Source organism: Pseudobacter sp. (assembly GCF_051955275.1).
Classification (GTDB): Bacteria; Bacteroidota; Bacteroidia; order Chitinophagales; family Chitinophagaceae; genus Pseudobacter.
Genome location: NZ_JBQCGW010000003.1, coordinates 1 through 57,520 on the forward strand (window position 1 = coordinate 1; position 57,520 = coordinate 57,520).

Below are 57,520 nucleotides of genomic sequence, written 5' to 3' on the forward strand. Positions count from 1 at the left end.
ATTAGCTGCTGACAGACCAGTAAAAAATGAGCCGGCCCCTCCGGGCCGGCTCCGCTCTTACTCAAACAAAAACGAAGATCATCTCCAACCACCTCCCAGGTCTCTGTACACATTCACCACTGCACTCAACTGCTGTTTCTTCGTTTCTATCAGTTCCAGTTTCGCTTCCAGCGCATCACGCTGCGTCATCAGCACTTCCAGGTAATCTGCCCTCGCATTGCGGAAAAGATCATTGGAGATATCGATGGACTTCGTGAGCGCATCCACCTGTTTTGATTTCAGTGAATAGCTTTTTTCCAGGTTGCTGATATTGGAAAGCTGATTGCTCACTTCCAGGTATGCATTCAGCACCGTTCTTTCATAATTGTAAATCGCCTGCAATTGTTTTGCATTGGCGCTGTTGAACTCTGCCTTCAATGCATTCCTGTTGATCAGTGGCGCCGCCAGATCTCCTGCCAGGTTATACAACAGGCTCTCGGGTGTCTTTAAGAGGTAAGCCGGTTTGAAAGCCTGAAACCCGATACCCGCGGATATTTCAAGGCTAGGGTAGAATTCCGCGCGCGCTACTTTAACATCCAGTTTCGCCGCTTCCAGGTCTAGCTCCGCCTGCTTGATATCAGGCCTGTTAGACAATAACTGGCTCGGCATACCGGAGCTCACCACTGCCGGCACCAATGAGGCGAAATTCACCTGATTTCTGATGATTGGCTGGGGATATCTTCCCAGCAGGAAGTTCAGGCGGTTCTCCGTTTCTTTGATCTGCTGCAGGATCCCGAACTCCAGGCTCTGGGATTTCAATACCTCCGCTTCAAATTTCTGCACGGCCAGTTCGGTTGCCCGCGATGCTTCCTTCTGGATCTTCACCACTTCCAACGCATGCTGCTGCAATTCGATATTCTGCTTCACAATGGTCAGTTGATTATCCAGCGACACCAGCTCGTAGTAAGAGTTGGCCACCTCGGCAATCAGGTTGGTGAGCACAAAATTCTTTCCTTCCACTGTAGAAAGATACCTGTCGATCGCCGCCTTCTTGCTATTACGCAACTTATGCCAGATATCCACTTCCCAGTTGGCATAAAGCCCCACACTGAGGTCCGTCAATGGGTCCGGCACTTCCTTGCCCGGCTCAATCTCTGTACTGGCATCGCCCGCCCCCTGGCTGGTATACCTTCCCACTTTCTCCACACCGGCGCCTGCACGCGCTGCCACGGAAGGCAGCAGCAATCCCTGCTTCACACGAACATCATTTCTCGCGATCTCTATTTCCTGCAAGGTGATGGCCAATTCCTGGTTATTCTTCAGTGCCGTATCAATCAGCTTCACCAGGTCAGGATCATTGAAATAATTCTTCCAGGGCAATGCGCCTGCATTGCTGGTATCGCTGCCGGTGCCGTAAGATTCCGGCACCGATCTGTTCTCCGCCCTGGCCGTAACGGCCGGAGCCTTACAGCCGGCGAAGGCAAGGAATAGTCCCAGCAAGGCCCAGCTATATTGTATCCTGATTTTAAACATTATTATCAATTTCTTCTGTTAAGGGATTTTCTTCTTCCTCGCGCACCAGCTTGCGCCTGGCGGCAATCGTTCCAAAAATGTAATAAAGCCCCGGAATGATGAGCACGCCAAACACGGTACCGAACAACATACCACCAGCCGCGGCCGTACCGATCGTTCTGTTGCCGATCTTACCCGGGCCTGATGCAAATACTAACGGTATCAGGCCAGCGATGAATGCAAAGCTGGTCATGAGAATGGGGCGGAACCTGGCTTTGGATCCTTCCATAGCGGCCTGCAATATAGTAGCTCCCGCACGGTGGCGCTGCGCCGCAAACTCAACGATCAGCACCGCATTCTTGCCCAACAGGCCGATCAGCATTACCATCGCCACCTGCGCGTAGATATTATTCTCAAGTCCTGTCAACTTCAGCAACAGGAATGCTCCGAAAATGCCTGCAGGCAATGAAAGGATCACAGATAATGGCAGGATGAAGCTCTCATACTGCGCGGCCAGGATCAGGTATACGAAACCAAGACAGATCAGGAAGATGTAGACGGCCTGGTTGCCCTGCGCCACCTCATCCTTTGAAATGCCTGCCCAGTCTATACCAAAGCCACGTGGCAATGTTTTGGCGGCCACATCATTGATCACTTTAATGGCGGTACCGCTACTATAACCCGGCGCCGCAGACCCGCTGATCTCGGAAGCATTGTACATATTGTGCCGGGTGATCTCAGACAGTCCATACACTTTTTCCATCTTCATGAAAGCAGAGAAAGGAACCATTTCTTCTTTATCATTCTTTACGTATAATTTCAGGATATCCTCCGGCAAAGCCCGGTATTGCGGCGATGCCTGCACTATCACTTTATACTGACGGCCATACTCGATAAAGCTGATCTCGTAGTTACTACCCACCAGTGTTGACAGGGTATTCATCGCATTCTCGATGCTCACACCTTTCTGTTGTGCAATATCATTGTCCACTTTCAGCATATACTGCGGAAAGCTGGCGCTGTAGAAACTGAACACGGAGGAGAGCTCAGGTCTTTTTTCCAGTGCCTTCACAAAATCATTACTTACCGCTTCCATTTTCTTGTAATCACCAGATCCGGCCTTGTCCAGCAGACGAAGCTCAAAGCCGCCCGCCGCGCCATATCCTGGTACAGCCGGTGGCTGGAAGTATTCGATATTCGCACCGGCGATATCCTTTGATTTCTCTTCCAGTTCATGAATGATCTCCTGCACGGAATGCTTGCGCTCCTCCCAGCTCTTCAGGTTGATCAGACAGGTACCGGAGTTGGCGCCAGTACCTTCCGTCAGGATCTCATACCCCGCCAGTGCAGATACGGATTGAACACCATCCACTGTTTCAGCGATCTTCTGCAGACGTTCAGCGATCTCATTCGTTCTTTCAAGAGAAGAGCCCGGAGGCGTTTGAATGATAGCATAGAACATGCCCTGGTCCTCATTCGGTATAAAGCCAGAAGGCACTTTGCCGCTCAGGAACCAGGTACCGGCACAGAATGCTGCCAGTAGCAGGAAGGTAACAAGCCGCCTGTTGACGATGCTACCCAGCATCTTCATGTACTTATTCTGCGTCCGATTGAACTGATTATTGAAACCGCCGATGAATTTATCAACGATGGATTTCTTTTTAGGTTTACCATGGTTGTTCTTCAGGATCATCGCGCACAGGGCAGGCGTCAGCGTCAGCGCCACTACACCCGAGAGGATGATGGCCGTTGCCATGGTAATGGAGAACTGTCGATAGAACAAACCAACGGGGCCTGACATGAATGCAACAGGAATGAACACCGCCGCCATGATGAACGTGATAGCCACAATGGCGCCCGCGATTTCATGCATGGCTTTTTTGGTTGCCTTCAATGGTCCGATATGTTCTTCTTCCATCTTGGCATGGACAGCTTCTATCACAACTATCGCATCATCCACCACTACACCGATGGCCAGCACAAGCGCAAAGAGCGTGATCAGGTTAAGCGTGATGCCAAAGAACTGCATGAAGGCAAAAGTTCCTACCAGAGAAACCGGTACCGCCATGGCCGGGATGATGGTGGAGCGCCAGTCGCCCAGGAAGAGGAATACTACCAAACCCACCAGTATAAAGGCTTCCACGAGCGTGTGGATCACTTTATCGATACTGGCATCCAGGAATTTCGATACATCATAACTGATCTCGTAATCCATTCCTTTGGGGAATGAACTGGCTTTGATCTCCTTCATCTTTTCTTTCACTGCCTTGATCACCTGGCTGGCATTACTGCCGTAGGATTGTTTAAGCACGATGGCTGCTGAAGGTTTGCCATTGAGGTTTGAATAGATATCATACATGGAACTTCCGAACTCAACATCCGCCACATCTTTCAAACGCAGCAGTTCTCCGTTGGGACTTGAGCGCAGCACCACATTTTCATATTGCTCTTTTGTATTGAACCTTCCTGAATATTTCAATACGTATTCAAAGGACTGCGACCGTTTACCGGAGCTCTCCCCTGTTTTACCGGGAGAAGCTTCAAGGCTCTGGTCACTCAATGACTTCATCACTTCATCGGCAGAGATCTTGTAGGCCAGCATGCGGTCAGGCTTGAGCCAGATACGCATGGCGTATTCCCGGTTACCCAGGATATCAGCATAACCCACACCATCCACACGTTTCAACTCTGCCAGCAGGTTGATGTCCGCGAAGTTGAAAAGGAACTTCTGATCGTCATTTTTATCGGTACTGAATACATTGATGTACATGAGCATGTTCGATTCCTCACGGGTGATCTTCACACCTTCGCGTACTACCAGTGGCGGTAACTTATTCACTACTGACGCCACCCTGTTCTGAACGTTGAGAGATGCCTGATTGGGATCGGTACCCAGATTGAAGATCACCTGGATGGTGGCTTCACCGTCATTACCTGCATCGGATGTCATGTATTTCATGCCGGGCACACCATTAATGGCACGCTCCAGCGGGATGATCACTGATTTGATCATCAGTTCCCCATTGGCACCAGGATAGGCCGCCGTAACATTCACCTTGGGAGGAGAGATAGACGGGAACTGCGTTACAGGCAATCCGGTAATGGCCAGAACTCCAAGGAACACGATGATGAGCGATATCACGATAGATAATACCGGCCGCTGTATAAACTTATTAAACATTGAGCTGCTAATTAGATTGAACTATTCCGCTTTTAATTTCAGGTGTGTTATCACTTCGTGTGGGTCTTCAGTTTCGAAAACGATCTTATCATCTTCCTTCACTTTCTGAACGCCTTCGAGCAGGATCTTTTCACCATCGGCCAAACCATCGGTCACCACATAGAGATCGGGCATTTCTGCACCAATAGTGATGAGCCTGGATTTCACCGCATTGTTCTTATCGATCACATACACATACTTCTTGTCCTGGATCTCGTAGGTAGCTTTTTGCGGAATGATGAGTGCATTCTTGAGTGGCATCACCATCATTACTTTACCTGTTTCGCCATTTTTGAGAAGTTTGTCGGGGTTCGGGAACCTGGCCCTGAAAGCGATATTGCCGGTTTCGTTATCAAACTCACCTTCTATTACTTCTACCTTTCCGGGGAAGGGCAATATTTTGCTGTTGGCCAGCAGAAGGTTCACCTGTGTGGTGGCGCGGTTCTTTGCGTTGGTCTGGTATTCCAGGTACTCCGGCTCGGAAACGTTGAAATAAGCAAACATCTGCGCATTGTCTGAAAGGCTTGTCAGCAGTTCTCCTTCGTCAATAAGGCTTCCCAGTTTTTTAGGGAGGCGGTCGATAATGCCATCGAAAGGAGCTTTGATTTCCGTGAAGGAAAGATGCAGTTTGGCAAGCGCCATCTCAGCTTTAGCCTGATCGTATTTGGCTTGCGCTACTGCCTGTTCGTTTTTTGAGACGATGTTCTTTTCTACCAGTGCTTTTGCATTCTGCAATTCTATCTCCGCGGCTTTTGCTTCGGCCTCTGCTTTCAGCAGTTCGGCTTCATAGAGCTTGGGCATGATGCGGAACAGCAGTTGCCCGGCTTTTACAAACTGACCTTCGTCTACATAAATGTCTTGCAGGAAACCCTTTTCCTGGGCCCTGATCTCGATGTTTCTCACGGAACGAATCTGTGATACATACTCTTTGGTAAAGGAGGTATCGATCCTTACCGGCGTGGTAACGATGAACCTGTTGGCTTCTTCTTTTTCTTCTGCTTTGGTTTCACAGCCTGTACTGCCATACAGCAGGCCAAGCAAACCAGCGAATACAATGATCTTGTTCATGAGATAAAATGAAATTGAGCGGTGAATATCCTGGGGTTAAAGGATAAGACAACATCAGCATGCGCCCGCACCGGAGTGAAAGCGTACTTCAGTTATCTGAAATAATTAAAATGTTTAAATGGATCAGATACGCAGGGTCCGTTGCGTGATATACTTACAACTGAGATAACTGCGAACCGGTAATTGATCCAGAAAGCAACCGTAGAGGGAGTTCAGATAGAAGACATCAGAATAGAAAGGGATATCTCTGGTCAGTAATTTATAACGTCTGGCAAATTCTTCGTGGCTATTTTCTTCAGGCTCTTCCACATCTACAAAAACTGTATGTTCCTGATCACTGAATTTATTGACTGAAGGTTGATCGAAAGGTTTAGCCCGTTGTGACTTCTTCATTTCCTGCGCAGCCAGGTAGCAGGTGGTATGCACCAGCTTGCCATCCTGCAATTGGTCGAACCCGCGGATCAGCAGGGCCAAAAGAATTATGAAGAATAATGCGCCTTTCATTGAGATTTCAGAACATAAATGTTCAGCTTCACAAAATTCAGAACTTTCTATGTTAAATTGCAGCCCTTGCATTTATCTTATGGTTAATAAGCCGTTAAGGGCCTTTAACCTCATGATACCTAACATAATGAAACGCCCCCTATCCTTATCCTGAACGCCCGCAAAAGCAGTCTTATTATATGAGAAAACTAGTTGTATACATCGCCAGCAGCGTAGACGGTTATATCGCGCAACCCAATGACGACTTATCATTCCTGAAACGGGTGGAAAAAGAAGGGGAAGATTATGGTTATGCAGCATTCATCCAAACCATCGACACCATCATCCTGGGCAGGACCACCTACGATTGGGTCACGAAAAACGTTCCCGGGCACTACGGGAAAAAAAGAACGTTCGTTATTACACACCAGGAAAAACCTGCGGAAGGAAATGTGACGTTCCATTCAGGCTCACTCAAAGAATTGGTGGAAAGTCTCAAAAATGAAGATTCAGAAAAGAACATCTTCTGCGATGGCGGCGCCAGCATCGTTAACCAGTTATTGCAACACGATCTCGTAGATGAGCTCACCCTCTCCCTTATCCCTGTTCTGCTGGGAGATGGAGTAAGATTGTTCCCCGATAGCAGACCTGAACAGGTACTTCAACTTGAGAGTGCAAAATCATTCGAAACAGGTCTTGTACAGATCCATTATAAACGCAGCAGGTAATCAATCTTCAACTTCTAAAAAAAACCGCAGCCGGAATCACCCCCGGACTGCGGAACCAGAATAGGGGTCTGTTACCTGAAACAGACCCCCGATTTTTCTAAACTCACCAGTCACATTTCCTGAGCTTGACTGTGCCGCTGAAATTGATGAACAGTAAATTGCAACCCAGAAAATTGCAATATTCCAGTTCGGTCAATCCACGGATATCAACCGTAACTTTGATCGGATTATTCTCCAGGTTAAGCAGCTTCAGCTTCGCCGCCCCCCGCACTACCGCCTTCTCGATATTATTGTCTTGTATTTCCAGTTCTTCCAGCTCCTTCAATGCACTCACATCCAGTTTGCCGATTTTATTTTTCATCAACTTCACTTTCTTCAATGCCGTGAGACCGGAGATATCTAGGTTTGCAAGCAGGTAGTTGTTTTCAACGAACAGCTCTTCCAGTTTGGTAAGCCCGGCAATATTTAGATTGGTAATCCTGTTATTACCGGCATAGAGCATGCGCAGTTTCTTGCATTTGGACAGGTCCAGTGATTGTAATTTATTATTGTAACAACCAAACTCTTCCAGGTTGGTAAAACTGTTGATCCCTTCCAGGTTAACGATGCCAAGGTCATTCACATAAAGCTGTGTTACTTTTTGTGCTTCTGAAACCTGGATCTGGTTGTCATCATTGGTATCGATTCCCAGAGCTATCAGTCTTTGCTTGAAATTATGATCCGGGATCCTCACCACCTGTGCAGTGGCGATTATCTGCATCAACAGGACAGAAACGGTCAGTATTATTTTCATGGGTTGACTGTTGATCGTTAGAAGATATGTTTAAGTTTTACATTGAGCGACTCTCCGTCTTTTGTAATCTCCACAATTGCTTCCACGTCTTTGGCAGTGGCCCCTGATGGGAAATGCACCATGGATTCGAGGTAGTACTTGCCGGGGCGCAGCCCTTTGAATACGAAGTCGCCTGTGTTTGAGTACACTTTCGATTCAATCCGGTAACACCAGGCAAGCGAAGAGATGGCTGCCACTTTCTTCCCGGGCTTGTTCTTTTTCTTAAGCTGAGTATATTCTTCCATATACTCAGTAAGCGGCAGCAGGGTAACTACAATACCCAGGCGCGCATAAATGGTTTCGCCTACCTTGATCCCGAGGGGCGTTCTGTCTTCATAATAGGCAACGCCTTTGATCTCAGCGGTACCATCGTTCAGCATTTCCGTTGCCTGCCTGATATTGAATTCCTTTTTCGGAAACATATACTCAAGTGGCTTCTGTGCGATGACTTTTTCAGTACCCCAGGCGATCAGCAGGACTAAGAAAAGGTGCTTCTTTAATAACAACATGTCAGTCAGTTTTTATGTATTTGTTGAGAATAACTCCATGGTCCTGTTCGCTTGCTGCTACTACCAGCAATGCAATGATGAGAACAAAGCTATATTCGCAACCACCGCTGCCATGCTCTCCTGTAAACCATCCTCTCTGCGCATGGATCAGCAGAATACCTGCCAGTAATAATATGATGAAACCCGCTGCCATCAGTCGTTTGCAATAACCAAGGGCGAGAGCGGCTCCTCCTCCCAGCTCAAATACCGTAATGGCCCAAACGATCGCCTTTCCATAAACCAGTCCTTTATTGTTGAGGTAACCGGCAAACTGGTCTATTGAACCGGGAAGCAATATCCTTACCACCGCATGAGCCAGAAAGATGGCAGCCACACTGATCCGCAATATCAGCAGACGCTGTTTCAACGTGAGGAAAGGAAATCGTTTCATAACTGTAGTTTGAATGGTTACAGAATATCTATATATCCGGCACGAGGATCCGGGCAAGCACGGCGCCGGACCTGGGTTCCGGATATTTTGATCCAACTGGTTCCTTTTTTGCTTCCGGTGTTTTGAATATGACAGCCTGCATGCCTGAAGGTTCCAGGTTACCGGAACTGATTGCGGGTTGTACTGCCAGCATCAAGATCAAAAAAAGGAATGGGCTAAATTTCTTCATGGCTTTTGATTTGGGCTTTAGGATGCAACTCAAAACTATAAAGCATTCAACTGGCCAAATGAGCTGTACAAACAGCCTTCCGAAGCTTCTGTTGATACTTTCCGGTTGCTGGTCATTTTTATTCAGCATTCGTTGGCAGTTAGCATACCGCTATGATAGTTTTTATGCCGTTCACGGAGCTATTTGGGCAGAACTGCTGTTTTGCCGATTTTTGAGGCCATGAAGCGAGTCCTCCCACATATTTTGTTCTGGCTTGGATACTGGGCGCTGCTGGATTATGGAGAATTCATGTGGATACTTAATTTCACTAAGGAGTGGTCATTCACCAAGGTATTCGGAAAATCAGTGATCGCATCTTTCCTGTATGGGCTATCCAATATGGCCTTTGCCTATTATATTGCCTATATCGCCTTACCCAGGATTGTTAAGAACAGTGCTGCAGTTTTCATGAATACGCTCATGATCCTGGTTCCTTATATTGCCGCCATTTTCTCCTTCATTATACTTGCCCAGCAATTGATTCTGCCTTACGTTTACGAGGGCATTGTAACTCCAGGAGCCTTCTTCGATGCACAAAAATTCATTAGCCTGATGGTTGAACTGGCATTTCCCGCCGGGATCCTGGTAGCTTTCCGACTGGTAGCCACGCAGGTGGAAGCCAAGGAAAGAGAAAAAGAATTGCTGAAAGAAAAGCTGACCACAGAACTCAGATTACTGAAAAGCCAACTCAACCCGCACTTTCTTTTCAACACCCTGAACAATATCTATGCACTCACCAGGAAGAAAAGCGATCAGGCTCCCGATGTTGTACTGAAACTGTCGGAACTGCTCAGTTTCATGTTGTATGAATCCGGGGCAGATACCATCCCGCTTGAGAAAGAGATCAAATTCCTGGAAGATTATATTTCTTTGCAACAGATCAGGTTCACGGATGAGCTATCTGTGGTATTCAATAAGCAGATCGAAGAGCCAGGACAAAACATTGCACCACTGATCCTGCTGCCACTGGTTGAAAACGCTTTCAAGCATGGGGCCAGTGAAAACCATTTCGATAGTTTCATTCATATCGATCTCATGGTAAAAGACGGTCAGCTCAGTTTCAGGATCTCCAACAGTTTCGAGAAACAGATGAACGGAACAGCTACCCGCAGCATCGGGCTGAACCATACAACCAGACAACTGGAGCTGATGTACAGAGAACAGCAACTGGTGATCAACACTTCAGATAATGTATTCAATGTAGATCTTTCAGTAAACCTAAACAGCTATGGAAAAATTTAACTGCCTGATCATCGAAGACGAGCCACTGGCTGCAGAAGTGCTGCAGGACTACATCTCACAGATCCCCTTCCTGGAATGCCAGCACAGTTGCCGGGACGGCATTTATGCCATGCACATCTTACAGAAAGAAAAGATAGATGTGATCTTCCTCGATATCCATCTTCCGAAAATAAAAGGGCTCGATTTTCTCCGGACGCTGAAGAACCCGCCACAGGTTATTGTTACCACTGCCTACCGGGATTATGCCATTGACGGTTATGAGTTGAATGTAGTGGATTACCTGCTGAAGCCCATTCATTTCAACCGGTTTCTTACAGCAGTGAACAAACTCAGGAACCATGTTCAGCCGCAACCAATTGCAACACCCGCTGCTCTTCCTGCACTTTCAGACCAGGCACATCTCCTGATCAACGTGAACAAGAAAAAGATAAAGGTCTATCTCAAAGACATCCTCTATATCGAAAGCAAGAAAGAATATATCAGCATCGTTACAGCCGATCAGTCTTTCATAACCAAATTTTCCCTGACTGAGATGGAAGCGCAATTGCAGAAAGATAAATTCCTGCGTATCCATCGATCCTTTATTGTTGGAATGGAAAAGATCAAGGCATTCACATCTGTTTCAGTAGAGATCAATGGCAAAACCTTACCCATTGGCAGAAGTTACCGGGAGCTGGTACAGCAGCTCTTGTCGGAGGGATGATTTTTTGTAGCTTCGTTCATCATGAGACATGTCCTCCGCCAGCATATAGAAAAGATCGTTCCCCTTACGGATGAAGAGTTCGGGACGTTTATCTCCCATTTCAAAACCCGCAAACTGAAGAAACACCAGTTCCTGGTGCAGGAAGGAGATGCTGCCCATGCTCATTTCGATAATTTTGTGATCTCCGGTCTGCTCAAAGTATACCACACCAGTGACGACGGGCAGGAACATATTCTGCAGTTTGCCCCGGAGGACTGGTGGGTAGCGGATTACCAGGCTTGCAGCGTTTCCGGTCCTGCTGTTGTGAACATCAGTTGCCTGGAAGCCAGTGAAGTGCTCAGCATCAGTTTCGAAAACCGTGAACGTCTCTGCAGCCAGTTCCACAAGCTGGAGCATTTCTTCCGCAAAAAACTCAACGGTGGTTTTCTTGCGCAGCAACGCCGCATCCTGAGTATGTTAAATAAGAATGCAAAAGAGCGTTATGAACAGTTCCTTCAAGTCTATCCCGGCCTCAGCCAGCGCCTCTCCAAAACCCTGATCGCTTCTTACCTCGGCGTTTCCCGCGAAACCCTCAGCCGCCTCTCCGACTGATACCTGTGATATACATCACAGAAAATTAGTGACCTTACTCATTGGCCACCCATGTCCCTCGTCCGAAATTTGCAGTGTAATTCATCAACATGAAAAAGACATCTACAATACTGGCTGGTGTGGCGGCAATATTATTGCTGACGCTGCTGAGCCTGGGCTTAACTGCGCAAACTCAAAATTCAAATACCATGAGTAAGAAAATTCTGTTCGTTGTTACGAGCCACGACAAGAAAGGAAGTACCGGCGAACCAACAGGATTCTACCTGGGAGAAGTAACACATCCCTGGGAGGTTTTACATGAAGCAGGTTATGACATTGATTTCGTCAGCCCTAAAGGAGGCAAAGCACCGGTTGACGGCTTTGATCTCAATGACCCCGTGAACAAAAAATTCTGGGAAGATCCAACCTGGCGCAACAAGGTGGAGAATACCATGAAGCCTTCCGAAGTGGATCCATCAAAATATATGGCCATTTATTACGCAGGCGGTCATGGCGCTATGTGGGATCTGGCAGATAACCAGGAACTGGCTGCAATCGCTTCAAAGATCTACAGCAATAATGGTATTGTAGGGGCTGTGTGCCACGGTCCGGCAGGATTGGTGAATATCAAAGTCGCGAATGGCAAATACCTGGTAGACGGCAAAAAGATCAATGCCTTTACCAATGAAGAAGAAACAGCCGTTAAGCTGGAGAAAGTAGTTCCCTTCATGCTGGAAAGCAAGCTCATTGAGCGCGGTGCGAAGTTTGAAAAATCAGGGCTCTGGCAACCACATGTTACCGTTGACCAGCGAGTAGTGACCGGCCAGAACCCGCAATCAGCAAAGGGTGTAGGCGAAGCGATCTTGAAAGAATTAAAATAGTAAGTGGTTCAATACAGATGTATACCGGCAGGTTTGGTCACCTGCCGTTTTTTTTATTGAGCTTTATTAGTCTTTTGTAAGATAACGCATCATTGTACTACCCTGTTGGTCCACGCCTACGGCGGCATTCACCAATATGATCACAGCCACTTTCTTTTCAGGGTCAACGCCCAGATAAGAGCGGAATCCTCCTGTAGCACCATTATGGAACATCATCTGGCGGTCTCCATTCTTCACATAGATCCAGGCCATTCCCAGACTGAATTTGTTATCCCTGAAAGTAGTATCATGTGTAAGCCGAATGGCTTTGTTCAGTTTTTTATCTGAGGTTCCCCATTGTGCAGCTGCATACTTCAACATATCCGAGGCAGTGGAACGAAGCCCGCCTGCGCCCTGATAAAATGGTGGAAGGTTCCGGTAAAAATGAAGAGAGCCGTCTTCCCTGTACCCCTTTGCATAATGTGCAGAATCCTGTGGACGGATCCACACCCTGGTATCCCTCATGCCCAGCGGCTGTGCAATGAATTTGTTCACCAGCTCTTCGTAACTCATGTTATACATTCTCTGCATGATAGTACTGGCAAGTGAAAAGCCAGCATTTGAATACTCATGCTTTAAACCCGGCTCCCTGGTGAGTTTCAGGTTTTTGAGGAAAGAGAAGAATTTATCAACCGGATAAATGGTAATTCCATTTTCATCCATCTTTTCATCCTGATAATCCGATGGCATCCTTGGGAAAGCAGCCGTATGATTGAGCAGGTCTTTAAAAGTGACCATCCTGTTATTGAACTGTAATGGAGGAATGGAATCAGGAAGATATTTATTCACCGGGTCATCCAGTTTTATTTTCTTCTCACCAATAGCACACGCTACGATGGTTGCCGTAAAAGTCTTGGTAATGGAGCCCAGCTCAAAAATTGTATTGGCATCCGGAATTTCATGTAAGGTTTTGCTGGCTTCGCCGTAGTCGTAGAAATATTCTTTTCCGTCTTTCAGCACACCAATGCTCATACCAACAGTGCCGGCAGTGGAAATATAAGTCATGGCAATTGAATCCACTTCTTTATCAAGCTCAGTTTTCAGCGGGTTATTGGACGCTATCTTAGTTATATCTTTCGGCTTTGCCGGCGCAACATAGGATTGAAAGAAGAAGGCTCCCACCTTATCATCAGCTTCCAGTCCAATCCCTACAGTGAGCGGAACAGAAGCAAATTCTGCTTTATAAATGAGCGCGTTTTGAGTTGATCGCTCATAAGTGAGCTCCTTCAGTTCGCCGAGAGGAAAGAGATTTTTTTCAGTAACATTCCTGAAATTGTCTTTTGTAATGGCCGACCTGAATGAAGAAGCAGTAAGATCATATAACCTGTCCACATCCTTCGCATTCAAGTACTGTTTCACCAGCACGGCAATGGAGTCGGTTCTTTGCATGACCGTGCGTTGTGCTGCACTTGAAATAGAGATGGCCAGAAGGGGCAAAACGAGAAAGGATCGAAGGTTCATACCTGAAATTTTACACTGATTGATGCTCAAATATGCAGATTGTTGGCCGCTTTACAAAGAAACAGCTTACCGGCTGTACAATATCTGCTATCAAATGCCAATTACATACAGCTAAAAATAAAAATTTATATTTGATCCGCATCATTGCCACTCAAAGGCTTCCCCGGACTCCCGTATTATTTTAATCCGTCATTGAATGACATCACCAATTATCAAGACCAATTACACCATCATTACCGGCGGGCCGGGCATGGGCAAAACTGCCATCGTGCATCATTTGTCTGAGCTGGGTTATCACTGTGTGCCTGAATCAGGAAGGGCCATCATCCGGCAGCAAACAGCAGAAGGCGGGGATGCGCTTCCCTGGAGCAATCCGGCTGCATTCGCCAAACTGATGTTCAACAGTTCACTGGAAGATTATTTCCGGCTCATTACTGAATCGGCGCCTGTGTTTTTCGACAGGGGCAGTCCGGATGTGATCGGCTACCTGGAGTTGAACGGCCTGCCTGTTCCTTATGAAATGATCGAGGCAGCCAGGAACAACCGCTACCACCAATCCGTTTTCATCACTCCGCCCTGGCAGGAGATCTATGAAAATGACAGGGAAAGAAAACAGGATTTTGAAGAAGCCGTCAAAACGTATGAAATGATGCAGGCGGTGTACAGCCGTTATGGTTATGACCTGGTAGAGATTCCAAGGCTGTCCGTTGCCGACCGGGTCAACTTCATACTTGACCAACTCAGCGAAGTGTTCTGAGCTGACGCTAAACGCCCGGAATTTGACGTAAGTGCACAGGTCATTAATCCCGTCTATCCGGTAAATTGCAGCATACATTCACTCAACATCATCACTATGCAAAATTCCAGGAAATTCAAATCAGTGGATGAATACATCAAAGCATTTCCGGACTTTAAAACACAACTGGAGCACATCAGGGCCATCATCCGGGAAGCCGCTCCCCAGGCGGAGGAGATGATCAGTTACAATATGCCGGGTTATAAGCTACATGGCATGCTGGTCTATTTTGCGGCCAATAAGGCGCATCTCGGCCTGTACCCCAGCGCCGCCAAACTGGAAGACTTTGAAAAGGAACTGTCGAAGTATAACAGGACCAAGGGATCCATTCATTTCCCTTATGACGAGCCTTTGCCCGCAAAACTGATCAGCCGGATCGTGAAATACCGGGTAAAAGAGAATGAAGCGTTGGCGAAGATCAAAGCTGAAAAGAAGAAAGCAGCTGCTAAAAAGTAAAATCCCCTGGTGATCATTCAGAAAACAATCAGGCCGTACAGCTCATAGCCGGGCCCTCATGCAACATTTGATCATGTAGCTTGTCAGTTTCCTGGGATCGCCATCAGCCTGGCATGCCTCGGCAGGCATTTCCGGACATTCAGTGGAACCTGCAGGAACTGATAGCTGAGGACAAAAAGGTATTTTTCCGCTGGACCATCTCGGCCAGTCACCAGCACAACTTCAATAATATTCCCGCCACTGGTAAGCTGTAGTAAGCGGAGGCATGGGTATCTATACATTGAGCAATGGAAAAATAGTCAGCTCCGCTATCATCACAGACTGGGTGGATTTCCTGCAACAACTCAATATCCTGCCGGCCGATCTTCTTGCCTAACAGAGAAAGGCTACCCCTAAAAAAGTTATCTTTATCAACAGGTTCATTGTTCCAGCTGCTGCTGTGAATGAATTTAAAAGCTTTGTGCAGATCAATTTCAACAGGCGCAATAACTAAATAACAATCGCATGCAACAGGCAGGGCAACGTAACTTATTTTTATCAGTTATCCTCTATTTCACCAGTTGCATCTTGTTCTTATTCATTGCATACCCTGTCTCCGCCCAGCGAACACTCAGCTTCCATGATGCGTACGAAGGCGACGAATCTACCCTTACGGCAAAGCTGCCAACCTTTCTGCGCTGGGGATTGCAAAACCAGTTGATCTTCGAGGACCGGGATCAGAAAATACTCATGTTTGATCCCGCAACCCGAAAAGTATCTGAATACAAGCTGAGATCTCCTGCCAGGGCAGCATTACCCTGGAAAACAACAGACATGCCTATAAGCAGTCCTGACGGAAAATTCATTGCCTATCTTTCCAACAATGATATCTTCCTGAAAGATCTGCATACTCAGCAAACCAGACGGCTGACCACAGATGGTAACGACTCCACTCTCAACGGCATTGCCAGTTTTGTATATAAAGAAGAGATCACGGGCCCCAACACCCTGCGATGGAGCCCTAACAGCCAGTACCTGGCCTTCATGCGCTTTGATGAAAGCAATGTACCTGTATATTCCATGTATATTCCTGAAGGGCAATATGGCCGGATCGAAACGCAACGTTACCCAATGCCTGGTAATACCAATCCACGTGTAAAGATCGGCATTATCCATATCCCCACAGGTAAACTGGTATGGGCGGATTTCCCGGATGCAGATCAGTATTTCGGAAGGCTGTCTTTTACCCCCACCAACAAATTGTTGCTAAAATGGATGCCAAGGCAACAACAGGAAGTGAAGGTGTTTGAAGTGAACCCTGACAATGGAGCAAAAAAGCAGATCTACGAAGAGCACTCCTCCACCTGGCTCGATATCAACAATTGCGCAGACATCACTTATATCGATAGTGGCAGGCATTTCATCCTTGCCTCGGAGAGAACAGGGTTCCGCCATTACTATCTCTACCGCGCGGATGGCACAGCACTGAATGCTATCACCAGCGGGGATTACAGCACAGCCAACTATCTCCGGCTCGATGAAAAGAATCATGTACTCTACTTTGCAGCGCGCAAGGAAAATTCTGCGCGCCTCGATGTTTACAGTGTACAACTGGATGGAAAGAATATGAAACGCATCAGCCAGGGGCCCTACCATTACAGCAAGGTGTACATCTCACCCGATTTTCGCTACTTCATGGCCAATTACAGCAATGTTAACACCGTTACCGCTACTGCTGTCTTCAATATGAAAGGTCAAAAGATGGCAGACCTGGGTAATGCACAGGGAAGCCTGTTCAACTCTTATACGCTGCCACGCAAATCTCTCATGCGCATTAAGAGCAGTGACGGCCTTTTTGAACTTCCCGTCACCATCACTTATCCCCCCAATTTCGACAGCACCAAAAAATACCCCGTACTGATGACAGTATATGGTGGCCCCGGCGCCGGAAAAGTGTATGACGAATGGAACGCCGGCCTTGCAGAAACCTACTGGGCCCAGCAGGGTGTTATACAGGTAGCGGCGGACAACCGCAGCAGCGGGCATTTTGGAAAGAAAGGCATGGACTATATCTACCGGCAGACAGGGATCCACGAAACTGAAGATTTTATGGCCGTGGGCAGATGGCTGAAACAACAGCCCTGGGTACATCCAGGCAAACTCTGCATCACCGGCTTCAGCTTCGGTGGTTATATGACCATGATGGCGCTTACCTATGGTGCCGGTGTGTTCGATTATGGCGTGGCCTACTATGGCACCAGCGACTGGTATCTGTATGATACCCCTTACGCAGAGCGCTACATGGGTAGTCCCGCTGACAATAAAGAAGGCTACCGGAAAACAGCAGTGAATACCTATGCACACCAGTACAAAGGCATGCTGCGCATTATTCATGGCCTGAGCGACAACAACGTGCATCCGCAGAACAGTCTTGAAGTTGCCAGTAAACTGCAGGAATTAGGCAAACATTTCGAATTGATTCTTTACCCCGGTGTAAAGCATGGCTTCTCAGGAAAGAAATGGTTGCACAGCAAAAAGGAACTGGCCATCTTCATCAACAGGTATCTTTTACAACCCTGATGCAGTAACTTCATACCTCAACTTTTTCTTATGATCTTTCAAAGAAGCATACCCATTTTATATTCAGGCAATGTGGAGAAAAGCCTTACTTATTACACGGAAGTTTTAGGCTTCGATTGTAAATGGGACTGGGGCAATCAAGATGTGATGGTAGCCCCCAAATGGCAGGGTAAACAGATCGGCACAGCCATGATGAATGCCATCAGGAACTGGCTGCAGGAAAATGCACCACACAATTCTCTGGTGTGATTATACACCGGAGGCTACCTGGCTCCCTTCTACAACCAGTTCGGCTTCCGTCATGCTTACGGCATGAGTATGCGTATCCAAAAACCGGAGCAGTAAACACATTACAAAACGATGTAACGATGTACTGTAATATTAAAGCCTCTCCTATGCCTGTTCCAACCTTCATGAAACTCCTGTTCTTCCCGCTTATTGCCTGCTGCTTTGCGCAATGCAAAACAGGCAGTAACCGTGTTACAGGAAACAGTATTGCGGTAGTGCGTTCCATTGATCCTGCCGATACTGAATATGCAGACCTTGCCCCGCTTCAAAAAGCCATCGGCAATGCCCGCGTGGTAATGCTGGGAGAGCAAACCCATGGAGAAGGTGGCACGTTCCTGGCGCGCACCAGGCTTATAAAATTCCTGCACGACAAAATGGATTTCGATGTACTGGCCTTTGAGAGCGGCTTCTATGATGTTACGCGCATCTGGGAGAATACAAAGAAGGGAGGACAGCTTCAGTCAGAAGTGAAAGGCAGCTTATTCTATATGTACGCTACCAGTAAACAAACGCAGCCACTTTTTGACTGGCTGCAATCCATCCTTCCCTCTAATGACCCTGTTACAGTTACAGGTTTTGAAAGTCAGCATTCCGGGGCCTATTCCAAAAGCAGGATGTTTGAGGATTTTGAAAGTTTCCTGAAAACATTTGATGCAAACGCTATCGACAGCAGTTGGACTGTCTTCAAACAACTATCCGTATCCACTTTCAGCTCAAGGGCCTACAGGCCTTCGGAAAAAGAGAAACAGGTTTTCTTCGGAAAATTAACTACACTGAAACAGTCGTTGTCAAAATATGAAAAGGATCCTGTAACTAACCTGCTCAAGTCACCAGGCTTCTGGTACAGGGTGGTTGCAAGTATTGAATCGCAGGCGTTGCGTTATTGGGAAATGGTCCAGGGTAATGAAGTGTCGTACCGCGACAAACAAATGGCGGACAACCTGATCTGGCTTTCAGAGTATGCCTACCCCGGAAAGAAGATCATGGTTTGGGCGCACAATGTTCATGTGGCAAAACAAACGGGCTCTCTTGCATTTGCACCCGGCAACCAGGCGCAGCAGTTCTTTTCAACCCTCACACCCATGGGCACCACGGTGGAAAAGCATTTCGGAAAAAAAATGTACACCATCGGTTTCACCTCGTCTGAAGGAAGCTACCAGGATTTCAACAATAACCAGTTCATCGCTATCCCCAATCCTCCTGCAGGCAGTATCGAAGACAGGTTGAACCGGACCGGTCATGCTTATGCGTTCATCGATCTGCGGACGGGCAATGGCTGGTGGCAACAGCATCAGACCGGTATGTTGTACGATTTCATGCCCGCCACCGGTAAATGGCCCTCCGTGTATGATGGCCTGTTTTTTATACGTAAGAATTTTCCCGTTGACCGGTAAGCAGTTGCTTCGAACTGTGCAATTGTTGTGGTAACTTGACGAAGTAAAACTCCATCACACCCAATATGGACCAACAACCCGGAGAAAGACAATATCGTTTATTATTCCCCGCCTTCGGCTCTCTCATCTTCTGTGTATTGTACCTGGTAGCTGCGTATCGCTATCCCGGCGGATCACAGCTGGATACGCAAAGCATCGGCTTCAGCTGGACCCAGAATTACTGGTGCAACCTGCTGAGTGAAACCGCCATCAACGGTCTGCCCAACAAAAGCCGGCCCGTTGCCATGATAGCCATGATCGTGCTGGCCATCACCCTCATCTATTTCTGGTATTTCTTTCCGGTGCAGGCAGGTTTTAGGAAACCCGCTCGTATACTCATTCAGGCATCTGGTGCAGCCGCTATGCTCACCGGCCTGTTCATGTCCGGCGAATGGCATGATATGATCATCAACCTCGCTTCCCTCTTCGGGCTTATTGCCATAGCAGGCACTTTTGCAGGATTGTATAAATTGAAATGGACCATCCTGCTCTGGTTCGGGATACTGAACCTCTTGCTGGTAGGATTGAATAATTACCTCTATTATATTGTTGACCTGAGATATTACCTGCCGCTGGTGCAGAAGATCACGTTTTTCAGTTTCCTCCTTTGGATCAGTATTATCTCTATCGGGATGTACAGGAGAAGCATCACGTAATATTTGGTAGTGTCCAGTAGCTCGCCTCCGGCGAGTTACTTCTATTGGTTTGCCTCTGGCAAACAGCGTATCGCCGGAGGCAAGGGAATAAAAGTCATTCGCGGGGACGCGAGCGACTGGGCACACCAAAAGTAAAAGCTGTGCTCCTAAGATGCGTTTGCGGCTGCTTCCAGGTCAGCCAGTACGATCTTTTTCATCTTCATCATCGCCTGCATTACGCGGCCAGCCTTAGCTGCATCCTTATCGGTCATCAGTTCAATGAGGCGGGGAGGCGTTACCTGCCAGCTCAGACCAAACTTATCTTTACACCATCCGCACATGCTTTCTTCTCCACCATTGGTAGTGAGCGCATTCCAGTACCTGTCTATGTCTTCCTGCGTTTCAGCATCTATCACAAAAGAAATGCTGTCGTTGAATTTACCCTGTGGGCCAAAGTTCAGCGCCACAAATTCCTGCCCGAAAATATTGATGGTGGCAGTGAGCAGTGTTCCTTTAGGAAAAGGAGCGTTATCACCTACGCGCATTTCCTTTCCGATGGTGGCGCCTGGAAAAATTTCCTTGTAAAAATTCACCGCTTCTTCGGCTCTGCCATTGAAACATAACATGGTTGTTAACTTAGACATATCCATTGTGTTTTAAGATTTCCAATTGTTGACATCACAAACTTATGCAGCTATTCTTAGATGCAGGAGGGGCAACTGCGGCCAATAAGGGGTATATTGCGCCCATGAACTTAAATACTGCAGCCATAGAGATCCTGCAGGAATTCCTGCAAAAACTGACAGGGCTTAACGCCGAAGAGACCACCCCGCTCTTCAGCACCGCCCGGACCGTAAGCCTGACCAATAACCAGGTGTACATCCCCATTGGCGACAAAAGCCGTAAGCTGGCATTCATTGAAAAGGGTGTAATGCGTGCCTATGCCGTAAAAGACAATGGAGATGAGGCAACCCTGTATATCAGGTGGGAAGGGCAGTTCATCGCTTCTCATGATACCATCATCAACTACAGACCTTCGAGGTTCATATACCGTGCCCTGGAAGACTGCACCCTGCTGGAAGTGGATTATGATACACTCGACAAGATCATGCGGGAGCAACCCAAATTTGAACCTCTCCGCAATTTTTTTCTGCTGCGTATGCTTTCAGAGACCCTCGATATGATCGAATCTTTCGTATTCCTTTCACCCGAAGAACGCTATCAGAAGCTGATCTCCGACCGGTTCAATATTGTGAACCGTGTGCCCGACAAACACCTGGCATCCATGCTGGGCGTCACTCCTGTGAGCCTGAGCCGCATCCGCAAAAGGATCCAGCAACAGAAAAAGCTTAATTAACTTTTGTTAACCGTTCCTGAGGCTAGCTCCCGATAAATTTGTTTTATCAAAATATTCGGTATAGCCATGGAACAATTCATCAAAATAGTCCTCGAAATCTTCGGCATCTCCGCCGTTCGTTATTTCATACTGGCAGGCATTCCTTTCCTGCTCTTCTACCTGCTCTTCAACAACAGGGTGAAGCATTTAAAGATCCAGCAGCGCCAGGCGGCAAAGAAGGATTTCTGGAGAGAGATCTGGCACTCGATGCAATCCACTTTCGTTTTCACTCTCATCATTGTGGCACTGGTAGCTACTCCTATCCGCCAGTACACACAGGTGTATGATAACGTATCGGACTTCCCCGTTTGGTGGATCCCCGTCAGTGTAGCCCTGGCCCTCATCATCCACGACACTTATTTCTACTGGTTCCACCGCCTGATGCATCATCCGAAAATATTCAAGCATACACACCTGGTTCACCACAAATCCACCAATCCAAGCCCCTGGACCTCCTACTCTTTCCACGTGATCGAGGCAGTGGCTGAAGGCGGTGTACTGGCAGTTCTGGTATTTGTATTGCCTATGCATGCCATCAGTATCCTCTGGTTCACCATCGTGGCATTCCTTATCAATGTGTATGGTCATCTGGGTTACGAGATCATGCCCAAAGGACTGAGAAAATCCTTCCTCTTTGAGATCATCAATACATCCGTGCATCACAACCTGCACCATAGCAAGTTCAAAGGAAATTACGGATTGTACTTCCGCTGGTGGGATCGTATGTGCGGTACAGAGAATCCGGACTATGTGAAGGAGTATGATAAGATCCAGGAGCAACGATTCGGTGCAGCATCCGTTCCCGTTAAAGTTGTAGCGGAGCCCGTTGCCAAGAGAGCCTGATCAACGCAATACCTGGTAATGCAGCAGTACCACACCTGAAGGGAATGTAGTGGTGGAAAGTAACTGAAGGTCCTGCTGGTCAAAATATTTTCCAAAGAAAGGCTTTCCTTTTCCGATGAGTACCGGATGTACATACAACTGGTACTCATCTATCATTTCCAGCTTTATCAAAGCAGTGACCAGCCGTCCGCTTCCATACACAATGATATTCTTGTAGTGGTCATCCGATGGTTCACGCAGCTTCTTCATGCCTTCCTCTATATCATCTTTCAGAATTACAGTATTGCTCCATCCAACTTCTTTCAGTCTTCTGCTGAATACTGCTTTCTGGTGATGGTTCATCATCACGGCATATGCATATTCTTCACGGCCGCAAAGAGGGTTGCAGGTCTTCTGCGGCCAGAAATCAGACATGGCCAGGTAAGTGACCCTGCCCAGCAGGATGGTATCAGCCCGGCTAAGTTCATCGGAAAGCCTGCGCCCCATCTGCGCATCCCAGCATTCGAAGTGCCAGTCGAGCTCCCCGTTAGGACCAGCCATATAGCCATCCAGGGTAATATTCATTGAAACGATCACTTTGCGCATGCCGGATAATTTTCAGTACGGGGATCAGAAACAGTTCTTTCCACGATACAAAAATACCGGGCTCATCCCGTCAAAAGCGGGTGTGAAACAGACAAATGAGGGGCATTTTGCGGCAGTTCTATTCTACCGGCAGCAGGTCATATCAGGAGATGGGATTATTATTGTTTTCGATCATCATTTCCGCAACGGCTCTTACATTCAGTTCCACCGGTTCCACAACGGGTACTTCCTTGCTGCTGAAAGTGCCACTGAGGGCCTGCAGTTTCCTCGCCTGTGGAATGAAGCGGCTTTCCAGTGAGCTCACGGCATTGTTATAGTGCTTCACGGCGGAGTTGAGACTGTTGCCGATATTACTGAAATGCCCCAGCAGGGTGGCAGTTCTGTTATACAGCTCAACTCCTGCGCCACGCATCTCTTCAATATTCTCTGTGATGCGCACCTGCTGCCATACAAAGCCAACCGTTTTCAGCAGGGTGATCAATGTTGTAGGTGTGGCAAAGATCACTTTATTGCGGATGGCATCTTCAATCAGTGTGGGGTCCGCAGCCAGTGCTGCACCGAAAGAAGATTCGATCTGCATGTACAGCACCACATAATCGGGAGAATCGCTGAACTGGCTCCAGTATGCTTTTGCACTAAGGTTCTTCAGGTGATCACGAACGGCCTGCGCATGCTGGGTCATGAACAGTTTCCTTTCTTCTTCATGCTCGGTTTCAAAAGCCCGCATATAGGAAGTGAGCGGTACTTTTGAATCCACCACAATCAGTTTATTGTCCGGAAGCCTGATGATCATATCAGGACGAAGGGTCCCTTCTGCACTGGTAACGGACACCTGTTCTTCAAAATCGCAATGCTCGGTCATGCCGGCAAATTCCACAACACGCCTCAATGCTATTTCTCCATAACGTCCACGTGTATGCGATGTTTTCAAAGCAGTTACCAGGTTATGTGTTTCTTTCTGCAATGCTTCGGTCATCAGCTGAACGCCCTGTATGTACTGGTTGATCTGGCCATGTTGCTCCATGCGCACTTTTTCCAGTTCATTGATCTTGGTATCGAACTTGCCAAGACTTTCCGTTAATGGTTTCACCAGTGCATCGATGGCCTGTTGTTTTTTATCCAGGTCACCTTTGGCTTCTGTGACCTGCGTTTCCAGGGTAGACTTTGCCAGTGACACAAAACTCTCATTGTTATGTTTGAGCGCTTCGGCCGAAAGCTGATGGAAGGTAGCCTTCATGCTTTCATTGGCGCGGTCCATGAATTCCTTTTGCTCCTGCAATCGTTGTTGTAACTCTTTATACTGCGTGCTCAGCCTTATGCTGTCCTCCCTTCCCTGGCTGAGTTTCTGATTCAGGTCACTGATAGTTATAGCTGTTTGCTGAAGTTGTTGATTTGCAGTAGCAAGCTGTTGTTGCTCTGACCCTAAGCGGGTATTCAATACCGCAATTTGCGAAGCGGCTTTGCTTTTTGAAAGCAGGTATGTAAGGATGCAACCGAATGCAAAAGCCAAAATACCCACCAGGATTAGTAAGTTCATAGTAGATTCTTTGGTATAGAATAAACCAAATGTCACCTTTTTTTTTTAGAAATAATACAGACCATGTATATTGCCCGGTAATAACCCTCAAAACAGAGATTTCTTCACATAAATATGGCAACCAAGTTAACGGGCGGAAGCCAGCAATTGATCGACTTTATACAGTCGTTGCATCCCATCAAAGATGAGATTGCTGAGTATATTAAAAAAAACTGTTCAGAAAAAAAGATAGCAAGAGGTAAGATACTTCTTGAAGCAGGTGAAGTATGCGAGCACTATTATTTCATTAAGAGAGGAATGGTGCGCGGCTTCATTATAGAAGATGGAAAAGAGATCACCACCTGGATCTGCCGTGAAGGTGAAGTGGTTACTTCCATTCAGAACCTGCTGGATATTGAAGCGGTTGGAGAGAACATGAAAACACTGGAGCACTGTGAGCTCATCATTATGCCAACTTCGGGTATACAATACCTTTATGATACTTACCCTGAATTCAACACGGTAGGCAGGAAGCTGCTGGAAAGATATTATTACGATGCCCAGCAACGCGCCATCATCTGCCGCATCCCCAATGCCGCCAAGCGTTACGAACATTTCCTCAACACAAGGCCCGAACTGGTGAACCGTGTTCCGGGAAAATATATCGCCTCCTTCCTCAACATGACGGAAGAAACACTCAGCCGCGTCCGCAGTGCCCGTACAAAGAACAAGCCCAGGCCGGTTAGCAGAAATCAGGAGAACGACTGACCTGCGTCAACTTTCAGCAGATCTGACTTTACCATATTTGTAGCAGCAGATGGGGATTATCCTCATTTGAATCACCTTTCAATCGCTCTATATGAAAATTGAACAGATCTATACTGGTTGCCTGGCACATGGCGCTTATTATATCGAAAGCAATGGCGAAGCCGTAGTGATCGATCCACTGAGAGAAGTAGCTCCCTATCTTCAGAAAGCCGAAGCTGACGGGGCCGTGATCAAATATGTGTTTGAAACCCATTTCCATGCAGACTTCGTTTCCGGTCATCTTGATCTAGCGAAAAAAACGGGTGCAAAGATCGTTTATGGGCCCGGCGCAGAGCCCGGGTTCGAAGCCATCACAGGGGAGGATGGACAGGTTTTCAAAGTGGGTAATGTAAGTTTTGAACTACTCCATACACCCGGTCATACCATGGAAAGCTGTTGCTTCCTGCTGAAAGATGAAACAGGAAATCCTGTTGCCCTTTTTTCCGGCGACACACTCTTTATTGGTGATGTTGGCCGCCCGGACCTGGCACAGAAAGCAGCCAACAAAACAAAAGAAGAACTGGCTGCCATTCTCTATCATTCACTGCGCAATAAGATCGTACCGTTGCCCGATCACCTGGTTGTATATCCCGCTCATGGCGCCGGCAGCGCCTGTGGCAAGAATATGGCCCGCGAAACCACCGATACCCTCGGCCATCAGAAGCTGACCAACTATGCCTTACGTACAAGTATGACCGAAAACGAGTTCGTTCACGAAGTTACCGATGGGCTCACCACACCTCCCGGTTATTTTCCGCACAATGTAAAGATGAACAAGGAAGGGTACGACAGCCTGGACCTGGTGATGCAACGCGGCAAAGTGGCCTTCACACCAGATGCATTTGAAGCAGCGGCCAATGAAACCGGCGCTCTCCTGCTCGACACCAGGGATCCGCAGGTATTCGCAAAAGGGTTTGTTCCCAACTCCATCAATATCGGTATCGATGGCAATTTCGCTCCCTGGGTGGGCGCGCTGGTGCCAGATATCCAGCAACCCATTCTGCTGATCACCGATGAAGGCCGTGAAGAAGAAGTGATCACACGCCTTGCGCGGGTGGGTTATGATAATACCATCGGATTTCTCAAGGGTGGTTTCGCCAGCTGGCATGATGCCGGTAAAGAAACCGATCATATTCTCAGTGTGGCCCCGTCCACTGTTGCCGGACTGCTTCATCATGCTGATGTGGAAGTGCTGGATGTGCGCCGCCCGGGCGAATACCGGTTGATGCATGTGGAGAATGCCACCAATATTCCGCTGGATGAGATCAATAAAGAAATCGCTTCCCTGGACCGCGATAAAAGATATATCGTGCATTGCGCCGGAGGTTACAGATCCATGATCTTCCTGTCTGTTCTCCGCGCCCGTGGTTTTGAGCACCTTACCGATGTGCGTGGAGGATTCAGTGCTATCAAAGAAGATGGCCGCTTCCCCCTCACTGCGGGCCAACCTACGCTCTGAAAATAGTTGCATAGCCCTAAACACAACCGGTTATGGATGAGATACTCCGTACCGGTTTCTTTTTTGATTATCTTCATTGCATCTTTTATCAGTAAGTATGCAGCCCACGCCACCTGTACGTTTCCATTCTTCGCTCCCACCTCCTCACCTGCAACAATATGTGCAGGCATTCTGGTCGGCAGAAGGTGCCGGTGCGCTGACATTGGGAGCCATTGCAGACGGATGCCCCGGCCTGGTGTTTCACCAGACTGACCGCGGGTTGTTCTGGAATGATGGCGCCAAAAAGCTGTCGTCTTTCTTTTTATACGGACAAACAACCCACCTCAACAAAATGCAGACAGGTGGCGATTTCCGCATGGCTGGCGTTATTTTTTATCCGCATGTGATGAAGATCCTTTTCGGTTTCAACGCCAGTGAGATCACGGATGACTGCGTTGACCTGCTCCTGCTGTCCGGCCCCGAAGGAAAAGAACTGGTGCAGAAAATGGAAGACATATTGGACCCTGGCGGTATGTATGCGCAAATCGATAAATACCTCAGCGATATTATCTATAATAAGAAGATCACACACGACACTATTGTTCAGAATGCCGTGATCCAGCTGATGCAATCAAATGGCGATGTGAACCTGAAACAATTGCAGCAATCCCTCTTCATTACGGAAAGGACCTTTGAAAGAAGGTTTGAACAATATGTTGGCATCTCTGCCAAACTCTTCTCCCGTGTATGCCGCTTCCAGGCCAGCTTACAGCAGTTGCGCGCCGGGAATTACGAGAAGATGTCCGATATCGCCTTTAACAATGGATATGCGGACCAGTCGCATTTTATCAGGGCCTTCAAACAATTTACGGGATTTTCTCCCGCAGAGTTCAACTCCAAAGAGAATGCGGAGCAGGTTTCACTGATGCTGATCCGGTAATCGGAGAGCACCTGCTCGCCTCTGGCGAGTGAGGAATATTTGTTCGCCTCCGGCGAACGCTGAACCCGCCAGAGGCGAGCAAATAGAAGTTACTCGCGGGGACGCGAGCGACTGGGCTCACCCCGTTATTGTGGGCACACCTTGCTTCCTTCACTAATGTCGGATTTGTTCAATGTGGCCGGACTTCCCCTTTCTAGCTTTGCCCTGTAAACAAACCGATATGGACATGCTCACTTTCACCAACCTTATTTCTGCCGCAGGCACTTTACTGACCGGCCTCATCGCCGGCCTGATGTTCAGCTTTTCCGTAGCCATCATTCCCGGTCTCACCAGGCTGCCCGATGCCGGCTACCTCCAATCTTTTCAGCATATCAATGTCAGTATCCTCAATCCTGTTTTCCTGTTCACATTTGTAGTTCCGGTCTTTCTGCTGCCGCTCGCTACTGTGCTTTTATTCAAACAGGGTAGTAATGCATGGATCTGGATGCTGGTTGCTGCTATCGTTTATATCATTGCTGTATTTGGAGTTACCATCGGCGGCAATGTTCCCCTGAATGAAGCACTTGCAAAAGCAGATCTCAACGGTGCTTCTGCAGATTCCCTGGCCGCTATCCGCGCAGCCTTTGAGCCAGGCTGGAACAAGCTGCACACCATCCGCACTGTTGCCAATGTGATTGCAGCCGCGCTCAGCATCTATGCCTGTATCCATACCTTCAAAAAATAACCATGCTCAGAATCATCATTCTTACTATTATCCTACTCGCAGGTATTTCCGCTTCCAGGCCTCAACATAAACCTGTTTCAAAAACCATCACCATGAAAGGAATGAAGTTCGTTCCTTCCAAAATTGAAGTCAGTATAGGTGATACCGTTATATGGATGAATGAAAGTGGTGGCGGGCACAATGTAGTAGCCAATGACGGCAGCTTCAAAAGCAATATGCTGGAAAAAGGCCAGTACTATGCCCTGGTGTTCACGAAGACGGGGGCTTACAAATACTACTGCCAGCCTCACCGGATCATGGGCATGAAAGGACTCGTGGAGGTAAAGGAATGAGTGATCAGGTCCATTGGTCACAAAGGGAAAAGACAAAATAATTTGTTACGATCATTATAGAACTCAACATTTAACCTGTAATTTTGTGCATCACCGGCAAAGGTCATGCTCAAAAAGTTCGCCGCCATATTGCTTCTCTTCGCCATTTCGGTTCAAACCTTTCACAAGGTGATGATTGTGATTGACTTCTACCGCAACCAGGATTATATTGCAAAGAATCTTTGCGAAAATCGCTACCAGCCTCAGCTTCATTGCGATGGCCACTGTTTGCTGGCAAAAAAACTGAAGGCAGCGGAAAAGAAAGAACAAAGAAATCCAGAGTCAAAAGGCGAGAATAAACAGGAAGTGGTTTCTTCGCGTTCTTTCTACCCGGTATTCATTTCAAAGACCATTGAACCTGTTACTCCTCACATCCACACCAACAACGGCAAACCCGTTGATTTTGCAGAAGACTTCTTCCATCCTCCCGGCGCTTAAGCTTTCATACTTCAGTTCCATTACAACAATTTCCAGTTTCAACCTGTGCAGTACTGCTATGTCCTGCATACATGCAGGAACTGTGCTACTGCGCACAATTCTCTGAACAATGCACAAATTGTTTTGCCTGTTGCTGACAACTCTGTTGACAGCAGCAACAGCCCCCTTATGCGCACAGGAGACCATTACCATCAGGATTGCAGATAAAACAACCCGTGAAGTTATTCCCGGAGCTACCATCACCACTGCAGATGGAAAAATATTCGTGGCCAATGACAAAGGTGAGATCACTATCAGCAATATCGCCAGCTCCTGCAAGGTGACCGGCATCGGTTATGCAGAAAGAACCATCGATCTCAACAAGACATTACAGATCATTCTGCTTGAACCACAGGCAACCGGTATGCAGCAGGTGATCGTTACCGCCAACAGGCAGGTACAGCAGCGCAATGCAGCCCCCGTTGCCATCAGCAGCATCAGCGCTCTCACCATTCACGACACTAAGGCCACCACCATCGATCAGCTCATCAACAAAACACCAGGTGTATTCATGGTGAACCTCGGCAACGAACAACATATGATGAGCATCCGTCAACCCATGAGCACCAAAGGCCTCTACCTTTACCTGGAAGACGGCATTCCCATCCGCACCACCGGCGTGTTCAATCACAATGCATTACTGGAAGTGAATATGACCGCCGTTAAGAATATCGAGATCATCCGGGGTCCCAGCTCCAGCATGTATGGCGCAGAAGCCATCGGAGGCGCTATCAATTTCATCACCAAGGCCGCTCCCGTAGAGCCGATGGCAAGGGTCAGCCTCCAGGGAAACAACACCGGATACAGTCGTGCAGACATCAGCACGGGCGCCAGTTTCGGCAAACTGGGGATCTCATTCAACGGATACTTTGCACAGAACAACAATGGAGTGCTGGAAAGGAGCGATTTCAAAAAATATACCGGCACACTCCGAGCCGACTACCTCGTTTCTGAAAAAACCAGACTCATCGTTTCACTCACTGCCCTGGATTATTACAGTGATATGCGCGGCAGCCTCGACAGCGCCGCATTCCGCAACAAGGACTACAGCACGCCACAAACATTTACCTGGAGAAAGGTAAATGCTCTCCGCCTCAAAGCGCAGCTTGATCATAAGTGGAATAATGGAAGTAATTCCAGCATCGCCCTGATCTACCGTGATAATTCCGTAGCACAGAATCCATCTTACCGTATAAAGGATGATTACAGGCGTGCAGGAGCTGGCTTTACAGGGAACAAGTCACTCGCTCACGGAGAGCTTAACGACAACTCTTTCAATAGCTATGCAGTGGTGGCTACCCACCAGCAACAATGGCTGGCAAACAAACTCAACACTGTAAGCGGCCTCAGTGTAGACCTAAGTCCATCTACCTATAACGCCAATTACATACGCATACAGCAGGACCCTGACACACGCAGGTACCTCAGCTACACAGAGAGAAAAGACAGCCTCTTAAGTAATTATTACACCAATATCCGCAATGCTGCAGCATTCACACAGCTTGAGTACAGGCTCACGGAGAACCTTCGCCTCACAGGCGGACTGCGCTTTGACCTGTTCAGACTGGCATTCCGGAATTACCTGCCCCCTTCTGCATTCAGTGGATCACCCAATACAACAGAAACCTACAAACGCTTTACACCAAAGGCTGGTCTCACCTGGCAGCCACTCAAAGCAATCGGACTCTACGCCAACTACAGCGAAGGTTTTGTGGCGCCACAGGTTACTGAGCTCTTCAACGGTGTAAAAGTACCCGACCTCAAGCCGCAGACCTTTTACAATTATGAAGCGGGTGGCTGGCTCAGCCTGTTGCAGGGAAAGATATATGCAGACTGGAGTATTTATTATCTGCAGGGCACCAATGAGATCATCAGTATCCGTTTTGATGATGGCAGCTCAGGTAATGCCAACGCAGGTAAAACAAAACACCAGGGTGTGGAATACGGGCTCACACTCCGCCCCACCAAAGAATGGATGATGCGTTTCAGTGGTGCCAGTTCCACCCATCGTTTTGTGAATTATGCCGAAAAGGATATTTCCTACAATGGCAAGACCATGAATGGCGCTCCTGCCTTCACCGGTAATGCAGAGCTCATGTACAAGCCCAAATGGTGCCCCGGTCTTCGTACCGGAATTGAATGGCAGCACAACGGCGCATACTGGATGGATCCCCAGAACACAGTCCGCGATCCGGGGTTCAACCTGCTCAATCTCCGCGCAGGATATGAATGGAAGGCGCTGGAACTGTGGTGCAATGTGATCAACCTCACAGACAGCTATTATAGTATCAATACCACTAAGAGCGCATTTGGTTATGCATATACCGTAGGCAATCCACAGGCTTTCAATATCGGCATCGCTTATACGTTTACTGCGAAAAAGAAATAGCATGATCAGAAAGAATATCTATAAATGGCACCGCATCAGTAGTCTGATCATCGCCATTCCCGTGTTACTATGGGCTGTCAGTGGCCTCATGCATCCGATGATGACCACTATCAAACCACAGGTAGCAACACAGTCACTGCAAACAGAAAGCATCGACAGTACAGCACTGGAAATACCCTTACAGGAAGCGCTCCGGCTGAACAACATCGAAGAATTCCATAATGTACGGCTCATCCATATCGATACCAACTGGTTCTACCAGCTTCAGTTGAAGAATGCCAAACCGCCCATCTACATCAGTGCGAAGAACGGAAAGGAACTACGCAACGGCGATAAACTTTACGCGCAATACATCGCCAAGCTCTTTCTGCAGGGGCAACCGGAAAGTGTACGAAGTGCCCAGTCGCTCGCATCCCCGCGAGTGACTTCTATTGGTTCGCCTCAGGCGAACACCGTGTCGCCGGAGGCAACGGAATATTCGTCACTCGCGGGGACGCGAGCGACTGCTCCCCTGGCTTCAGAAACAGCTTCCCACGATTGCTGTGACGAAGCCACCAGTTGCGTACTCGCAGACACCAGCGGCAGTCTGGTGCAGAGCGTAGAGATCGTCAATAACTTTGATGGAGAATACAAATACGTGAACCGGCTCCTGCCCGTTTACAAAGTTCAGTTCGACAGAGCTGACGGCATCAGGGTATACGTGGAAACCACCCAGGACCGCTTTGCATTTGTAATGGATAACCGGCGCGCAACATTCGATACTTTTTTTGCCTGGTGCCATACCTGGGAATGGCTCAGCTTCTCCGGCAAGTTCAAATACCTGCTGATGGGACTGATCACTTCCCTTGCCTTTCTTTCCACCTGCATGGGATTGTATATTTTCTTCATTACCAAAACAAAGAAGGGAACACAACCTATGGCCAAAGCAAGAAGGAGACATAGGATCGTTTCACTGGTTGCCTGTGTTTTCACACTGATGTTCACTTTCAGTGGTGGTCTGCACGCACTGGAGAAACTAAATACACCAGACCCCATTGCGGACAATACCAGTAATGAGATCCGGGCATCTTCTGTAAGCCTTGACTACAGCAGGCTTCAAGCCGCCATCCCTTCAGAAGCCATCAATGATATTTCGATAGCAAAGGTCCATGCTGCACTCTACTGGAGAGTGAGCAGTAAAAGCAAAAAGCTATTTTATATCAATGCTACTGATTACACAATATTACCAAACGGAGATGAGCAACATGCAGTTTCTCTCGTCAGTAATTTCAGCGGACATGCAGCAGGAGATATCACCCAAAAAGAACGTATCACCAAATTTGCCGGTGAATATGGCTTCATCAACAAAAGATTACCGGTATGGAAGATAAGTTATGCCAGCAAAAGCAATGAACGGTATTATGTTGAAACCAGTACCGGAAAATGTGCTGCCTATATAACGGACAAAGACCTGTTTGAAGGCTACAGTTTTGCATTGCTGCACAAGCACCATTTCATGGACTGGGCCGGTAAATCTGCCAGAGACATCAGTACCATGATCGCTGCGGGTTTGCAGGTGATCATGGTACTGGTAGGATTGTTTTTGTTTTACAGATGGATCAGGCGTTAACCTGGTTACAGTTTCAATTTCACACCCAGCCTGCCAAGAAGTCCGCCGATGGAAACGATCAGCAATGCAAAGGCAAGCGACTTCAGCAGTCCTACAGCACCGGTAAGTAATACATCCGGCAGGGACCATCCCGTAGCTACCGCTATCGCATATACGAAATAAGGTATGAGATAACACAGCAAGGTATTGGTCCCTGCCGGCTTGATAAAATCGAACCATCCTGCTTTTCCTTTCTGATCGGCAATCCAGTTCACCACTACGAATGTTACGATAGTGATGCCGCTGCAGATCAGTACCCAGCTGGGTGTAACCCTGATCTTGGAAATCCCCCAGTAAGGACGTAAGGCAAAACCCAGCGCCAGCATCGCAGCAGCAATTGCCAACAGGAAGCTCATCATTTTTGCATGCTGATTCAACTGGTAATAATGAAAGAAGATGGTAGTGGTGATAGCACCCCCAACCACCAGCGCAACGTGACCGCCGGAGCCCAATGGGCCGATGAGTGTTTGTATGATCTCATTCTCCAGCAATCCTGCATGAGACGCAATACAGATACCGGTGAATATTGCCCAGAAGATCCAGAGCACCACAATCTTTTTCTCTGCCAGCATTACCAGGATGGCGCCTGCCATATAGGCCCATCCGATCAATCCAAGTATACCCCACCAATGTGTGGCGAATCTTTGCATATGATCTCCTGATCCGCTCCGGCAGATAAATGCCAGCACCAGCAGTACACCAATGCCTGCAGTTTTCAGTATTCTTTTCACCCAGGGATTGGTATCTTTCGGCCAGGCATTCCAGAGTGCGATAAAAGAAAGACAGCTCAGCACATTCCATATTCCCCTGTTGATGCCTGTAGCTTCCGCATTCAGCGATTCGCCATTTACCAGGAACAGTCCCATTACCAGCAATGCTGCACCACGCTCCAGGATATGTAAAAAGATCTGCTGATTGTTATCTCCCTTCTTTCTTCTGGCCGCAATAGCCAGGGGGGCAGACATGCCTACAATAAAAAGGAAGGCAGGGAATACGATATCAGCCAGCCCCATGCCGTCTTCCGCAGCAGCGGTATGTTCCAGCCAGCCTGGAATATCTTTCAATGACCAGAGATCGTTCACGAAGATCATGAGCACCATGGTAAGTGCGCGCAGGATATCGATACTGGATATCCGCAAAGGAGTAGCAGGAGCGGTGGACATGTTTATGGGTTTGTAGTGGTTATTTCACCTCCTTGATGGCATCGAATAATGCACGGAAACAGGCAGCCTGTGTATTCGTACCAGCTGTTTCATTTTTCTTCCTGCCATAGAATTCATCCAGGAAAGACTGGGCCGGCGACCATACCGTCTGGATCATACCCTGGAAGTTTGCTTTCATTTCAGGGGTGGACTGTTTCCTGTAACTCACCATATCATTCAGCTGCACCAGTGCATGCGATGGTGTTCTCCAGGGACAGGTAGCTACACGCAATCCTTTCCCGGCAAAGATCACAGGCGTTTTATCGGGGCGCTCATAATGCCAGTCGCAGATAAAAACATCCTTTGGTATCAGGTCGATAGCGCGGTGCGTATTGTTGAAACTTCCCTCCCACATGCCGATGCCGGTAGTTTTGCCATCGATGAGGCGATCGCCCCAGATCCAAAGCTCTCTCTTTTTAGCTGCAAGATGATCACGGATCTTTCTTACTTCATTAGCGAAGAGCTCGGCTTTATCACGTCCGCTGCAGCGGGGACATTTATCATCGCCGATATAGAACACTTCATCCATTCCGGCATGATAAGCATCAGATTCAAATACATCGCAGATCTCATCTACCAGATCAAATACGATCTTATGCACTTCAGGATGCAGGGGACAATAACTTTTGCAATAGAGTCCATCAGGGTTAGGCCATACATATTTCTCCGGCATTTTCACATGCGGCGTTTCATCAAACTGGGGATACACACGCAGCAGGCTTTCCAGCGTAGTAGCCCAGGACTGATGCCCAAGCAGGTTCACCTGCGGAATAAGCCGGATCTTGGACGCACGGCATGCAGCTACCAGTTTCTTGATGTCGGCCTTGCTCAGCGCAACGCTGTTTCTCAATTCCGGGTGCGACTCATATTCATAATTATAATCAACGCGGAGGATCAGCGTATTTACCTGGCGGGGAGCCAGTTCCTTTGTAATGAAAGTAGTGAATTCTTCCAGACCGGATTTCTGTGGAGCTGCTATACAAAGCCCGCGAACGGGCAATAGCGTATCAATTCCGGATTGGGCCATCGATGAAAGGCTGCAAACGATCGTTAGCAAAAGCAAAGCAGGCGTCAGGGTGATTTTTCTCATAACAGTCATAAAGGTTGAATTTAATAAAAAATTGCCAGACAACATATATCTATACATGTATCTCAACTGGCAATTCTGTAATTAAAATCAGCAGTATGTAATGAAAAAAATCAGGGAGTTTTTTTAAGAAAGAGATAAGGCAATGTTTTTCCATTACCCGAAACCGAGGCCTGTAGCTGGTTTCCTTTGCGATGATACTCGATCCGTTTTGGAAAATCATGATCGGGGTTTTCGCACACGAAATGATCTTCGTCAAGTGAAACGAACTGAAAATACACCACATCCTTATTTCCTTTCACATCAGCCACGTAGAAGATATAGTTGTCTTTTGCTACAATGCGCAGCTTCTCTACAAAAGCAGTATCACTGCCTTTCATGGAAACGCCCCAGCCCTGCCATTCAATAGGAGAAACTTTGATCCATCTTTCGGTGCCGGACCTGTTGGGCTTCATATCCTGTCTTACCCAGGTGCCTTCCAGCCAATCGAGCTTTTTAAGATTTTCAGGACTGGCAGTAACATTCTGTGCATAGCCGGCAATTGTTACCACAATGAGCGTGATAAATGGGAGCAGCTGCTTCATGTAAGGATGTTTGATGTATCCTGAAGTTACAAATTGTTTTGCAGCTGGCAGTCATTCGCGCGGTGAGCGAGTGACTGGGCACTGCATATATATAGGGAGCACCCTGATCATTAGTCAATGGCCGGAAAATCAAAGCCAAAACGGCTTCCCTCTCCTATCCGGCTTTCCACCCAGATAGTTCCGCCCTGCGCTTCTATGAACTCACGTGAAATAGCGAGCCCAAGGCCGGTTCCGCTCTTCTCGTAGTTGCCCGGTACTTTATAATACCGTTCGAAGATCCTCGGCAGGTATTTTTCGTCGATGCCAATGCCATGATCTTTCACAGCAAACGAAACTTTTCCCGCCTTCAAAATTGTTGACACTTCAATCACGGATCCTTCCGGTGCGTACCGGATGGCGTTCGTCAGGAAATTGATCATCACCCAACTGGTCTTTTCCGTATCGGCCAGCACAGCAGGTAATGCCGGACCGTTCTGTGTTCTGATGCTCACCTGTTTCTGCTGCGCCTGGAACTGCACGGCCTGCACCGCCTGCTGCACAATGCTTTCAGGGCTGGCGGCATGCAGCTTCAGCTGAATATTACCTGTTTCCACCTGGCTCATATTGAGCAGTTCACTGGTGATCTTCAGTAACCTGTCAGCATCATCCCGGATGCCGGATAAAAGTTCCTGCTGCTCCTTATTCATTTCCCCTATACGCGGATCATCCATCAGGCTTGCACTCATCTTGATACTCGATATCGGCGTTTTGAGCTCATGCGAAACAGTGGCAATGAAATTTGTTTTCGCTTCGTCCAGTTCATGAAAGGGAGTGATGTTCCGCAGCACTATCACATCACCGATCCGCTCTTCTTCATTCCTCACTTCAATTCTTTCATTCACGAAATAACTTTTCTTGCCGTCGGCAAATATCTCCAGTTCAGACCGCTGTGCATCCTGCAACAGCGTGCGCATGAGATCATTTCGCAAAGCCAGGTCCGGTGCGTATTTTCCTGCTACTTCCTTTTCACGCAGGCCGGTCAGCGATTCTGCTACAGAGTTCATGAAGAGTATATTCTTGTTCTCATCAAATCCGATAATGGCATCGCGCATATTATTGATCACTGCTTCAATACGGCTCTTTTCAAATTTGATGCGGGCCAGATTGCTGTGTTCATACTCATCCAGCTTTCCCGCCATCACATTGAAGGCGTTGGCCAGATCGCCGAACTCGTCTTTCTGACTCAGATGTATTCTTCTCGAATAATTCTTATCGGCAATGGCGCTGATACCGGAAGCCAACTGGCGGATAGGATTGCTGATCACACCGGGAAAATTCACTACCAGGGTGAAAGCTATCAATGCAAGCACTGTGAAAATGATGGTCATCCAGGTGGCGGCACTGCCGGCACTTTCGCGGGCAGCTTCATTCTTGCGCAGAATGGCTTCCTGGTTCAGGTCATTCACCAGCTGGATACTTTGACGAATGCCAGCCATCGCTACTGAATCATTGCGATTGATCCGCAATTGTTCAAAGTACTGACGTACCTGCAGCGTACCATCTTTTTCACCGGGCTCCGTGATATTCTTTTCCTGCAATACCAGGTTGCTCTCAAAAAGGCGGAAGGCCAGCGAGTCTGCCCGCAGGTGCTCCAGTGCTTTGAGCATATTGTTATTGTACACCAGGGTTTCGTAATTGTTCTTCAGTACTTTGTCGGCATCACTTTTGAGTCTGAAAATGGAGATGATACCAAAGACACCGAACACAATAATCACCAGGAAGAGAAATCCTATGCCCAGCGTTAATTTTGTTTTTAGTCGCATCTTATGATAAAATTACAACATCGATGTCAGCGGCAGCCAGTTTGGTCAGCAATTGATTGAACACAGCGGTATTGAGGATCACGTTCCAGATGCTCAGGTGCGGTTTACCGATACAGATAGTGGTCACTTTTTTCTGTTCGGCCACCTCGATGATCCCTTTGGCAATATTCCGGTGTTCCAGCCTGACCACCTCTCCCCCCAGTTCTGTGGCCAGTTTGAAGTTATTGATAAGGTGCCGCTGTTCGGCCAGCCCGATCCTGTCGCCCGCCTCCCGCGGTGTTTGCACATACAGTACATACCAGCGGGAATTATAGTAAGCAGCCAGCCTGGCCGTTTTCCGGATCACCATCCTGGCGATACTGTGATTGCTGCTGATACAGGCCAGGAAGCGCTCAGAACGGCCGTTACCGATACCAGGCAACTCCCTTTCGATCTTACCTTCCACCTGTGAAGCCACTTCTTTCAGGGCCAGCTCCCGCAGCTGAAGGATCTTTTCACTTTGAAAAAAATTGGTGAGCGCAGTCTGGATCTTGTCGTTGGTATAGATCTTCCCTTCCCGGAGACGGGTGATCAGTTCATCAGCTGTCAGGTCTATATTCACTACTTCATCTGCCATCTGCAATACGTTGTCTGGCACACGTTCCGTTACTTCAACGCCCGTGATCTCTTTCACTGCTTCATTGAGACTTTCGATATGTTGAATATTCACTGCGCTCACCACATTGATGCCGGCATTGAGGATCTCCAGTACATCCTGCCATCGCTTTTCGTTCTTGCTTCCCTCCACATTGGTATGCGCCAGTTCATCCACTATCACCACTTCCGGCCTGAGATTGAGAATGGCCTGTACATCCATTTCCTCCAGCTCCTTGCCTTTATAGAAGATGCTGCTGCGCGGTATCACAGGTAAGCCGGGTAACAGGTCGTGGGTTTCTTTCCGGTTATGGGTTTCGATATATCCGATCTTTACATCCACTCCGTTGCGGAGCAGGGTATGCGCCTCCTGGAGCATCCGGAAGGTCTTGCCCACACCGGCGCTCATACCGATATAGATCTTGAACTTACCGCGACGGCTCTGCCTGATCAGGTCTAAAAAATGTTGTACCTCAGGCATGATCGAAGGATTGTACTGTTATCAATTTTTCTTGTTTTAAAAGCTCAAGGCAATGGCAGTGGCCACCATAGGACTGGAAGTAACAGGATCAGTATTTCTCTTGTCAAAATAAGCTTCTTTACCATGCAGAGAGCGTATTTCAAGCCTCCACACTGCATTGCGGAACAACTGCCTGTCGTAGTTCACACTCCATCCGAAAGTTTTGAATCCTTCCGGTGTACCAGTGGCAATGATCACACCATGTTCATCCTGGTAATACTCGCCTCTCACAGCAAAACTATTGCTCTCATCCACTGCATATTTCAGGATCAGCACACCGGTGAACCAATTGTTGAAATCACTGCTACCTTTTCTCTTTTGCTCCATTCCATAATCAAAACCGGCAGTAAGACCCAGCTTCTCCGTAAGATTGAATATGCCATACACATTATGATAGTAGCGCATCAGCCGCACACTGTCTGGTTTGTCATTGCCCGCAAACGTGCTGTAGTTAAGCGTTACAGAAGATAATGGCTTATAGGTTATCTGTGTTCCGAAGGCTGGCGTGGAATTCCCATCCACCCGCTGAATGCGCTGCCAGCCATTCAGGTACATGGCAGCCAGGTACCATTTCTCATTCTTACTGGTAAAACCCAGTTTAGCGCCAGCCTCATAGTAAGGCGAATTTTCAGCCACGATGCTTCGCGTAAGCGTCCAGTTATCTTTTCCGATGGCGCTTTCAAAACCGATATGCGAAGGCATGATACCTGCATCCAGCCAGAGGTTGGCGGTCTTCGATAGTTTCACACCTGCATTGACTTCATAGATATTTTTAAGCACGCCGGGCTCAGCCGCCATATTCGCATTCATGTAAGTGCCTGCGCCAATGGCCAGGTTTGCACGCAGGCGGTCATTGTTGTAGCTTCCTTTCAGGAATGCGAGATTCACATTCACTTCATTCACTCGGTTGTGGCTGTAAATAAAACCGGGGCGTGTATTATTCAATGGCCTGTTCACATCATACACATAATAGGCTTCTGCATAACCACTCACAGTAAAGGGATTGCTCTTAGTTGAATCCTGCGCAACAGCCTGCAGCCCAAAACCGCCTGCCAGTGCTGTTGCCATCATAATCTTTTTCATTGTCGTTTGTAGTTTGTAATTGTTCTATTTCATTTTATCCAATGCGATATTCAGTGCCAGCAGGTTCACGGTTGAAGGACCAAACATGCCCAGCAGCGGGCCATCCGTATATTGATCAACCAGGATATTCAGGCTTGATTCATCCAGCTTTCTGATAGCTGCGATCCGCTTCACCTGTATTTTGGCAGCAGCCGGCGTCAAATGGGGATCAAGTCCGCTTCCGGAAGCCGTTACCAGTTCAGCAGGTACCTGTGACTTGTCGATACCCGGATTGTGCACAAGGAATGTATCGATCCTGTCCTGCACCGTTTTCAGGTAATCAGGATTGGCCGGTCCTTTGTTGGAGCCCGCTGAGCCGGCAGCATTGTAATCCACTGCTGAGGGCCTTGACTGGAAGTATTTATCTTGAGTGAATTTTTGTCCGATTCTCGCATACCCCACAACGTTACCATTTACAGTAACCGTCTGCCCCTTTCCTCCACCGGGAGCCAGTTTAGAAAGCAGCGCTATCGAAATGGGATAGAGGACCGCCAGTAACAGGATCATGATAAGGGTCATCTTAATCGAAGGCAATAAATATTTTTTCATTGTGCTTTTTTTATTCGTTTACATAAAGAGCGTCAGCACCAGGTCAATCAGTTTGATACCAATGAATGGTACAATGATGCCACCAACACCATAGATCAGCAGGTTCCTGCGCAACAGCGCATTCGCGCCGATGGGTTTGTATCTCACGCCACGCAATGCCAGCGGGATCAGCATCGGAATGATAATGGCATTGAAGATCACAGCTGAGAGAATTGCGCTCTCAGGACTGGTGAGGTGCATGATATTCAGGTGCTGCAATGCAGGAATACTGGTGATGAAGAGTGCAGGAACAATAGCGAAATACTTGGCCACATCATTGGCAATGGAAAAGGTAGTGAGCGTACCACGCGTCATCAGCAATTGCTTACCGATCTCCACGATCTCGATGAGTTTGGTAGGGTCATTATCCAGGTCCACCATATTGCCCGCTTCTTTGGCGGCCTGCGTACCACTGTTCATGGCAACACCCACATCAGCCTGCGCCAGTGCCGGCGCATCATTGGTGCCATCTCCCATCATGGCAACCAGCTTACCGCTCTGCTGTTCTTTTTTGATGTACTGCATCTTGTCTTCCGGCCTGGCTTCCGCAATGAAATCATCCACACCGGCCTTATGTGCGATGTATTTTGCAGTAAGCGGGTTATCACCGGTCACCATCACGGTTTTCACGCCCATCTTACGCAGTCGATCAAAGCGTTCCTGAATACCCGGTTTGATAATATCCTGCAACTCAATAGTACCGGTCACTCTGCCGTTGATACTTACAACCAGTGGCGTACCGCCATTCATCGCTATCTCCTGCACCTTCCTTTCCGTTTCAGCAGGAACGGAGATATTATTCTGCACAGCCATCCTTTTGATAGCATCAAAGGCGCCTTTCCGGATCTTTGTTCCATCCGCCTTGTCTACACCACTGCTGCGCGTTTCAGCCGTGAAGCCAACAAACTTCACATCACCGGTTGCATGCGGCGCTTTCACACCCTTACTGTTAGCCAGCTCGATGATACTCTTGCCTTCCGGAGTTTCATCCGCCAGTGAGCTCCACACGCATGATTCGATGAAGCTGTTGATCTCCACTCCATCAGCAGGCCAGAAATTAGTGGCTTTACGATTACCGATAGTAATGGTGCCAGTCTTATCGAGTAACAATGTGTCCAGGTCTCCCGCCGTTTCCACTGCCTTACCACTCTTGGTGATCACGTTGGCCCGCAGTGCCCTGTCCATTCCCGCAATACCGATGGCAGACAGCAAGCCTCCAATTGTAGTGGGGATCAGACATACAAAAAGAGAGATGAATGCCGCAATGGTAATACTCGTATTTGCATAGTCTGCAAAAGGTTTCAGCGTTACGCACACGATCACGAAGATCAGCGTGAAGCTGGCCAGCAGGATGGTCAACGCAATCTCATTCGGCGTCTTCTGACGGGAGGCTCCTTCTACCAGCGCAATCATTTTATCCAGGAAGCTCTCTCCCGGTTCCGTAGTCACACGTACCACAATGCGATCTGACAAAACTTTGGTACCGCCGGTCACAGAAGATTTGTCACCCCCCGATTCGCGGATCACCGGTGCAGACTCTCCTGTGATGGCACTTTCATCCACCGTTGCAATTCCTTCGATGATCTCTCCGTCCATCGGGATCATATCCCCTGCCTCGCAGACAAAAAGATCACCTTTTCTCAGCTGGGAAGAACGGATCATCTTGATCTCATTGGTATGGATCCCGCCTACCGGCTCAATCTTCTTAGCCAGAGTATCCTCTCTTGTCTTACGCAGACTATCCGCCTGCGCCTTACCCCTTGCTTCCGCAATCGCCTCCGCAAAATTGGCAAAGAGCAGTGTTATAAAAAGTATAGCCGTAACCGTTATATTGTAAGCAAAACTGCCCTGTGAATTCTCACCAGCCGAAATCCAGCAACAAACGGCTACCATGATGGCTGTACCCACTTCCACAGTGAACATCACCGGGTTGCGGAACATAATTACCGGATTGAGTTTGATGAAGGCCTGCTTCAGTGCAGTGCCCATCAACTCCCGGGGGAATAATTTATTTTGATTACCTGTTTTCATTGTTCACCTGTTTAATCATTATCGGATACTGAAGTATTCTGCCAGCGGTCCCAGCGCCAGTGCAGGGAAAAAGCTCAGCGCATTGATGATGATGATCACCGCAAAAGTGACCGCACCAAATGTTACGGAGTCAGTTCTCAGCGTACCGCCTGAAGCAGGAATGTATTTCTTGTTAGCAAGTAAGCCAATGATGGCAACAGGCCCGATAATAGGAATGAACCTGCTCAGCAGAAGAATGATACCAGTAGATACATTCCAGAAGATATTGTTATCACCAAGTCCTTCAAATCCGCTGCCATTATTGGCATTGGAAGAAGTGAACTCGTACAGTATTTCAGAGAAGCCGTGGTAGCCGGGATTGTTCAGCCAGTTCTCCGGCTTTACGGCCCAGTCGCCCCCCGCATGCGTGGCAAAGAGATAGGCTGCCAGCGCAGTTCCGCCTTTCACCAGGAAGGCTGACAACAATGTCACCATCGCCGCGATCTTCACTTCCCGCGCTTCCACTTTATGGCCCAGGAATTCCGGGGTCCTTCCCACCATCAGTCCGGATATGAATACCGCGATAATAAGGTAGATGAGGTAGTTCAGAATTCCCACTCCACATCCTCCATAAAATGCATTGATCATCATCGCCAGCATCTGCATCATTCCTGAAAGCGGCATGGTACTGTCATGCATCGCATTCACCGAACCTGTTGAGATCACCGTGGTCATGATACTCCAGTATGCAGAAGCGGCTGCACCAAACCTCACCTCCTTTCCTTCCATCGCACCGGCGGTCTGGGTAATCCCCATCTTCGTGATCTCCGGATTACCACTCATCTCCCAATGCATGGTGGGAATCACCAGACAAAGCACGCCCACCGTCATCACTCCGAAGATCACATACGCCAGCTTCTTTCTGTTGATATAAAACCCAAGCGCAAAGATCAATGCCACAGGTATGATCACCTGTGCCATCACTTCCATCATATTAGTGAGGTAGTTCGGGTTTTCCAGGGGGTGCGTGGAGTTGGCGCCAAAGTAACCTCCCCCATTGGTGCCCAGGTGTTTGATAGCAATGAATCCGGCAGCAGGCCCGCGCGACACCTGCACTGAATCACCCTGCAACGTAACAACGGAATCCTTTCCATCATAACTCGCCGGCGTTCCATTGAAAGCCAGCACCAACGCCATGATCAGCGACAATGGCAGCAGTAACCTGGTGATGGATTTTGTGAAAATGGCCCAGAAGTTTCCCAGATTATTAGTCGTACGTTCTTTCAATCCGTTACATACTCCTATCAAAGCTGCAATACCGGTAGCTGCACTCACAAACTGTAAGAACATCAGTACAAAAGTCTGCGTAAGGTAAGTGGCACCCGACTCTCCCGAGTAGTGCTGCAGATTACAGTTCACCAGAAAACTGATAGCCGTATTGAAAGCCAGATCAGGCGTCTGATCCGGATTACCATCGGGGTTCATGGGAAGATGTCCCTGAAAGCGCAGCAGAAAGAATGCATACACCAGCCACAGCAGGTTGATGCCCAGCATCGCTTTCAGAAACTCCTTCCAGTTCATTTTTTTGTTAGGGTCAATACCACTGAAGCGATAGATGATCCTCTCCAGCGGATTCATAAAGTCTGTGATCGTACGCTCTCCCTTAAATACCCGGACAATATATTTCCCCAGCGGGAATGCCAGCAATATGGTGAGAAGAAAAGTAACGATCACTCCGAATAACTCTGTGTTCATTTCCTGATTCGTTTAGGATTAAAATTTTTCGGGTTTGAGTAACACATAAACGAGGTAGCCAAAAACTACCGTCGATACAATCAGCAGGGATGTCATCATAAAAATTATGTTTAAACCTTTTCAAAGAAGTTGATGCACTTGAAAAACAGCCAGAACAAAACAAGGCTGATAGTGATGAGCGATAGCGTGAGCATAAAAGACGATTTTGTTTACAGGGTGAGATGGGCAAAGGGTGTACCGGGAGGTATGCCAGATTTGGCTGGTTGGACGAAATGCAGAGTGGGATTGATTATTAGGGGATAAAGAATTGTTGGGAAGCTTTTATCGGGAGGGGAGGTTTTTCATTTTGGAAGGGTGGGTTTTTCAAAATGGGTTGCTTTTTGTTTGGGCCGGGGCCGGTGAAAGGGGTATGAAAATTGGGGCTGTAAAACATACCCACACCTGTGGTGGTACTATGGGGATTTGGTGGGGTGAGTTGAAGCGGTAAGGCAATGATGAACTGAAGGATCGTATGTTTCGAAGGCCCCTTTTTCATACCCCTTTCACCGGCAATCACCTTGAGAGTGCAACATAGGAAACCCGTACTGCAAATGATACCGTTCTGAATGAAAGCACCAATAATATCCTCTGATAAAGCAAACCAATATGAACGCATTTCTACAATTACTTGCAGACAGGCAATATCCGGTGATATCATATGCGGACTTCACGTGGGGGCAACAAAATCCTTTTCTGCATCCGTGATCGCTGTGGGGGAGGAGATGGGTACGGGTGCATCAGTGCTGATGAAATGTAAGAGGGGGTCTCCGATGTATAACTGCAGCACAAGCAGGGAGGAAAGCAAAGGGTAATGAAGAGCCGGCCTTCGGATCTGTTGCCCCACTGCTTAATAAATATTCTACTGCTTAATCCCTCAGATCAATAGCTCATAAGTATTCCAGGCTGTTTGGCAGATTTACAGCCGGCGATCATAACCCTTTGCGATTAACCAGAACTAAGAAAGATGGTATTCTTCGATCTTACGATACAACGTAGTTAACCCGATATTGAGCAACCGCGCTGCTTCCGTTTTATTACCACGGGTATGATTCAGCACACGCTGGATATGAAGTTTCTCCATACTGGCAAGTGAGAAGGCAGAGAGCGTAGTGCTCTGGTTGTCCGACGCAGAGAGGGTTTGCTGGAATTCGAGCGGGAGATTGTCTGTTGTCAGTTCGGTAGCCTCAGAAAGGATAACGGCACGCTCGATGATATTCTTGAGCTCACGGATATTGCCTTTCCAGGAATGATATTGCAGGTGCTGCAGGAAATCAGCACTCATGCCGGTAAGACGGCTATTGGTTTTGGCAGCAAAGAGATGGAGGTAATGAGAAGCGAGCGCAGGAATATCTTCCTTGCGTTCATCAAGAGAAGGAAGTGTGATGGTAAATACGTTGAGCCGGTAGTAGAGATCTTCGCGGAACCTGCCGGTATCCACTTCCTGCTGCAGGCTACGGTTGGTGGCCGCAATGATGCGGACATTAACACGGGTGGGTTTGGTGTCGCCGATCTTGATGAACTCATTGGTTTCGAGCACGCGGAGCAGTTTGCTCTGGAGATCGATATGCATTTCACCGATCTCGTCGAGGAAAAGCGTGCCGTTGTGCGCTTCTTCGATCAGGCCCTTCTTGTCTTTGACGGCATTGGTAAAGGCCCCGGCCTTGTGCCCGAAGAGCTCGCTCTCCAGGAGGTCTTTGGGAAAAGCACTGCAGTTGAGCGGCATGAATGGCTGGCCAGCGCGCTTACTGCCGTTGTGGATCGCCTGGGCAAACACTTCTTTGCCGGTGCCCGTTTCTCCGAGAAGCAGAACGGTAGCATCAGTGGGCGCCACTTTCTTTGAGAGCGTGATGGCATCTTTGATGCGGGCGGATGAGCCGATGATATTTTCGAAGCTGTATCGCTTACCTACCTGTTTTTCGAGTTGTGCAACACGCTTTTTGAGCTGCACCTGCTCGATGGCACGACTGAGTAGTGGCAGGATCTTTTCGTTGTCGTCGCCTTTGGTGATATAATCGAAGGCGCCATTCTTCATGGCCTGCACACCGTCCGCGATATTGCCGTAGGCAGTGAGCAGAATCACCTCTGTACCGGGATATTTTGAATGGATAATGGCGGCATAGCTGACACCACTGCCATCCGGCAGCTTTACATCGCTTAACACCACATCGATAGATTCACGCTCCAGCACTTTGCCCGCTGATTTGAGATCGGCCGCTTCAAATACAGTAAAGCCTTCAAGACTGATGATTCGCTTGAGCAGACCTCGGAGTTTCTCCTCGTCGTCAATAAGAAGGATATTGCCTGACATGGAACAAAACTACAGGTTTCGCCTCATCTCCCAATCACCAGTTTTTCTACGCGCAGAATGATATCTGCTTCAAAGCGGCAGATATACACGCCGGAGCTCAGTGTGCGCGTGAGCGGGAGTGCCACCGTGTGCGTTCCCTTCTGATAGGTTACATTGGAAATGGCCGTTCCCACAAATTTACCGTCTGCCGTGTACAGCGTGAGACGCACACTTGTAGGCGCTTTCAGTGTAAAGCGGATAGTGGCCATATCAGGTGTTGGATTGGGATAGAGCGACAGGGCCAGATCACGGCCCGGATCCGTTGGTTCGGGGCCAGGTGAAGTGGGTGGCTTTTCAGGAAGCGGAACCGTTTGCAGGTCATCCGTTAAGAATACAGGAGCACCGGTGAGTGCTATGCCGGTGGAATTGATGGAAGTGGAAACATTCGACTCCGTGAAATTCCATTCGCGTTTTACCATTTTCAGGGATACGTTCATGGCAGCCGGGAATGAGTAAGTAGCTGCAGCATTTTCGGAAAGATCGGTAGCCGTTTTTGCCCAGACCACATACGTGAATTTATTGGCGGCATCACGGAATGCGGCACCATCGATATTGGCAGGCAACTGCATCTGCGTGGTGCGCGCAGCATCGTAGGTGGAGCCGCGAAGAATATCGGAAGTGGTTTTGAAAGCAACGCCTTCCCTGCTGTATTGCTGTTTGTAAGCACCGCCATTGGTGAGCGGCCCCTGCCCTTCCAGCTTGGTGTAAAGACCCATCGTTTGCTGGCCGTCTACCGCTTCTGCTACGGTACGGGAATCACCAAGCACAAAACTGTAGTACTGGCGGACCTCATTCTTCTGACTTTGCACAAGGGCTTTGATGATATAATTACGCTGAGCTTCCTCGGAGCCGATATAAGTGCCGAATGCTTTACGTGGAATATTATTCTCTGTGCAGATATAATGCTTTTTCGGGTAGGTAGTACCGTTATATCCGTAGGCGGTCAGCACAGTCTCAAATTCTTTCTTGAGATTGATATAAGCCTGAGCAGCTGCATCGGAATGACGTTTATATACCCAGCCACCACCATTGGCATCACTCCACACACCCAGGTTGAATTGGGGATAGCTGTGAAAACTGAGCACATCAAAATAGGCGCCCCCCTTGAGCGGATAATCTGCTGTAACTGCACCGCCGGATGGATTATCGGTAAAACGGAGGATGGCATCCAGGAAGCTGGGATAACCCAGGCCACCGGTTGTTATATAGGCTGTGGGATCCACCGTTTTGATCACTTCGTAGGAAATACGGAGCAGGCGGATATAGTGGAAGACCGGGGCCTTCATATTGGGAAGGTCGCAGGGAGTGGGAAGATTGTCGTACCAGTTGCCTGTTTCACCTTTCTTCTTGTATCCGTTGCCACCATAATCGTAATCGGGCTCATTGATGATCTCCCAGAATTTGACCCAGTTTTTGTAACGGGTCACCGTTTTATAGACGTAGAGTGCGTAATAATTGTTCTCGTTAACAGGTGTGCCATTGGCGCCATTGTCCCAGATAGGCTCGTACATATTCTTCCAGAGCACAGACTCATCGGCACAGCCATTGTATTTCGTATTGTCTTTGTGAGCGGTGGAAGGGCCATTGAGGAAAACGGTATTGTCCACGATGCCGAGAGAGGCATAATGAGCAAACTCCGCCAGCCGGATATCATAGCTCCATTGTTCGAGGAAAGATTCGGGAAGTGCGGGCCTCAGGGTTTTAACGCCTGCTCCTTTTACATTTTTGGAGGGATTGCCTGCGGCAATATCGGCGAGGGACTTATCGTCCCAGGAATTGCCGTAGTAACCTGGATTGGTACCATACATGAACTTACCATTGTAAGCAGGCACCTGGGTATTGGCAGTAAAGGATACTTGTGCTGAAAGCTGGTGGCAGACCAGGAGGGCTACCGCCAGGAATACGTGTAATGGTTGTTTCATAAGAGATCAAACTTCACGGTTAGTGTACAGGATTACCGCGGATTTTGAAGCAATTACTTTGCCAAAAGCAAGCAGAATCGGTCAAAAAATAATTACGGCTAGAGGAAAAGCTGACGCAGTGCGGCTTTCAGGAAGGGAATTTTGGGTAATACACTGATAAGGCGGAGCTCGCCGGCCAGGCTGCTTTGGTTCCCAAGGAACTGAAGCACAAGGGAAAGGCGGTTCTTGCGGAAGAGTCTTGTAAAGATAGCTTCACCTGGGAGCCGCTTATTGACAAGCACATCCAGGAGCACGGCGTCATAGAAATGAAAACGGGTATGCTGATAGCTGGTGGGGGAAGGGCGCTCTCTCCTGGCCAGCTGAGCGGCCAGCTGATCGGACTGACGCTGAATGAACTGGAAAGTATACCCACTACTGGGCTTGGTCTGTCCCCCGGCCGTTCCGATATGGATGATACGGCCATCAGACTCAGGAAAGCGATAATTGGTCATAGGGATGGCGCCGGTTTCCTGATCTTCTATGGTATAGGCGGTTTTGATATAACCGGACATATAACTGCGAAGCCCTTCTTCATATTCTTCATCCGTCAGCAACTGCTCCGTGAAGAGCGTGTACTCCACCAGCGCCTTTCGTTCGCTCAGAGGCATCACATATACAAAGGCAGTGCCTTTATCCTGCGGGATCCTGAAATCCATAAGGGTGGCGGCAGCGGGGTCAAAAACGGGCTCCTCCGTTTTAATGAACCATCCTTTGAAATGCTGGAGTAATAAATATTCATGCTTCGCCAGTACAGGACGCAAAGTGACCACACTGTTGAAAATATATGGGGCAGTATAGGTTTCTCCCGATATGGTTATAGAAGCCGCATCACCATTTCCATTCATTTTTTCAATATCACCCTGCAGGAACTGCACATTGGGATGAAGGGAGATGGTCTGCATGCAATGCCGGTAGAAATCTTCCCCGCGTATCATTTTGTACGCATAAGGAGTTATACTGCTCAGCTTTGAACAGCCATTGCCATGATACCAGAGCTGATGGTATTGATGATGAACAACAGACTGAAAGAAGCCGGGCTCTTTCTCCCAGAAGCACCATGTTTTGTTCAGCATACTGGCCGGCTGTTTATCTACCAGCAGGATACGTGCATGCTTTGTGACCGGCTGTTGCAGCATGCGCATCAGCAGGCTTAAAGCAGCGCAGCCGGCGCCGGCAAAAATGTAATCGTATTGATTACTGGCGGGCGCGCTTTTTGTCATTCCGGATCTTGTTCCAGTATTTACGGTGAACGTATAACATACCAAAGCTTTCGCCCTCCTGCTTATCCAGGTGCTTGTGGTGCATCTTGTGCGCCCAGCGTATCGCGCGCACGTAAGTATTGTTGGAGTGGGTGAACCATTTGAAACGTTGGTGAATGATCACATCATGCACCAGGAAATATGCCGCGCCATAGGCCATGATGCCAAAGCCGATGGCCTGCAGCCAGTAGATCTTATCCAGTGTACCGAATAGAATGCATAAGAAACTGGGAATGGCGAAGATCACGAAGAAGGCATCGTTCTTCTCAAAAAAACCAGGCGTGGGCTGGTGATGATCTTCATGGAGATACCAGAGAAAACCATGCATCACAAATTTGTGGGTGCACCAGGTGATCCCTTCCATCAGGATGAAAGTACCAACGAGGATGCCGATATAAATTAGCCATTGCATACTATCAGATTGTAGGCTGAACAAGTCCCTGCTCCACTGCCCACTCCTTCACTTTCGGGAAGGCAATATGGAACCAGGATGTATATTTCTGTGGATGCGTTTGCAGGGATTGCTGGATATCGTCCAGGCTCTTGTAACAGACTTCATGGACCTCTTCCGGGTTGGGCGTGATCCTTTGTTCGTACACACCTGCAAACACATGATCAAATTCATGTTCTATCAGTCCGTTGTCAAAAGCAGTCTGGTAAGTGAATTCGAAAATTTTATCGAGGCTGGTATTGAAGCCTAATTCTTCCTGCAGCCTGCGGTGGGCTGCATCAGTAGTGGCTTCGCCGGGAATGGGATGACTGCAGCAGGCGTTGGTCCATAAACCCGCACTATGGTATTTGTTCAGTGCGCGTTGCTGCAAGAGCATCTCTCCCTTGCTGTTGAATATGAATACGCTGAAAGCACGGTGCAACAATGCTTTCCGGTGTGCTTCGATCTTTTCCATGGTTCCGATGGGCTCATCCTTCTCGTTCACCAGTATTACTTCCTGCGTTTTGTTCATACTGCAATTTACTGCAAAACCCTCGAAAAGCGGGCGCTTACCAGTATCATGGCTTTGTGGAAGTTAGGTATCCGGATACGCTTTTCCATGATGGCGGCAGGGGTACTGCGCCTGATCTTCCGGAAAAGCGACAGGTAATAACGGTAGGCTACAAACACCCCGAACCTCGCCTTCATCGGCAGGGCCATGATTCCTTTGTGCGCGTGTTCAAAATCAGCCATGATATCTTTCTCTATTTCCTGTTTGCTGTACTCATCCCAGTTACGCATATTGATACCTGGAAAGTATATCCGCTGTAACTGCTGATGATCCGCCTTCATATCCCGCAGGAAATTCACTTTCTGAAAAGCGGCACCCAGCGATTGAGCGTACGGCTTCAGTGACAGGTATTTTTCCTGATCCCCTTCGCAGAAAATGATCAGGCACATCAGCCCCACCACTTCCGCACTGCCATAAATATATTCTTCATAGGTCTGCTGCTCATGCCTGCTCCGGCTGAGATCCATCCGCATACTGTGGAAGAATGCCCTTATCAGCGCATGATCGATTCCGTAATGATTGACACAATATTGAAAACTGTGAAGAATGGGATTGAGACTGATGCCCTCACTGATGGCCTTCCAGGTATCGGCTTCAAACCTGTTGAGCAGATCTTCCTTATTCCATTGATGGAAGGTATCAACGATCTCATCCGCAAACCGCACGAAGCCGTAAATGCTATGCACCTGCCCTTGCAGGTCTTTATGCAGCAAACGGATGGCAGCAGCAAATGAAGTGCTGTAGGTTTCTGCAGTTGCCTTACTGCATCGCTGACTTACATGGTGAAAAAGTTGCATCATGTTTTGCGTAAATAGCTTCTGTGTTCAAATAAAGAAAAGATCAGTACACTGCCAAAACTATCTGCCCGCTATGCACATTTGTTCAATTATTTCAAAGGACCATCAGAAATATCTCAACACCTGTTTTGCAACTACCTCGCCGCTGATCAAACTGGGCGGAACACCAGGTCCCGGAACAGTGAGCTGACCTGCATAAAAAAGATTGCTGAGTTTCCTGCTTCTGCAGGAGGGTTTGAGAATAGCTGTTTGCTTCAGCGTATTGGCAAGACCGTAAGCATTTCCTTTGAATGCATTGTATTCATGTACGAAATCCGATACTGAAAAGGATTTACAGAATACGATGGCATCTGAAATTTTCTGACCGGTACGTTGCTCAAACCTTTGTACGATCTGCCGGAAGTATTTATCGCGCAGCGCCTCATCATCACCTGTAAGGCCGGCAGCTACGGGAACCAGAAAGAACAGGTTCTCTCCCCCTTCAGGGGCCACTGTATTATCTGTAACAGAAGGGACGCTCACATAGAATAGCGGATCATCGGGCCATTCCACGCTGGTGTAGATCTGGTGGGCGTGCCTGTTAAAATCCGTATCAAAGAAGAGGTTATGATGCCGGGTATTCTCCAGCTTTTTACTCAGGCCCACATACCAGAGGAGACAGCCGGGGGCCATGGTACGGGAATCCCAGTATTTATCGGTATAGCTGCGCGCATCAGGCGGCAGCAATTGGGTTTCTATGAAATGATAGTCTGCCGCACCGATCACTACATCAGGTTTGTAGCTTCCCTGCGTGGTGATCACCTCTTTAGCAAGATGATTACCGGTAGTGATTCCCGTAACAGCTTCATTGAACCTGAACTCCACGCCCTGTTCCAGGGCCAGGTTATACATGGCTGTTACCACGCTGTACATACCGCCATCAGGATACCAGGTGCCCAGCTGAATATCAGCATAATTCATGAGACTGTAAAGTGCAGGTGTATTCTCGGGCAGCGCTCCCAGGAAGAGCACGGGAAATTCCATCAGTTGCCGGAGACCGGGATGCTGAAAGTATTTACCGATATGGGATTTCATGGAAGAGAGCAGGTCAAGGCGGAACATGCCGCGCATTACATCCAGATCAACATATTCCAGTAGTGAACGGCCGGGCTTGAACACCAACTTGTTCATACCTGTTTTATATTTGTAAGCTGCCTCTTTCAGGAATGTATCCAGGCCTTTTGCTGCACCCGGCTGCAGACTTTCCACTAATGCACGGAACGCATCCATATTGGCGGGGATATCCGTAAAATGATCGGGCCAGTAAACGCGGTAAGAAGGATCCAGCCGCTGCAAGCTGTAATAGTCTTCCACTTTTTTATTGAAGAGGGAAAAATATCTCTCGAAAATATCCGGCATCCAGTACCAGCTGGGGCCCATATCAAAGGAGAAACCGGCGGATTGAAGCTGGCGGGCGCGGCCACCAGGACTTTGTTGTTTTTCCAGCACAGTTATTTTCCATCCTTCACGAGCCAGGAAACTGGCGGCAGAAAGGCCGGCAAACCCGCTCCCGATAACGATTGCATGCTTCCGGGCAGTATTATATCTGGCAGTTGTTTTCACTATAGAAATGAAAAAAGGCGTGATAAAGCTGATCCGAAGATCAGCCGTATCGCGCCAGCGAAAAAATTTTTTATTCCGATAAGCTACTTAAACACGTAAAATTAAAAGCGATGAATCTGCGTTTTCAACAATTTACGGGCAAAGTGTATGCGGCTCTTGATGGTACCTAGTGGCTCATCCAGCATTTCCGCGATCTCATGATATTTGAATCCATCGAAATACAACAGGAAAGGATTCCTGAAGATCTCAGGCAGGTTATGTATAGCTGCCTGAATATCTTTCAATCTCAGCGTGCCTTCAGCTCCATTGATGGTTACGGCCTGGCTTTGGTTGATTAAAAAATCATTGGGAGTTGCATCGAAAATCACGTTCTGCTTTACCTTCCTGCGATAATTATTGATGAAAATATTACGCATGATGGTATACAGCCAGGCCTTAATGTTCGTTCCTACATTGTACTTATCCTTATTGGCCAAAGCTCTGTATAAAGTCTCCTGGAACAAATCTTTAGCTGCTTCTGAATCCCTGGTGAGAGTAATTGCGAAAGGCTTGAGAAAGTCTGCATTCTTCACCAGCATTTGGTTAAATTCTATCGTCGACATGGCTCAAGGTGTTTAAATAATTACGATACAAATTTAAACATAGATTGTCAGAAAGTAACGTTAACTGTTCACGGGATTATGTTAAAATGTAAAACTAACGCATTATCAGCAACTTATAGTCCAGCAATAAATTCCATAACTTCCTGTAAACTGCGCTTGAATTCCACCTGGGGAAAGCTCTTTCTGGGGTAACAAACAGCCAGTTGTCCGGATATCACCAGTCTGGCCTGCGGCACTGTCTGGTGGAAATGATTGAGGAATTTGTCAATGTTAAAATTGGCAGGAACGCTGGTAAGATGCGTCAGCAGAAAATCAGGCTTTTTTGCGTTCACCAGAAATTCCATATCACGTACAGGCACATCCGAACCCAGGTAAAGGACCTGCACGCCTTTACTCTTGAGGAGGTAATAAAGGTAGAGCAGCCCCAGTTCATGATATTCTCCTTCCGGCAGAAAGAGCACAACGGTTTTATCCGAGCGCATGCTGCTATGCACATTCTCGATGCCCACTATCAGTTTCTGCCTGATGATATTGGCAACCAGGTGCTCCTGCGCGGGCTGAATGAAATTGGTCATCCAGAGGATCCCGATCTTGTCGAGGAACGGAAACACAAGCTGGGTAATGGTTCTCTCGATACCTCTTGCCCGGATATATTGGTTGAGCACGTCTTCAAAACTCACAATGTCCAGGTCTACCATATACTGTACCAGGTCATTGATCAGCCTTTCCTGCTGTGCTTCTGCATGAGACAGTTCGATGATCTTCTGGCGCACTTCTTCCGTGCTCATCTTATCGATATGCGAGATCTTGAAGCCGTATTTATTCAGCAGCGCGATGTTCAACACCGCCTTCAACTCATCGGTGCTGTAATAGCGTATGTTCGTATCCGTTCGTTTGGGTTTCAGGAATGAATACCGTTGTTCCCAGATGCGGATCGTATGCGCTTTGATGCCCGAGAGGTTTTCCAGGTCTTTGATCGTGAATACGTTCACAGGCAAATGATTTGATTCTGTAACTACATCCAAGATATGTCAATTGTTTAAGATTTGTACTGAGATAACTCAACTAAAAATCTGACAAAGTTCATGAGACCTAACACAAGAGCCAGATTTTCAGCTTCTTATGCAATTGAAAGACTCAGCTCGCGCTGATCTTTTAAGTGTTAAAAATTGATCGAGGGATTGAGCAGTCTGCCTGAATCAAGCAGCTGTTTGACGGAATCTGTCAGGCTGGGGGAGTTGCGCAAGGTGTGAAGGTGCCTCTCGTGATGCAGATCGGTACCGAGCAGATTCACATAATTCTTCTTAAGAAGATAATTGGCCAGTTCATTGGCCGCTTTCCCATAATATGGAGTAAGGGATAACAGGTTCACCTGGAAGAGGCATCCTGCATCTTTGAGCTCATCATAGGTCCTTTTTGATGCAGTCAGATATGCGTAACGCTCGGGGTGCGCCAGCACCGGCTGGTATCCCTTGATCTGCATCGCAAAAATTTTTTCTTTCAGGTCAATCGGAGGAGTTACGAAGCTGAACTCCACCAGCACCCAGTTATCCTGGATGGTACGCAGGGGCATATCCTTGCGGAGAAGATCATCAAAGTGATCATCGAGGTAGTATTCAGCGGCAGCACGGAAGGGAGCTTCCAATCTACCGTTATAGGATAACCGGAGTTTTTCAAGAGCCCCATCGATACTTTCATTGGTATTCTTGTACAGGTCCCAGAAGATATGGGGAGTAGTGATGAATCGCTGAATACCCAGGTCCTGCAAACCTTTGATGAGGGTTGCGGAGGTTTCGGTATCGGGAGAACCATCGTCGATGCCGGGCAGCAGATGCGAATGCATATCTGTTCCGATGCCGCTCAGATCAACCGTCTGTGACTGTTTTTTTTTGAAGATGGAGAACATTGGGTTACTATTCGCTCTGTTAAAGCTAAACTACGGCATTGGAATGTTGTGTGAACTCCTCGTAAACTTTTTGGATGCCCTCCCTGAGCCCGATCCTGGCCTTCCAGCCAAGACCATGGAGTTTGCTTACATCCATCAGTTTCCTGGGAGTGCCATCAGGCTTGGTCAGATCATGTTCGATACGGCCTTTATAACCAATGATATCTTTTACCATCAGGGCCAGTTCATTGATACTGAGGTCTTCACCTGTTCCTATATTAACAAAGCCTTCTTCATTGAAGTGCTGCATCAGGAAGTAACAGGCATCCGCCAGGTCATCTGCGTGCAGGAACTCTCTTTTAGGCTCTCCCGTACCCCACATAAGTACAGAGGGAGCATCAGCGATCTTCGCCTCATGGAATTTCCTGATCAGGGCAGGCAGTACATGAGAGTTCTTGAGGTCATAATTATCGTTCTCTCCGTAAAGGTTTGTGGGCATTACTGAAATGAAATTACATCCATACTGTGAGCGGTAGGCATCGCACATTTTGATACCAGCGATCTTGGCGATGGCATAGGGCTCATTTGTTGGCTCCAGCAACCCTGTGAGCAGGTATTCTTCTTTCAGCGGCTGGGGTGCCATTTTAGGATAGATACAGGATGACCCGAGGAACATAAGTTTCTTTACTCCATTCACATATGCGGCATGGATCACATTATTCTGGATCATGATATTATCATAGAGGAATTCTGCCCGATAGGTATTGTTGGCTACGATGCCTCCCACTTTTGCAGCAGCCAGGAACACATAATCAGGTTTTTCCTTTGCAAAGAAATCATTCACCGCCTGCTGATTACGCAGGTCCAGTTCAGACGAAGTCCTTTGCACCAGGTTGGTGAAACCTTCCTGTTGCAGTTTCCTGGTGATAGCCGATCCTACCATTCCACGGTGCCCTGCCACATATATTTTAGCCGATTGCTCCATATATCTTAATTACAGCTTTCTGATCAAAATGTTTATTCAAACTGATTACGTACATAATATCCTGCTTCCTGCAGCATGCGGTCTTTGCGGAAGAGGTCCACATCATTGTCCATCATCTCTTTTACGAGTGCCGGCAGATCGTATTTGGGGGTCCAGTTCAGCTGGGTCATGGCTTTTGCAGGGTCTCCGATCAGGAGGTCCACTTCCGTAGGCCTGTAATAGCGGGGATCAACGGCCACCACTTCCTTACCTATTTCGATCTGGAATTCAGGGTTGTTGCAGGCTGTAACGATACCAACTTCCTTGTCGCCGGTTCCTTTGAACGCCAGTTCAATGCCCACCTCACCAAATGCCATGCGCACGAAATCGCGTACTGGTGTTGTGATGCCGGTTGCTATCACATAGTCTTCCGGCTTCTCCTGCTGAAGAATGCGCCACATGGCTTCCACATAATCTTTTGCATGGCCCCAGTCGCGCTGTGCATCCAGATTTCCCAGGAAGATCTTATCCTGC

At 48.0% G+C, this 57,520-nt stretch carries 57 protein-coding genes (1 of these 57 cut by a window edge); 22 read left to right on the forward strand and 35 right to left on the reverse strand.

What is annotated here, in order from left to right; translation table 11 throughout:
• Positions 1–78: 78 nt before the first annotated feature.
• The 4 genes from ACTHMC_RS00080 to ACTHMC_RS00095 form a co-directional block, all read right to left on the reverse strand.
• Positions 79–1,512 carry a TolC family protein gene (locus ACTHMC_RS00080; protein WP_440409753.1) on the reverse strand — a complete coding sequence of 478 codons (1,434 nt, stop codon included), beginning with the start codon at positions 1,510–1,512 and terminating at the stop codon, positions 79–81.
• Entirely contained in the window at positions 1,505–4,672 is a 3,168-nt protein-coding gene (locus tag ACTHMC_RS00085; protein WP_440409754.1) for an efflux RND transporter permease subunit, read from the reverse strand. Before ACTHMC_RS00085 ends, ACTHMC_RS00080 begins: the two co-directional genes overlap by 8 nt.
• Positions 4,673–4,693: 21 nt before the next feature.
• Positions 4,694–5,779, reverse strand: coding sequence for an efflux RND transporter periplasmic adaptor subunit (locus ACTHMC_RS00090; RefSeq protein ID WP_440409755.1), 1,086 nt, complete (start codon positions 5,777–5,779; stop codon positions 4,694–4,696).
• Between the two features lie 123 nt (positions 5,780–5,902).
• Complete coding sequence (locus ACTHMC_RS00095) at positions 5,903–6,283, reverse strand: hypothetical protein (RefSeq protein ID WP_440409757.1); 381 nt, start codon at positions 6,281–6,283, stop codon at positions 5,903–5,905.
• A 179-nt stretch (positions 6,284–6,462) separates the two neighbouring features.
• Here ACTHMC_RS00095 and ACTHMC_RS00100 point away from each other — a divergent pair, with 179 nt between their 5' ends.
• Positions 6,463–6,990, forward strand: a complete 528-nt coding sequence (locus tag ACTHMC_RS00100; protein WP_440409758.1) for a dihydrofolate reductase family protein — start codon at positions 6,463–6,465, stop codon at positions 6,988–6,990.
• A 103-nt stretch (positions 6,991–7,093) separates the two neighbouring features.
• On the opposite strand, the gene ACTHMC_RS00105 is transcribed toward ACTHMC_RS00100, so the two are convergent.
• Genes ACTHMC_RS00105 through ACTHMC_RS00120 form a run of 4 tightly spaced genes read right to left on the reverse strand, consistent with a single transcriptional unit; the run spans position 7,094 to position 8,990 of the window.
• On the reverse strand, positions 7,094–7,783 hold the full coding sequence (locus ACTHMC_RS00105) for a leucine-rich repeat domain-containing protein (RefSeq protein WP_440409760.1): 690 nt from the start codon (positions 7,781–7,783) through the stop codon (positions 7,094–7,096).
• Positions 7,784–7,800: 17 nt separating this feature from the next.
• The gene (locus ACTHMC_RS00110; RefSeq protein ID WP_440409761.1) at positions 7,801–8,331 is read right to left on the reverse strand and encodes a hypothetical protein; all 531 of its coding nucleotides are present in this window, start codon (positions 8,329–8,331) and stop codon (positions 7,801–7,803) included.
• A 1-nt stretch (position 8,332) separates the two neighbouring features.
• Positions 8,333–8,761, reverse strand: a complete 429-nt coding sequence (locus tag ACTHMC_RS00115; protein WP_440409763.1) for a DoxX family protein — start codon at positions 8,759–8,761, stop codon at positions 8,333–8,335.
• 28 nt (positions 8,762–8,789) lie between these two features.
• Entirely contained in the window at positions 8,790–8,990 is a 201-nt protein-coding gene (locus tag ACTHMC_RS00120) for a hypothetical protein (RefSeq protein WP_440409764.1), read from the reverse strand.
• Positions 8,991–9,209: 219 nt separating this feature from the next.
• Between ACTHMC_RS00120 and ACTHMC_RS00125 the strand changes: the two genes are divergently transcribed.
• The 4 genes from ACTHMC_RS00125 (at position 9,210) to ACTHMC_RS00140 (ending at position 12,425) form a co-directional block, all read left to right on the forward strand.
• Entirely contained in the window at positions 9,210–10,271 is a 1,062-nt protein-coding gene (locus ACTHMC_RS00125) for a sensor histidine kinase (RefSeq protein ID WP_440409765.1), read from the forward strand.
• Entirely contained in the window at positions 10,258–10,974 is a 717-nt protein-coding gene (locus ACTHMC_RS00130; RefSeq protein ID WP_440409766.1) for a LytR/AlgR family response regulator transcription factor, read from the forward strand. The genes ACTHMC_RS00125 and ACTHMC_RS00130 overlap by 14 nt, the downstream gene beginning before the upstream one ends.
• Before the next feature lie 21 nt (positions 10,975–10,995).
• Positions 10,996–11,565 carry a Crp/Fnr family transcriptional regulator gene (locus ACTHMC_RS00135; RefSeq protein WP_440409767.1) on the forward strand — a complete coding sequence of 190 codons (570 nt, stop codon included), beginning with the start codon at positions 10,996–10,998 and terminating at the stop codon, positions 11,563–11,565.
• Between the two features lie 89 nt (positions 11,566–11,654).
• Positions 11,655–12,425: a type 1 glutamine amidotransferase domain-containing protein gene (locus tag ACTHMC_RS00140; protein WP_440409769.1), complete on the forward strand. Its 771-nt coding sequence runs from the start codon at positions 11,655–11,657 to the stop codon at positions 12,423–12,425.
• A 66-nt stretch (positions 12,426–12,491) separates the two neighbouring features.
• Here the strand turns inward: ACTHMC_RS00140 and ACTHMC_RS00145 are convergent, their stop codons facing one another.
• Positions 12,492–13,853 carry a serine hydrolase gene (locus tag ACTHMC_RS00145; protein ID WP_440409771.1) on the reverse strand — a complete coding sequence of 454 codons (1,362 nt, stop codon included), beginning with the start codon at positions 13,851–13,853 and terminating at the stop codon, positions 12,492–12,494.
• Between the two features lie 268 nt (positions 13,854–14,121).
• On the opposite strand from ACTHMC_RS00145, the gene ACTHMC_RS00150 reads away from it, so the two are divergent.
• The 7 genes from ACTHMC_RS00150 to ACTHMC_RS00180 all read left to right on the forward strand — a co-directional run bounded on the left by ACTHMC_RS00150 (position 14,122) and on the right by ACTHMC_RS00180 (position 20,113).
• Complete coding sequence (locus ACTHMC_RS00150) at positions 14,122–14,682, forward strand: AAA family ATPase (RefSeq protein ID WP_440409773.1); 561 nt, start codon at positions 14,122–14,124, stop codon at positions 14,680–14,682.
• Between the two features lie 96 nt (positions 14,683–14,778).
• The gene (locus ACTHMC_RS00155) at positions 14,779–15,177 is read left to right on the forward strand and encodes an iron chaperone (RefSeq protein ID WP_440409775.1); all 399 of its coding nucleotides are present in this window, start codon (positions 14,779–14,781) and stop codon (positions 15,175–15,177) included.
• A gap of 113 nt (positions 15,178–15,290) precedes the next feature.
• Positions 15,291–15,431 (forward strand): ester cyclase, encoded by a 141-nt coding sequence (locus ACTHMC_RS00160; RefSeq protein ID WP_440409777.1) that lies wholly within the window; start codon positions 15,291–15,293, stop codon positions 15,429–15,431.
• 313 nt (positions 15,432–15,744) lie between these two features.
• The gene (locus tag ACTHMC_RS00165) at positions 15,745–17,736 is read left to right on the forward strand and encodes a DPP IV N-terminal domain-containing protein (RefSeq protein WP_440409779.1); all 1,992 of its coding nucleotides are present in this window, start codon (positions 15,745–15,747) and stop codon (positions 17,734–17,736) included.
• A 30-nt stretch (positions 17,737–17,766) separates the two neighbouring features.
• Positions 17,767–17,985 carry a GNAT family N-acetyltransferase gene (locus ACTHMC_RS00170; RefSeq protein ID WP_440409781.1) on the forward strand — a complete coding sequence of 73 codons (219 nt, stop codon included), beginning with the start codon at positions 17,767–17,769 and terminating at the stop codon, positions 17,983–17,985.
• A gap of 119 nt (positions 17,986–18,104) precedes the next feature.
• On the forward strand, positions 18,105–19,418 hold the full coding sequence (locus tag ACTHMC_RS00175) for an erythromycin esterase family protein (RefSeq protein WP_440409783.1): 1,314 nt from the start codon (positions 18,105–18,107) through the stop codon (positions 19,416–19,418).
• 65 nt (positions 19,419–19,483) lie between these two features.
• Complete coding sequence (locus ACTHMC_RS00180; RefSeq protein WP_440409785.1) at positions 19,484–20,113, forward strand: hypothetical protein; 630 nt, start codon at positions 19,484–19,486, stop codon at positions 20,111–20,113.
• 146 nt (positions 20,114–20,259) lie between these two features.
• Here the strand turns inward: ACTHMC_RS00180 and ACTHMC_RS00185 are convergent, their stop codons facing one another.
• Positions 20,260–20,736 carry a VOC family protein gene (locus ACTHMC_RS00185; protein ID WP_440409787.1) on the reverse strand — a complete coding sequence of 159 codons (477 nt, stop codon included), beginning with the start codon at positions 20,734–20,736 and terminating at the stop codon, positions 20,260–20,262.
• Positions 20,737–20,780: 44 nt separating this feature from the next.
• Here ACTHMC_RS00185 and ACTHMC_RS00190 point away from each other — a divergent pair, with 44 nt between their 5' ends.
• Both ACTHMC_RS00190 and ACTHMC_RS00195 read left to right on the forward strand, forming a co-directional pair.
• A complete protein-coding gene (locus ACTHMC_RS00190) occupies positions 20,781–21,449 on the forward strand; it encodes a Crp/Fnr family transcriptional regulator (protein ID WP_440409789.1) in 669 nt (222 codons plus the stop codon).
• Between the two features lie 66 nt (positions 21,450–21,515).
• Positions 21,516–22,331, forward strand: coding sequence for a sterol desaturase family protein (locus ACTHMC_RS00195; protein ID WP_440409791.1), 816 nt, complete (start codon positions 21,516–21,518; stop codon positions 22,329–22,331).
• Here the strand turns inward: ACTHMC_RS00195 and ACTHMC_RS00200 are convergent, their stop codons facing one another.
• A complete protein-coding gene (locus ACTHMC_RS00200) occupies positions 22,332–22,916 on the reverse strand; it encodes a dihydrofolate reductase family protein (RefSeq protein ID WP_440409793.1) in 585 nt (194 codons plus the stop codon).
• 142 nt (positions 22,917–23,058) lie between these two features.
• Positions 23,059–24,453, reverse strand: coding sequence for a DNA recombination protein RmuC (gene rmuC, locus ACTHMC_RS00205; protein WP_440409795.1), 1,395 nt, complete (start codon positions 24,451–24,453; stop codon positions 23,059–23,061).
• Between the two features lie 114 nt (positions 24,454–24,567).
• Between rmuC and ACTHMC_RS00210 the strand changes: the two genes are divergently transcribed.
• The 8 genes from ACTHMC_RS00210 (at position 24,568) to ACTHMC_RS00245 (ending at position 33,187) form a co-directional block, all read left to right on the forward strand.
• Positions 24,568–25,200 (forward strand): Crp/Fnr family transcriptional regulator, encoded by a 633-nt coding sequence (locus ACTHMC_RS00210; RefSeq protein WP_440409797.1) that lies wholly within the window; start codon positions 24,568–24,570, stop codon positions 25,198–25,200.
• A 91-nt stretch (positions 25,201–25,291) separates the two neighbouring features.
• The gene (locus tag ACTHMC_RS00215) at positions 25,292–26,698 is read left to right on the forward strand and encodes an MBL fold metallo-hydrolase (RefSeq protein WP_440409799.1); all 1,407 of its coding nucleotides are present in this window, start codon (positions 25,292–25,294) and stop codon (positions 26,696–26,698) included.
• 97 nt (positions 26,699–26,795) lie between these two features.
• Positions 26,796–27,617 carry a DUF6597 domain-containing transcriptional factor gene (locus tag ACTHMC_RS00220; protein WP_440409801.1) on the forward strand — a complete coding sequence of 274 codons (822 nt, stop codon included), beginning with the start codon at positions 26,796–26,798 and terminating at the stop codon, positions 27,615–27,617.
• Positions 27,618–27,837: 220 nt separating this feature from the next.
• Positions 27,838–28,341 carry an anthrone oxygenase family protein gene (locus ACTHMC_RS00225; protein ID WP_440409803.1) on the forward strand — a complete coding sequence of 168 codons (504 nt, stop codon included), beginning with the start codon at positions 27,838–27,840 and terminating at the stop codon, positions 28,339–28,341.
• A gap of 2 nt (positions 28,342–28,343) precedes the next feature.
• Complete coding sequence (locus ACTHMC_RS00230; protein WP_440409805.1) at positions 28,344–28,673, forward strand: cupredoxin domain-containing protein; 330 nt, start codon at positions 28,344–28,346, stop codon at positions 28,671–28,673.
• Between the two features lie 105 nt (positions 28,674–28,778).
• A complete protein-coding gene (locus ACTHMC_RS00235) occupies positions 28,779–29,150 on the forward strand; it encodes a hypothetical protein (RefSeq protein WP_440409807.1) in 372 nt (123 codons plus the stop codon).
• 109 nt (positions 29,151–29,259) lie between these two features.
• Positions 29,260–31,578 (forward strand): TonB-dependent receptor, encoded by a 2,319-nt coding sequence (locus tag ACTHMC_RS00240; RefSeq protein ID WP_440409809.1) that lies wholly within the window; start codon positions 29,260–29,262, stop codon positions 31,576–31,578.
• 1 nt (position 31,579) lies between these two features.
• Positions 31,580–33,187, forward strand: coding sequence for a PepSY domain-containing protein (locus tag ACTHMC_RS00245; protein WP_440409810.1), 1,608 nt, complete (start codon positions 31,580–31,582; stop codon positions 33,185–33,187).
• Positions 33,188–33,192: 5 nt separating this feature from the next.
• Here ACTHMC_RS00245 and ACTHMC_RS00250 read toward each other — a convergent pair whose 3' ends face one another.
• The 23 genes from ACTHMC_RS00250 to gmd form a co-directional block, all read right to left on the reverse strand.
• Complete coding sequence (locus ACTHMC_RS00250; protein WP_440409811.1) at positions 33,193–34,389, reverse strand: DUF5009 domain-containing protein; 1,197 nt, start codon at positions 34,387–34,389, stop codon at positions 33,193–33,195.
• A gap of 19 nt (positions 34,390–34,408) precedes the next feature.
• On the reverse strand, positions 34,409–35,518 hold the full coding sequence (locus ACTHMC_RS00255) for a family 20 glycosylhydrolase (protein ID WP_440409813.1): 1,110 nt from the start codon (positions 35,516–35,518) through the stop codon (positions 34,409–34,411).
• Positions 35,519–35,628: 110 nt separating this feature from the next.
• Complete coding sequence (locus ACTHMC_RS00260; protein WP_440409815.1) at positions 35,629–36,099, reverse strand: DUF6265 family protein; 471 nt, start codon at positions 36,097–36,099, stop codon at positions 35,629–35,631.
• 110 nt (positions 36,100–36,209) lie between these two features.
• Positions 36,210–37,901, reverse strand: coding sequence for an ATP-binding protein (locus ACTHMC_RS00265; RefSeq protein ID WP_440409817.1), 1,692 nt, complete (start codon positions 37,899–37,901; stop codon positions 36,210–36,212).
• 1 nt (position 37,902) lies between these two features.
• Entirely contained in the window at positions 37,903–39,015 is a 1,113-nt protein-coding gene (locus ACTHMC_RS00270) for a sensor protein KdpD (protein WP_440409819.1), read from the reverse strand.
• Positions 39,016–39,051: 36 nt separating this feature from the next.
• Positions 39,052–40,137 (reverse strand): porin, encoded by a 1,086-nt coding sequence (locus ACTHMC_RS00275; RefSeq protein ID WP_440409820.1) that lies wholly within the window; start codon positions 40,135–40,137, stop codon positions 39,052–39,054.
• 24 nt (positions 40,138–40,161) lie between these two features.
• Entirely contained in the window at positions 40,162–40,725 is a 564-nt protein-coding gene (locus ACTHMC_RS00280) for a K(+)-transporting ATPase subunit C (protein ID WP_440409822.1), read from the reverse strand.
• An 18-nt stretch (positions 40,726–40,743) separates the two neighbouring features.
• Positions 40,744–42,795, reverse strand: coding sequence for a potassium-transporting ATPase subunit KdpB (gene kdpB, locus ACTHMC_RS00285; protein WP_440409824.1), 2,052 nt, complete (start codon positions 42,793–42,795; stop codon positions 40,744–40,746).
• Positions 42,796–42,813: 18 nt separating this feature from the next.
• Entirely contained in the window at positions 42,814–44,529 is a 1,716-nt protein-coding gene (kdpA, locus tag ACTHMC_RS00290; protein ID WP_440409826.1) for a potassium-transporting ATPase subunit KdpA, read from the reverse strand.
• A gap of 18 nt (positions 44,530–44,547) precedes the next feature.
• The gene (kdpF, locus tag ACTHMC_RS00295; protein WP_440409911.1) at positions 44,548–44,628 is read right to left on the reverse strand and encodes a K(+)-transporting ATPase subunit F; all 81 of its coding nucleotides are present in this window, start codon (positions 44,626–44,628) and stop codon (positions 44,548–44,550) included.
• Between the two features lie 193 nt (positions 44,629–44,821).
• Positions 44,822–45,226, reverse strand: coding sequence for a hypothetical protein (locus ACTHMC_RS00300; protein WP_440409828.1), 405 nt, complete (start codon positions 45,224–45,226; stop codon positions 44,822–44,824).
• Positions 45,227–45,523: 297 nt separating this feature from the next.
• A complete protein-coding gene (locus tag ACTHMC_RS00305) occupies positions 45,524–46,876 on the reverse strand; it encodes a sigma-54-dependent transcriptional regulator (protein WP_440409830.1) in 1,353 nt (450 codons plus the stop codon).
• A 23-nt stretch (positions 46,877–46,899) separates the two neighbouring features.
• Positions 46,900–48,837, reverse strand: a complete 1,938-nt coding sequence (locus tag ACTHMC_RS00310; RefSeq protein WP_440409832.1) for a T9SS type A sorting domain-containing protein — start codon at positions 48,835–48,837, stop codon at positions 46,900–46,902.
• Positions 48,838–48,935: 98 nt separating this feature from the next.
• Positions 48,936–50,096: a lycopene cyclase family protein gene (locus ACTHMC_RS00315; protein WP_440409834.1), complete on the reverse strand. Its 1,161-nt coding sequence runs from the start codon at positions 50,094–50,096 to the stop codon at positions 48,936–48,938.
• Positions 50,071–50,547 carry a beta-carotene hydroxylase gene (locus ACTHMC_RS00320; RefSeq protein ID WP_440409836.1) on the reverse strand — a complete coding sequence of 159 codons (477 nt, stop codon included), beginning with the start codon at positions 50,545–50,547 and terminating at the stop codon, positions 50,071–50,073. Before ACTHMC_RS00320 ends, ACTHMC_RS00315 begins: the two co-directional genes overlap by 26 nt.
• Before the next feature lie 4 nt (positions 50,548–50,551).
• Complete coding sequence (gene idi, locus ACTHMC_RS00325) at positions 50,552–51,097, reverse strand: isopentenyl-diphosphate Delta-isomerase (RefSeq protein ID WP_440409837.1); 546 nt, start codon at positions 51,095–51,097, stop codon at positions 50,552–50,554.
• Positions 51,098–51,105: 8 nt separating this feature from the next.
• Positions 51,106–51,936, reverse strand: coding sequence for a phytoene/squalene synthase family protein (locus tag ACTHMC_RS00330; protein ID WP_440409839.1), 831 nt, complete (start codon positions 51,934–51,936; stop codon positions 51,106–51,108).
• 102 nt (positions 51,937–52,038) lie between these two features.
• Positions 52,039–53,535, reverse strand: coding sequence for a phytoene desaturase family protein (locus ACTHMC_RS00335; protein WP_440409841.1), 1,497 nt, complete (start codon positions 53,533–53,535; stop codon positions 52,039–52,041).
• 101 nt (positions 53,536–53,636) lie between these two features.
• Positions 53,637–54,137 carry an RNA polymerase sigma factor gene (locus ACTHMC_RS00340; protein WP_440409843.1) on the reverse strand — a complete coding sequence of 167 codons (501 nt, stop codon included), beginning with the start codon at positions 54,135–54,137 and terminating at the stop codon, positions 53,637–53,639.
• Positions 54,138–54,250: 113 nt separating this feature from the next.
• Positions 54,251–55,129, reverse strand: a complete 879-nt coding sequence (locus ACTHMC_RS00345) for a MerR family transcriptional regulator (protein ID WP_440409845.1) — start codon at positions 55,127–55,129, stop codon at positions 54,251–54,253.
• Between the two features lie 170 nt (positions 55,130–55,299).
• The gene (locus ACTHMC_RS00350; RefSeq protein WP_440409847.1) at positions 55,300–56,043 is read right to left on the reverse strand and encodes a tyrosine-protein phosphatase; all 744 of its coding nucleotides are present in this window, start codon (positions 56,041–56,043) and stop codon (positions 55,300–55,302) included.
• 25 nt (positions 56,044–56,068) lie between these two features.
• A complete protein-coding gene (fcl, locus tag ACTHMC_RS00355; RefSeq protein WP_440409849.1) occupies positions 56,069–57,007 on the reverse strand; it encodes a GDP-L-fucose synthase in 939 nt (312 codons plus the stop codon).
• Between the two features lie 32 nt (positions 57,008–57,039).
• Positions 57,040–57,520: the end of a GDP-mannose 4,6-dehydratase gene (gmd, locus tag ACTHMC_RS00360; protein WP_440409850.1), read on the reverse strand. It continues 635 nt past the right edge of the window; the window shows 481 of its 1,116 coding nt (coding positions 636–1,116); its start codon lies beyond the right edge, outside the window — the gene reads right to left on this strand; its stop codon occupies positions 57,040–57,042.

Excerpts from the sequence above, each read along its gene's own strand:
- ACTHMC_RS00080 (WP_440409753.1), bottom strand. The coding sequence starts at position 1,512 with ATGTTTAAAATCAGGATACAATATAGCTGGGCCTTGCTGGGACTATTC.
- ACTHMC_RS00085 (WP_440409754.1), bottom strand. The coding sequence starts at position 4,672 with ATGTTTAATAAGTTTATACAGCGGCCGGTATTATCTATCGTGATATCG.
- ACTHMC_RS00090 (WP_440409755.1), bottom strand. The coding sequence starts at position 5,779 with ATGAACAAGATCATTGTATTCGCTGGTTTGCTTGGCCTGCTGTATGGC.
- ACTHMC_RS00095 (WP_440409757.1), bottom strand. The coding sequence starts at position 6,283 with ATGAAAGGCGCATTATTCTTCATAATTCTTTTGGCCCTGCTGATCCGC.
- ACTHMC_RS00100 (WP_440409758.1), top strand. The coding sequence starts at position 6,463 with ATGAGAAAACTAGTTGTATACATCGCCAGCAGCGTAGACGGTTATATC.
- ACTHMC_RS00105 (WP_440409760.1), bottom strand. The coding sequence starts at position 7,783 with ATGAAAATAATACTGACCGTTTCTGTCCTGTTGATGCAGATAATCGCC.
- ACTHMC_RS00110 (WP_440409761.1), bottom strand. The coding sequence starts at position 8,331 with ATGTTGTTATTAAAGAAGCACCTTTTCTTAGTCCTGCTGATCGCCTGG.
- ACTHMC_RS00115 (WP_440409763.1), bottom strand. The coding sequence starts at position 8,761 with ATGAAACGATTTCCTTTCCTCACGTTGAAACAGCGTCTGCTGATATTG.
- ACTHMC_RS00120 (WP_440409764.1), bottom strand. The coding sequence starts at position 8,990 with ATGAAGAAATTTAGCCCATTCCTTTTTTTGATCTTGATGCTGGCAGTA.
- ACTHMC_RS00125 (WP_440409765.1), top strand. The coding sequence starts at position 9,210 with ATGAAGCGAGTCCTCCCACATATTTTGTTCTGGCTTGGATACTGGGCG.
- ACTHMC_RS00130 (WP_440409766.1), top strand. The coding sequence starts at position 10,258 with ATGGAAAAATTTAACTGCCTGATCATCGAAGACGAGCCACTGGCTGCA.
- ACTHMC_RS00135 (WP_440409767.1), top strand. The coding sequence starts at position 10,996 with ATGAGACATGTCCTCCGCCAGCATATAGAAAAGATCGTTCCCCTTACG.
- ACTHMC_RS00140 (WP_440409769.1), top strand. The coding sequence starts at position 11,655 with ATGAAAAAGACATCTACAATACTGGCTGGTGTGGCGGCAATATTATTG.
- ACTHMC_RS00145 (WP_440409771.1), bottom strand. The coding sequence starts at position 13,853 with ATGCAAAGAACCGACTCCATTGCCGTGCTGGTGAAACAGTACTTGAAT.
- ACTHMC_RS00150 (WP_440409773.1), top strand. The coding sequence starts at position 14,122 with ATGACATCACCAATTATCAAGACCAATTACACCATCATTACCGGCGGG.
- ACTHMC_RS00155 (WP_440409775.1), top strand. The coding sequence starts at position 14,779 with ATGCAAAATTCCAGGAAATTCAAATCAGTGGATGAATACATCAAAGCA.
- ACTHMC_RS00160 (WP_440409777.1), top strand. The coding sequence starts at position 15,291 with ATGCCTCGGCAGGCATTTCCGGACATTCAGTGGAACCTGCAGGAACTG.
- ACTHMC_RS00170 (WP_440409781.1), top strand. The coding sequence starts at position 17,767 with ATGATCTTTCAAAGAAGCATACCCATTTTATATTCAGGCAATGTGGAG.
- ACTHMC_RS00175 (WP_440409783.1), top strand. The coding sequence starts at position 18,105 with ATGTACTGTAATATTAAAGCCTCTCCTATGCCTGTTCCAACCTTCATG.
- ACTHMC_RS00180 (WP_440409785.1), top strand. The coding sequence starts at position 19,484 with ATGGACCAACAACCCGGAGAAAGACAATATCGTTTATTATTCCCCGCC.
- ACTHMC_RS00185 (WP_440409787.1), bottom strand. The coding sequence starts at position 20,736 with ATGTCTAAGTTAACAACCATGTTATGTTTCAATGGCAGAGCCGAAGAA.
- ACTHMC_RS00190 (WP_440409789.1), top strand. The coding sequence starts at position 20,781 with ATGCAGCTATTCTTAGATGCAGGAGGGGCAACTGCGGCCAATAAGGGG.
- ACTHMC_RS00195 (WP_440409791.1), top strand. The coding sequence starts at position 21,516 with ATGGAACAATTCATCAAAATAGTCCTCGAAATCTTCGGCATCTCCGCC.
- ACTHMC_RS00200 (WP_440409793.1), bottom strand. The coding sequence starts at position 22,916 with ATGCGCAAAGTGATCGTTTCAATGAATATTACCCTGGATGGCTATATG.
- rmuC (WP_440409795.1), bottom strand. The coding sequence starts at position 24,453 with ATGAACTTACTAATCCTGGTGGGTATTTTGGCTTTTGCATTCGGTTGC.
- ACTHMC_RS00210 (WP_440409797.1), top strand. The coding sequence starts at position 24,568 with ATGGCAACCAAGTTAACGGGCGGAAGCCAGCAATTGATCGACTTTATA.
- ACTHMC_RS00215 (WP_440409799.1), top strand. The coding sequence starts at position 25,292 with ATGAAAATTGAACAGATCTATACTGGTTGCCTGGCACATGGCGCTTAT.
- ACTHMC_RS00220 (WP_440409801.1), top strand. The coding sequence starts at position 26,796 with ATGCAGCCCACGCCACCTGTACGTTTCCATTCTTCGCTCCCACCTCCT.
- ACTHMC_RS00225 (WP_440409803.1), top strand. The coding sequence starts at position 27,838 with ATGGACATGCTCACTTTCACCAACCTTATTTCTGCCGCAGGCACTTTA.
- ACTHMC_RS00230 (WP_440409805.1), top strand. The coding sequence starts at position 28,344 with ATGCTCAGAATCATCATTCTTACTATTATCCTACTCGCAGGTATTTCC.
- ACTHMC_RS00235 (WP_440409807.1), top strand. The coding sequence starts at position 28,779 with ATGCTCAAAAAGTTCGCCGCCATATTGCTTCTCTTCGCCATTTCGGTT.
- ACTHMC_RS00240 (WP_440409809.1), top strand. The coding sequence starts at position 29,260 with ATGCACAAATTGTTTTGCCTGTTGCTGACAACTCTGTTGACAGCAGCA.
- ACTHMC_RS00245 (WP_440409810.1), top strand. The coding sequence starts at position 31,580 with ATGATCAGAAAGAATATCTATAAATGGCACCGCATCAGTAGTCTGATC.
- ACTHMC_RS00250 (WP_440409811.1), bottom strand. The coding sequence starts at position 34,389 with ATGTCCACCGCTCCTGCTACTCCTTTGCGGATATCCAGTATCGATATC.
- ACTHMC_RS00255 (WP_440409813.1), bottom strand. The coding sequence starts at position 35,518 with ATGAGAAAAATCACCCTGACGCCTGCTTTGCTTTTGCTAACGATCGTT.
- ACTHMC_RS00260 (WP_440409815.1), bottom strand. The coding sequence starts at position 36,099 with ATGAAGCAGCTGCTCCCATTTATCACGCTCATTGTGGTAACAATTGCC.
- ACTHMC_RS00265 (WP_440409817.1), bottom strand. The coding sequence starts at position 37,901 with ATGCGACTAAAAACAAAATTAACGCTGGGCATAGGATTTCTCTTCCTG.
- ACTHMC_RS00270 (WP_440409819.1), bottom strand. The coding sequence starts at position 39,015 with ATGCCTGAGGTACAACATTTTTTAGACCTGATCAGGCAGAGCCGTCGC.
- ACTHMC_RS00275 (WP_440409820.1), bottom strand. The coding sequence starts at position 40,137 with ATGAAAAAGATTATGATGGCAACAGCACTGGCAGGCGGTTTTGGGCTG.
- ACTHMC_RS00280 (WP_440409822.1), bottom strand. The coding sequence starts at position 40,725 with ATGAAAAAATATTTATTGCCTTCGATTAAGATGACCCTTATCATGATC.
- kdpB (WP_440409824.1), bottom strand. The coding sequence starts at position 42,795 with ATGAAAACAGGTAATCAAAATAAATTATTCCCCCGGGAGTTGATGGGC.
- kdpA (WP_440409826.1), bottom strand. The coding sequence starts at position 44,529 with ATGAACACAGAGTTATTCGGAGTGATCGTTACTTTTCTTCTCACCATA.
- kdpF (WP_440409911.1), bottom strand. The coding sequence starts at position 44,628 with ATGATGACATCCCTGCTGATTGTATCGACGGTAGTTTTTGGCTACCTC.
- ACTHMC_RS00300 (WP_440409828.1), bottom strand. The coding sequence starts at position 45,226 with ATGATATCACCGGATATTGCCTGTCTGCAAGTAATTGTAGAAATGCGT.
- ACTHMC_RS00305 (WP_440409830.1), bottom strand. The coding sequence starts at position 46,876 with ATGTCAGGCAATATCCTTCTTATTGACGACGAGGAGAAACTCCGAGGT.
- ACTHMC_RS00310 (WP_440409832.1), bottom strand. The coding sequence starts at position 48,837 with ATGAAACAACCATTACACGTATTCCTGGCGGTAGCCCTCCTGGTCTGC.
- ACTHMC_RS00315 (WP_440409834.1), bottom strand. The coding sequence starts at position 50,096 with ATGACAAAAAGCGCGCCCGCCAGTAATCAATACGATTACATTTTTGCC.
- ACTHMC_RS00320 (WP_440409836.1), bottom strand. The coding sequence starts at position 50,547 with ATGCAATGGCTAATTTATATCGGCATCCTCGTTGGTACTTTCATCCTG.
- idi (WP_440409837.1), bottom strand. The coding sequence starts at position 51,097 with ATGAACAAAACGCAGGAAGTAATACTGGTGAACGAGAAGGATGAGCCC.
- ACTHMC_RS00330 (WP_440409839.1), bottom strand. The coding sequence starts at position 51,936 with ATGATGCAACTTTTTCACCATGTAAGTCAGCGATGCAGTAAGGCAACT.
- ACTHMC_RS00340 (WP_440409843.1), bottom strand. The coding sequence starts at position 54,137 with ATGTCGACGATAGAATTTAACCAAATGCTGGTGAAGAATGCAGACTTT.
- ACTHMC_RS00350 (WP_440409847.1), bottom strand. The coding sequence starts at position 56,043 with ATGTTCTCCATCTTCAAAAAAAAACAGTCACAGACGGTTGATCTGAGC.
- fcl (WP_440409849.1), bottom strand. The coding sequence starts at position 57,007 with ATGGAGCAATCGGCTAAAATATATGTGGCAGGGCACCGTGGAATGGTA.